The sequence below is a fragment of the Labrenzia sp. ATLA3 genome (assembly GCF_057180185.1).
In genome coordinates, this window is the sequence record NZ_JBXUKV010000012.1 from 57,672 (window position 1) to 115,342 (window position 57,671).

A 57,671-nucleotide genomic window follows, 5' to 3' on the forward strand; every position below is an offset into this window, starting at 1 on the left:
AGTCTGCGAAAGCACCCGACATTTCCACGCGCAGCCGTCCCCCCGGCGTGCTTTGCGCCTGGGTCAGGCTGGCATCAAGCTCATCGACCTCCGACACGATCTGAGCGGCGCGCTCGTAGTAGAGTGCCCCATCCGTCGTCACGATCACCCGCCGCGTGGTCCGGTTGAGCAATTTCGTCTGCAGATGCCTTTCGAGATTCTGGATCAGGTTTGTCACCGTTGCCTTCGGCATCTGAAGAGAGTCGGAGGCGCGGGTGAAGTTGCCTGTTTCAACCACCCTGACAAAGGCACGCATGGCAGAGAGCTGATCCATTTCCAGGCATCCTGATCAAGAAATAGGCTTATTGTTCGAAATTTCGAATAGTGAAACCAATAATACACCTCTTATTCCAGACTTGGAACAACAATACCTATCAGACAAGCAAGAGGGCTGGTGTACTCTGCCTTCCTTCAATCAACGGACACGAAACGGCGCTGAACATGACGGTGCAGATAAAGGACATGACGCTCGACAAGGTGGCAATCGGCCCCGTGGCGGCGCGTGTCTATCAGGGCGCTGAATACAGCAAGGCGCCGCCGGTTCTGATCTACTTCCACGGCGGGGCCTTTCAAGGCACCTTGCCGCAGGACTGTGAGGTCGCGCATATCATCGCCGAAACCGGCGCCATTGTCGTGATGCCGGATTACAACGTGCCGCTTGGCAGCGTTTTCCCGAAACCACTGGAAACCGGGTTTTCGATCTTTTCCTATCTGGCGAAGAAACGCGCTGGTTTGGGAAACCGCAAATCCCTGCTTCTTGTCGGTGGCGTCGAGGCTGGCGGCAACATCGCCGCGGCTGTCGCCCTGAAGGCCCGGGATCATTTCGCCGATGAACTGGACGGACAGATCCTGCTGTCGCCCCTGCTCGATCCGTTCATGGGCTCCACCTCGTTTCAGGCGGCCGCCGGGGTCGGCATGAAGGATATCTGGGCAGACGGCTGGAGCCACTATCTCAGCACCGGCATGTGCCACCCTTACGCGGCCCCTTGCATGTGCTCACGCCTGACCGGAGTTGCGCCGGCGCTCGTTCTGTGCTCGCAGGACGATCCGCTGAAAGACGAAACACTCGGTTTTGCCACCTGCCTCCAGAATGCTGGTGTTGACGTTCACCAGCATGTTCTCCCCGCCGGGGCTGGCTGGCCATCGCTCTACGGCGGAAAGACGGACGAGACCCCAACCTGGCAGGAAACCGTTTCCGCGCAATTTTCGGGTTTCGCGCAGTCCGTCAGCCTTCATTGAATTTGCACTTAAACCCTTCTGAAGATTGATTTTTCGAGAGGGTTTCCAAGGAGAGACCAATGACATCAAGAAGCAAGCTCTGGGCCCTGACGGGCGCCAGCCTGGCAGTTGCTGTCTCTGTTTCAGCCGCTGTCCTCATCATGAACCTTCCGGCGACCAGCCCGGCGACAGCCGCCGGCAATACAGCCACCATCCCGGCCGTGCCGGTGACCGTTGCCGAGGTCAAGTCACGCGAAATCACCGTGTGGGAGGATTTCTCAGGCAGGCTTGAGGCCATCGACCGGGTACAGATCCGCTCCCGCGTGGCCGGTGCCATCCAGTCCGTCGATTTTCGCGAAGGTGCGCTGGTGGAAGCCGGTGATCCGCTCTTCACCATCGACCCCGCCCCCTATGAAGCCGCTGTCGCGCAAAGGGAAGGTCAGGTTGAACTGGCGCAAACGCAGCTGAACCTCGCCAAGCTGGAACTGGATCGCGGCAACAAGCTCATCGAAAACCGGACGATCTCTCAAAGCGTGCTCGACCAGCGACGCAACACCTACGCCGAAGCTCAAGCGACCCTCAGAACCGTGAAGGCAGCCCTCAGGTCCGCCAAGCTGGAGCTTGGTTACACCAAGATCCTGGCGCCCGTGTCCGGCCGTGTCGGCAAGATCGAGATCACCGTCGGTAATCTGGTTGCGGCGGGCTCCGCCTCTCCGGCCCTGACCACCCTGGTTTCCGTCGATCCGATCTATGCAAGCTTCAACGCAAGTGAAGACCTGGTCTCGCGGGTTCTGGCAGAGCTGCCAAAGACAGATGCCGCGGTACCGCCGCTGGATATGATCCCGGTGGAAATCGAAACCTCGTCAACCGCCGGACACCCGGTGAAGGGCAAACTTCAGCTGGTCGACAACCAGGTTGATGCCGTCAGTGGTACCATTGGTGTCAGGGCCGTTTTCGATAATCAGGGCGGCACGCTCATACCGGGCCAGTTCGTGCGCATTCGCATGGGGGAACCCAGACCCGAACAGAAAGTCCTGATCAGCGAACGCGCCATCGGCACCGACCAGGACAAGAAATACGTCTACGTTGTCGGCGATGACAACAAGGCGGCCTATAGGTCGGTTGAGCTTGGCAGAACCGCCGAAGGCGCGCGCATCGTCAACAGCGGGCTCAAGCCGGGCGAACGGATCGTCGTCAACGGCCTGCAACGCATCCGCTCAGGTGCGCTTGTCGATCCGCAGCTCGAAAACGATGTCGCCGCTGCAAACTGAGTGATCAGGTGGAGCGCATGCCGCTCCGCCTCCCCCTCTTCAACAATTCAAGTGATGATCGCCGGAGGCCCCGCCACCGGCCGGGAACGTGTTGTCCCGATTTCCTGCTGGAAAGGGCCTGGCCATGAATATCTCGAGATTCTTCGTCGACCGACCGGTTTTTGCCGGCGTGCTGTCCGTCCTCATCCTCATCGCCGGTCTGCTCGGCATGAGGGCTCTTCCCATTTCCGAATATCCGGAGGTGGTACCGCCCTCCATTGTCGTGCGCGCCGCCTACCCCGGAGCCAACCCGAAAATCATTGCCGAGACGGTGGCAACACCGCTGGAAGAACAGATCAACGGCGTTGAGGGCATGCTCTACATGACCAGCCAGGCGACCTCCGACGGCGCCATGACACTCACGGTCACCTTCGAGCTTGGCACCGACCCCGACCAGGCCCAGCAGCTTGTCCAGAACCGTGTTTCCCAGGCCGAGCCGCGCCTGCCGGCAGAAGTCCGGAGCCTGGGTGTGACCACGGTGAAAAGCTCGCCCGATCTGATGATGGTGGTAAACCTGACCTCGCCGGACAATCGCTACGACATCACCTATCTGCGCAACTATGCAGTTCTCAACATCAAGGACCGTCTGGCCCGCATTCAGGGTGTCGGCCAGGTGCAGGTGTTCGGCTCGGGCGATTATTCCATGCGTGTGTGGGTCGATCCACAGAAGGCGGCCGGACACAATCTGGCAGCCAGCGACATCACCAGAGCCATCCGCGAACAGAACGTGCAGGCAGCAGCCGGCACCATCGGTGCGTCGCCCAATCTGGAAGGCGTCGACGTTCAGCTCAGCGTGAATGCGCAGGGGCGCCTTCAGACACCGGAAGAATTCGGCAACATCATTGTCCGCACCGGTGACAACGGCGAGGTCACCCGGTTGCGTGACGTCGCCCGGATCGAGCTGGGCGCGGCCGATTATTCCTTGCGCTCGCTGCTCGACGGCAAGCCCGCCGTCGCGATTCCGGTGTTTCAGGCACCAGGCTCCAATGCAATTGCGATCTCCGATGCGGTGGTCGAAACCATGAACGACCTACAGGTCGCCATGCCCGACGGCGTCAAATACGAAATCGTCTACGACACCACGAAATTCGTGCGATCCTCCATCGAGAAGGTCGTCGACACGCTGCTTGAAGCCGTGGTGCTGGTGGTCCTTGTCGTGATCCTGTTCCTGCAGACCTGGCGCGCGTCGATCATTCCCCTGATCGCGGTTCCCGTGTCGATCATCGGCACCTTCGGTGTCATGTATGTCTTCGGCTTCTCCATCAATGCGCTCAGCCTGTTCGGACTGGTTCTGGCCATCGGCATCGTCGTCGACGATGCGATTGTGGTCGTGGAAAACGTTGAGCGAAATATCGAGAGCGGACTGAACCCACGCGAAGCCACCTACAAGGCCATGAAGGAAGTCTCCGGGCCGATCATCGCCATAGCGCTTGTGCTGGTGGCCGTGTTCGTTCCTCTGGCCTTCATCACCGGTCTGTCGGGTCAGTTCTATCGCCAGTTCGCGCTCACGATTGCGATCTCCACCGTGATCTCGGCCATCAACTCGCTGACCCTGTCCCCGGCGCTGGCCGCCTTTCTCCTGAAGGATCACCATGCGCCCAAGGACTGGCTGACACGTGCGATGGATTTTCTGCTCGGCTGGTTCTTCAGAGGCTTCAACCGGGCGTTCGGCGCCGGGTCCAACGCCTACGGCAAGAGCATCGGCGGCCTGTTGTCCCGCAAGACCATTGTCATGGGGATCTACATGGTGTTGGCAGGAGCAACCTACAGCCTCTTCACCACGGTTCCCGGTGGCTTTGTTCCGGCGCAGGACAAACAGTATCTGATCGGCTTTGCCCAGCTTCCCGACGCTGCCACACTGGACCGCACGGAAGACGTCATCCGACGGATGAGCGAGATTGCGCTGGAACAGGAAGGCGTCCAACACGCCATCGCCTTCCCGGGCCTGTCGATCAACGGGTTCACCAACTCCTCCAACGCCGGCATCGTCTTCGCCACCCTGTCGGATTTCGAGGAACGACAGTCTCCGGACCTGTCAGGCAATGCGATTGCGATGCAGCTGAACCAGAAATTCGGCACGATCCAGGATGCGTTCATCGCCATATTCGCGCCGCCGCCCGTCCAGGGTCTGGGCACCACCGGCGGGTTCAAGCTGCAGATCGAGGACCGCGCCGGGCTCGGCTACCAGGCACTCGACGCCGCCAACAAGGCGTTCCTGGCACAGGCCTATCAGACACCGGAGCTGGCCGGATTGTTCTCCAGTTTCCAGATCAATGTGCCCCAGCTTTATGCGGATCTCGATCGCACCAAGGCCGAGCAGCTCGGTGTTTCGGTAACGGATGTGTTCGAGACGCTGCAGATCTATCTGGGGTCGCTTTTTGTCAACGACTTCAACGCCTTCGGCCGCACCTACAGCGTCCGGGTGCAGGCAGACGCCCAGTACCGGGCCCATGCCGACGATATCGGCAAGCTGAAGGTCCGCTCCGCCACTGGCCAGATGATCCCGCTCGCCGCGCTTCTGAAGGTGGAGGCGACCACCGGGCCGGAACGCGCAACCCGCTACAACGGCTTTCTTGCCGCTGACATCAACGGCGGCCCGGCGCCTGGCTATTCCTCGGGCCAGGCCCAGGCTGCGGTTGAACGGATCGCGGAAGAAACCCTGCCCAAGGGCATCGCCTTCGAATGGACCGACCTCACCTACCAGCAGATCCTTGCCGGCAGTTCCGGGTTCCTCGTCTTCCCTCTGGCCCTGCTTCTGGTCTACCTGGTGCTTGCCGCCCAGTATGAAAGCCTGATGCTGCCTGTGGCGATCATCATGATCGTTCCCATGGGTGTGCTTGCCGCCCTGACGGGCGTCTGGCTGACAGCGGGCGACAACAACATCTTCACCCAGATCGGGTTGATAGTGCTTGTCGGCCTCTCGGCGAAAAACGCGATCCTGATCGTGGAATTCGCACGGGAACTGGAGTTCGAGGGCCGGTCGCCCGTGGAAGCGGCCATTGAAGCCAGCCGTTTGCGGCTTAGGCCGATCCTGATGACCTCCATGGCCTTCATCATGGGGGTCGTCCCGCTGGTGCTTTCAACCGGTGCCGGCGCCGAAATGCGCTCTGCCATGGGGGTCGCTGTCTTCTCCGGCATGATCGGCGTAACCTTCTTCGGCATCTTCATGACACCGGTCTTCTACGTTCTGGTTCGCAAGCTTTCCGGCAATCGGCCGCTTGTGCAGCACCAGGACACAGTCGAGCGACCGCAAGCGCAGGAAGCAGCCTCCTGAACGAGCCGACATGACAGATAAGCGCCCTGGAGACAGCCGTTTCCGGGGCGTTTGCACTTGATCGGATCTTCGCAGGCTCAACGAAAGCGATCATCCGGCGACGGTTGCCGGACGGTGCTCCTGCCTCTTGCCTCTTTTGAAAAATTCCGAAAGTCGTTCTCGATATCTCCGGTGTGGAAGGTCGCCGCGTTGAGACCGATCGGCACATCCAGGGGCTGCAATACCGGCACCAACACCCAAATTGCGGGTTCCCGCAAATGGATTGCGTGAATCGCCCTGTCACATCCGGTTCCTCGCCGCGTAACGTGACGTGCCAAGCGTTGGCGAGCCAACACTGTGGCGATGTATGTGGGAGGAAAACATGCAATCGAATAGTTATCGTGAAGACACAAAAACGCCGCGCGGCGGTGTGCAATTTCAAAACCTTGCAGCCCGCGTCAGGCAGACAGTTGCAAGCGACGGGCCTTTGGGACGTTTGCTGTCACTGAAGACCGGAATTCTATCAAGCCTGTTCGCCCTGTCGGTTCTTGCCGCACCGGGTGTCGCTACGGCGGCGGACTACAACTGGACCTTCCAGACCTCGGAAACGGCCGGTGAGCCGGGCTTTATCAACAAACAGAAATGGGCTGAAAGCGTCGAGAAAATGTCTGGCGGGCGCATCGCCATCGAGATTTTGCCGATCGGCGCCGTTGTCCCTCACACCGATACGCTTGATGCCGTTGGCTCCGGCATTTTGCAGGGCCACCTGACCGACCCGAGCTATTTCGCCGGGAAAGACCCCGCCTTTGCCATGATGGGCAACCTGGTCGGCGCCTGGAGCGATCCTTTCGAACTGATCGGGTTCATGCAATCCGGTGGTGGCCATGAGCTCTACGCCGAACTGGTCGAGCCCTACGGCGTCCATTTCATCGGAGCCGCGGCAACCGAGCCGGAAGCATTCGTTTCCAGCGTTCCGATCCGCTCCGTTGAAGACCTGAAGGGCGTCAAGATGCGTGCGCCGGAAGGTATGGTCTACGAGATCTTCTCCAAGGCTGGTGCGTCTCCGGTTGCCCTGCCCGGTTCCGAAGTCTTCACGGCTCTCGACAAGGGCGTGGTCCAGGCGGCCGACTACACGGTTTTCGCAACCAACCAGTCGCAGGGCATGAATGACGTTGCCCACTATCCGCTCTATCCGGGCTTCCACTCCCTGCCGTTGATCGACATTTCGATGACCAAGTCGATCTGGGATGAACTTCCGGACGACCTCAAGGCCATCCTGAACGCCTCCGTCGACCAGTTCATCTTCGATCACGTTTATTCCGTGCGCAAACTCGATGCAGCCGCTGTCGAGGAAGCCAAGGCCAATCCGGACATCGAAATCGTCAACTGGTCTGGCGACGAGCGGGCAAAGTTCCGCAGGATCGCGCAGCAGGAGTGGGAAAACTGGGCCGGCAAGAACGACCTCACCCAACGCTATTACGATGCGGTTGTCGCCTATCTGAAGGGCCGCAACCAGCTCTGATCTGACCAGCATCTCCTTTGATGCAGCCGCTCCCGGCCCTACAGGCCCGGGAGCGGCCAGACCTCGCGTCTGCCTGACCATGGTTCAGCCGGACCTTTCTTCTGGCAGGCCATTCCCGATTTCCCTCAAAAGAATGCCAACCGCACGACGGGAGAAGAAGCCATGCCGGACAATCCGGACGTGAGTGACCTGGAAGACACTGGCCAAGCCGAGCTGCGAACCGGCCTCGACCGGCTTATTGCCGGGTCCGCCAAGCTCTTTTCCTGGGCCATCTTTCTGGCGTTTGCCATCAGCGTCTATGAGGTTATCGCCCGCTACGTGTTCGACAGCCCAACCTATTGGGCGCACGAAAGCACGACCTTCCTCATCGCAGCCATCTTCCTGATCGGCGGCCCCGTCGCGCTCGCCCGCGACAAGCACATCCGCGTCCGCATGATTTATGACTCGGTTTCGCCCGGGGTTCAGCGATGGCTGGATATCGTGAATTCGTTGATCGCAATGATCTTCTTTGCAGGTCTCGGATACGCAGGCGTGACGATGGCCTGGAAGGCCACCCACCGGCCCAATGGAGATATCCATCTGGAGGGCACGGGAACGGCCTGGAACCCGCCGACACCCGCCCTCTTGAAAATCATTATCCTGATCTGTGTTTGCCTGATGTTCGTTCAGACCCTGATGCATCTGATCAAGGCTATTCGCGGCGATGACGCTGCCTACAGCGAACGCGGAGGCAAATGAGATGGGACTGAACGAACTGGGCATTGAATACGGAACGCTGCTGCTCGTGGGCAGCATCTTCGTCTTGTTGCTGACCGGTCAGCCCCTGGCCTGGGTGACAGGGCTTGTTGCGCTGGTATTCACATTCGGCTGGTTCGGCGGGAATGCCCTTCCGCTGGTCACCGCCCGCATCTTCGGGTTCATCACCGAATACTCTCTCGTTGCCATCCCGATGTTCATCCTGATGGCGGCCCTGCTCGACAGATCGGGCATTGCGAAGGACCTCTTCAACGGAATGCGCGTCCTCGCCGGACGGTTACCGGGTGGCGTCGCCGTTCAGACCCTGATTGTCGCGACCTTGATGGCCGCGATGTCCGGTGTCATCGGCGGTGAGATCGTTCTGCTGGGTATTCTTGCCTTGCCCCAGATGTTGCGGCTTGGCTATGACCGCGACCTGTCAATCGGCGTCGTCTGTGCTGGCGGGTCGCTCGGGACAATGATGCCGCCTTCCATCGTCCTGATCATCTATGGGCTGGTTGCAAGTGTCTCCATTGCCGATCTCTTCGTTGCCGCCGTCACACCCGCGCTGATGCTGCTGGGCTGCTACATCGCCTATGTCCTAGTCAGATGCGTCCGCAATCCGGACCTTGGCCCGCCGATTTCCGAAGAAGAACGGGCAGAAGAAACCGTTGGCAGTGCGATCAGGTCCCTCATCGCGCCGGTCTTCATCGTGGTGGCGGTTCTGGGCTCGATCTACGGAGGCATTGCCTCCATCACGGAAGCAGCGGCACTCGGGGTCTCCTCGGTGCTCGTCATATCCCTGCTCCGCCGCGAACTGAACACCCGCATGCTGCAGGAAAGCCTGGTTCACACGCTGGAAACATGCGGCATGATCATCTGGATCGGGATCGCCGCGGCCGTTCTGGTCGGCGTTTATAACCTGATGGGCGGCAACCGCTTCGTCTCCGCGGTCATGCTTGGTCTCGACGCTTCACCGGTGGTCGTCATCCTGTTCATGATGCTGATCCTGCTCGTGCTCGGCATGTTCCTGGACTGGATCGGGATAGCCCTGCTGACGTTGCCGATCTTCGTGCCGATCGTCGTTCAGCTTGGGTACGATCCGATCTGGTTCGGTATCCTGTTCGCAGTCAACATGCAGGTCTCCTACCTGACGCCTCCCTTCGGCCCGGCAGCCTTCTATCTGAAGAGCGTGGCCCCACCGGACATAACGCTCGGCAACATCTACGGAGCCCTGCTTCCGTTTATCCTGCTACAACTCATTGTCCTGGCGACCCTGCTGTTTTTCCCCGGCATCACAACCTGGATGCTCTAGGTTAAATGTGTGCCGCATTCCTTCGATTGAATGCGGCACAAGGCCAGTGCGAAAAGACCAGATCTCCCCTGCTTCTGCGCACCTCCAAAGTGTGCTGGCCGAAGGATTCTTCTGGCAAGTCCGTGCCGCATATGGTTGTGTTTTGCCTTGAACGCCGCCCCATCGACGCCTACGGCTCATTTATTGCGGGAGTAGCAGATGTTTCCAGGCTCAGCCGACCGTTCCAGTTTCAGGACACTGTCACGTCTCACGGGACTGCTTTGGGCGGGACTTCTGTTGAGTGGCATCGTGTCGGTTCAGGCGGACGAAACAAAACTGCCGCCCTTCTCCAAAGCAAGCGTGCCTCCTGCCCCTGACTACGAGAGTGCGGCGGGGTGGCTCGACAGGCCGGAGGATCCGGACAGATTTGGCGTCGATATCATCTGGATCTATCCGACGGTGCTCTTTGACAGCTCGGCCTGGCTGATGGACATCACACGCAAGGACCTTGTCGCTGCCGCAGCGGAAACCGTCACCACGGAGGCCCGCATTTTTTCGGGTCAGGCTAACCTTTACGCGCCGTTCTACCGGCAGATGAACCTTGCCGGTTTCAATCTGCCGGAAAAGGAGCGTGACGCCCTCGTTGCCTACGGCGAGAATGATGTCAGTAGGGCTCTGCGCTACTACATGCAACATCACAACAAGGGCCGGCCGTTCATTCTGGCGGCCCACAGCCAGGGATCCTACGTCCTCACCCAGCTGCTGGTCGACCACTGGGGCAAGCTTGGCATCGAGGACCAGCTTATTGCCGGATATGTTGTCGGCTGGTCGATTACCGAAGAAGACCTCAGAGACAATCCGGCTATCGAGATCTGCGAAGAAGCCCATCAGACCGGGTGCTTCATCAGCTACAATTCGGTCGCTCCGGGCAAGCAGAAGGACTCGCCCGTCATTCTGCCGGGCGCCATCGTCGTCAATCCTTTGACCTGGACCCGGGAAGACACTCTGGCGTCGGCGGAGCTCAATCGCGGGTCGACTTTTTTCAACCAAGACGACACCTACCAAACCTATCCGGGTTTCGCTTCAGCCCAGATTGCAGACGGAGGACTGGCCGTCGTGGCAAAGGACCCGAAGCGGCTCGATGTGCCGTTCTTCCCGTCCGGTGTCTATCATGGCTATGACTATCCCTTGTTTTTCGAAAACATCATGACAAATGCCGCGCAGCGCATTCAGGCCTATCTCGCCAAAAAGAAGTAAGACCGGTCGAGAGACTTCAACTCAGTGCAGACAGCTGAAATCCGCGGCGAGCCCGTAGCATTCCGTTGAGTTTTTGTTAACATTCACCGGAACACCGGGGAATCAGCGGAAACAGGTGCACATGAGCGGATCAGTCGTCACCATCGCCTCCTTGAAGGGGGGAAGCGGCAAGACCACGCTGGCCACCTGCCTCGCCGTCCATTGGCAGTTGAAAGGCCTGACACCGCTTCTTGTCGATGCCGATCCGCAAAGGTCGGTCATGCGTCTTGCCGAACGCGAACTGGCACTTGGCGGCGTTGATCTTCTCGAACAGTCTGACAAGTCCGTCTGGACGGCGATCAAGCAGCATGGACCGCGCCACGGCGTCACCATCGTCGACACGCCAGGCTTCGACAGCGATATCACGGTCGCGGCTCTCGCCGTCGCCGATCTGGTTCTGATACCGGTCAAGGCCTCGCCGCTTGATGTCGACCGGATGATGGACACCGTCAAGACGCTGATGAGTGGTGTGAAGGGCTGGGCGCCGACATTCCGCTGCGTCCTGACCCAGACGATCAGGGGAAGCGTGATCTCGAGGCATATTCGGAGCGAGCTGGAAGAGTCCGGTTTCCCGTTGCTCGTCAACGACATGCCAAACCGGGTTGCCTACGCGGAGGCCGGCCTTTATGGCGGCACACCCAGTCTGATCGCACCGGATGGGGCGGCGGCAAGCGACATTATCGAAATCGCAAATGAAGCCGAGGCCCTTCTGGCAACGAAAAAGGCCCTCAGCGCGTGAGCAAGAGACTGCCGAGAACCTCAAGACGGACGCTGGACGACCTGCGCAAGGCCGCAAAGTCCGCCCTTGAAGCGGAAGACCTGCCGCATCGAACCGCGCAGTCTGATGAACCGGCAAAGTCTACTGAGGAGGAACCGGCTCCGCTGAACCCGGACCGCCAAGAAAAACCGTCGCGCACGCGCGCTGCCGAACACAGTGCACAGGCTCCGCTGCCCGTGACAGTGGCCGCACCCTTCGAAACCCGCAGCCGCCCGACCAGAGCCGCCTTCCGGCAAGCTTCCGGGAAAATCATTGTGGAACGTCATGCAAATCTCGCCACTGTCGCGGGATTGATCCCAATGCCCTGGGTCGACCTTGTCGCGATTTCGGCGATTGTCGACCGCATGTTACGCCGCTTGTCCCGCCTGTACGGCCAGCAGCTTGATGGAACTCGCAGCAAGCAACTTGCGACCTCGATGCTGACCGGCATGGCGGCCCCGGGCATTGCAAGTTTCGCGACAACAGGACTGATGAGCATGATGCCCGGTCCGAACCTGGTCGCGACGGCGATTACGTCCATATCCGCGGCCGTGCTCGTGCGGATTGTCGGGGAAGTCTATCTCGCGCATCTCGCAGGATTGGCGGGTGACACGACTGCAACGAGCCCAAATACGGCGATACCAACCGTTTAACTGCGTGGACGCTTTTCATTTTCCGCCAGAAAGAGTACCGTTCTGGCGGTGCGGATGCCGTACAGGAATGTAGGCCACCTTCACTTCGGTCGGACATTCGATAAATGTCCGTGCGGATCTCAGGAGATTTCTATGGCGAGCAGAACTACCGCAAGCAAGGCTGAAGAGCCGGTTGAAGACGTCGCAGAGGCGGAAGCCGTCGAAAATGACGCTGAATTCGATATCAACCGCGAACTGACGGCTGACAACCTGATCAAGGACTATGTGATCGGATCCGTCGCCGCGAGCATCGTTCCGGTTGCGTTTTTCGATATTGCTGCCGTCGTGGGAATTCAGCTGCGCATGATCCAGAAATTGTCGCAACTCTACGGCAAGCCATTCTCCGAAAAGCTTGGCCGCAAGGTCATTTATGCGCTTGCGGGCGGCGTGCTCGGCTACGGCGCCGGTTATGTCGTGGCGGCCAGCGCCACCAAAATGATCCCCGGTATCGGCTGGATGGTCGGAATGGTGTCCCTGCCCGTGGTTGCAGGCGGTTCGACCTATGCGGTCGGCCGGTCCATCGCCAAGCATTACGAGGAAGGCGGCACCTTGATGGATTTCAACGCCAGCAAGATGCGCGAGTTCTACAAGGAACAGTTTGAAAAGGGCAAGTCGGTTGCCCGCAAGTTCAAGCAAAACGCAGAGACAGAGGAAGCAGCTGCGAGCGAAGCAGCGTCCTGACCGATCTCGACCTTCCGGAAAATCTCGGTGCCGCAGTGTTCCAACGCTGCGGCATTTGTGTTTCGGGAAGATGTGGAACACCGATTGACGGAAAAGGGCTGGCTTCAGCGCCGTGCCCGTTTCAGATACCTGTGCCCTCGCGCCGTTTCAGGCCTTGCGTCTCTTGCGGTCCCGCGACGGTCTGCGCCAGCGATCCGCAGCGAGCAGGACAATAATACCCACCAGCGGCGAGAACACGAAGGCGATCAGGAAATTTCCGACAAAGCCGAAACGTGTGTCCCTGCCCAGAACACCGATGACCCAACTGGCCAGTACCCAGATCAGGAACAACCAGGGATTCACGAAGATAGTCATTGGCCAATAGTCTCCATCGCTGAAGGAAGCGCTTCGGTCTGGTTCGCGTCAGATCTTTTGCCATCCTGCGGATCCAAATGCAGCACCGATTTTGGCCCCAACGGTATCTTGATGCTGTCGACAGTTCTGAACTCGGTTCCATCGTGACGCACGACAAAGACATGCGTGTCGGTAATGAGGCCGTTCCGGTCAAACACCAGCGGGCCCGTTACGCCCGAAAACGGGTTCTTGTAACGGGACACTTTCAATATATCCGAGACGCGGTTGGGGTCCAGCGATTCCGCCCTGTTGACCGCATCGCGGATCAGCAAGGTGGCGTCGTAGCCGATCGCTGCGTTCAGGTCCGGCAACCGGTCGAATTTGCTTTCAAAATCTGCTGCGAAAGCCTTGCCCTTTTCGGAAATTGCGTCCCTGTCGTAGAGCGACACGCCAATCACGTCTTTCATTCCCGCCTTGCCGACGTTGGCTTCGATGACTTCGGAAAACATGTATTCCATTCCGAGGACGGGAACATCCAGTCCGAGATAGCGTGCCCGTTTGATGAACTCGGACGTCTCCTGGACTGAAGACGACACGATGAAAAAGGCATCAAAGTCTGTTCGCTTGAAGAGCTTATTGTCCAGGACGAACATCAGCAGCTCGTCAATGGAACGCTGCGTGCCTGAAAGAAAGCCTCGGTAGACCAGCTCCGCACCTTCGTTCGCAACTGCTTCGGAAAAGAAATTCGCGGACTCCTTTCCGTAGTCGGTCTTGTCCGAGAGGACGATATACCGCTTCAATCCTTGCTTGAGCGCGTAGCTGGCAACGATATGCGCATTTGTGGAATTGTCCGGCTGCAGCGCGAACACAGTGTCGAAACCATGGTCTGTCAGGGACCTTGCAGTGGCCTGTGTCGCAAGGAACAGCACATTTTCCCGCGCATAGACGGAACTCGCCGTAACGGCTGTGTCCGACCATTCGTGGCCAATGACTGCCAGAAGATTGTCCGTTTCCGCAATCTTTCCGGAGACTTTCAGGGTTCTTGAAACGATCGTCTCCAGTGGGACCACACTCGTCGCTTCCGCTTCCCTGACAAATTCCAGCTTCAAGGGCTTGCCGAGAACTTTCTGACGGGTCGCGTTCACCTGCGCGACCGCCATGCGGACCCCGTTGACGAAGTTGCTGTCCTCACTGTCATCGGAGTAGACCGCCACCAGACTCAGGGAATTGTCTTTCTGCCGGAAGAGATCTGTCAGATACCCGGTCAGACGCGACACGGTCGGGGCGGTGGAACTTATCCTGGAGAGGGCAACGACCAGAACTCCAAGTCCGAGGACAAGAAGAAGGCCTGCGAAAAGCAGCTTTCGCGCCTGGTTCCGGGCTCTTCCCTTTGCCGGTGAATCTGTCTCGCCCCGCGCCATCACGTCTATCTGTCGCCGCCGAGAATGATCGGCAGTCCATCCTTGCCCGATCCGATAACGACCGTCTTGGAATTCGGCGATGTCGCCAGATCCTTGGTGGCCTGCACTCCCTGCCATCTGAGCAGGTTTTCCGTCAGGCTTTTCTTGATCGTGTCCTGGTACTGCTGAATACCCCCGGCCTCGATCGCCTTGCGCTTCGCCTCTTCCTGCTCGATTTCAATCCGGTATCTGTAGGCTTTCTGCTCCTCCGACAGCGTGAGCTTGCGCTCGATCGCCAGACGAACCGCCGCTGGAAGCTCCACGTTCCGCACCAGCACGTTGTCGACGATCACATACCGATCCTCGACGCTGGTCAGACTGCTTATGACGACCGACTCCAAGAAGCCGAGCTTGCTCGTATAGACCTGCTCGGGTGTGTATTGCCCGACAGCGCGGCGCAGGACCGCCTCCGTTTCGGGAAAGACGACCTTGTCCAGATACTCCGGCCCGACCGTGACATGCAGCAGGGGAAGAAGACGCAGATCCGGCTGATAGCGCACTGCAATCTGCAGATCGATTGGCAGACCGTCTTTCGTCAGCATCGTGTAGTTGCGTTCTTTGGTCTGGAGGCGGACGTTGTAGATATACATCCTGTTCCACGGCCAGAGGATGTGCAGCCCCTCGCCATAGATCTGGTTCATCTCCGTTCCGGACACCCAGCGATAGAGCACACCGGCTTCACCCGAGTGGACCGTAATGACGATCCGGTTCCACAGAACGGCGAGGGCAACGCCGAACGCCAGTAGCATGATGAACAGGTAAAGCTGCAACTGGCGCCGCCGCTCACCACTCAACGCCTCTTCGTAGTCGTCGAATTCGTCATCATATGCCATTCGGCCGACTCACCCTATCGGTTGCAAATCGAAACAAGACTATAAAGTTAGCACTACCAGCGTTCCAGCGCAGAACTGTTTTGAACCTGCACGCAACACTTTCAAACGCGCTTTGTGCAAAGAAAATCCACGCTTTGCTCATCTTGTAATATCTCCTCGGGTGGAAACCGGACGGTCGTCGAAAGCGGACAGCCACTGGGACAAAGCCGGTTGCCGGAGGACCGAATAGTGACTGGCCTCGACGCTCAGCAGATTGACCGATGCCGACGTCAGGTCCTGCCAGCTTTCCACGAAGTGCCGGTCCAGGCCTTCGACGGCTCTCACCAGAGTGATGCTGACGTCACTAGGCTGCGGCCGATAGGCGCTCAACAGTTTCTCATGTGCGCTGAACACAGTCAGCAGCCGTTCAATGTCTTGCGGCCCGGCGCCCGGAAGCACGGCTTCGAACTGAGGAAAGCCACGGATGAGCTCAATGACATCCTGATCAGCCGCGAGATCCACCTCGACACCGAAAAGATCCCTGACGAACGCCTCCTTGCAATCCCGGTCGTTGTCTGTCCCCGTGCTTCCCGAGATGATCCCCATGTCCTTCAGGTCCTGCGTGGTGAAACTGTCGACAAGACCAAGGAAGGCGATTTCCTCACCGGCCTGTCTCAGCTGCCGGGCGATTTCATAGGCGACGACACCTCCGAACGACCAGCCGCATAGCCTGTAGGGACCGCTGGCTTGCTGCTGCAGGATCTGCTGGCAATACCGTGCCGCCAGTTCTTCCAGGCTTTCCGCCCGGCACGTTTCTCCCGGTTCCAGTCCCTCGGCACGCAGGCCGTAGACGGGGATATCCCGGGGCAACGCGTCGAGCAGTTGCTGGTAACAGGACAGAGCGCCTCCGACCGGGTGGATCAGGAACAAGGGGGCTTCGGTCACGGGTTTTGCGCCAGGGTCCGGCTGACGGAGCGACACCATCAGCGGCACCGTTTCAGGGGCGCCACTGTCTCTACCGGAGGTATCTGCCGTGAGACCGCGCTGCCGGAGCAACTGGGCCTGTGCAGCAACAGTGCCAGCAAGAGCGAGATCGGAAACCGACAGCGTACAATTGAAGGCCTGCTGGATCCGGCTCAACAGGCGGACAGCGAGAAGGCTGTGACCTCCGGCTTCGGAAAAATCCTCATCAATGTCGAGGGGCCTCTCCTGCGCACTTCGCCCAAGCACTTCGGACCAGATTTCAAGAAGCCTCGTTTCAAGCCGGTCCCGGGGCGCCCGAATTTGGCCGCTCGTCCCGCCATCGGCACTTGCCGGTCTTCTGAGGGAATGACGGTCGATCTTGCCGCTGACGGTTTTAGGAAGCCGCTCAAGACATACCCAGACGGAGGGCACCATATGCGCGGGCAGCGTTTCGGAGACCCGTCGCTTGACCTCCAGTTCGTCGAAGCTCTTTTCCTTGGCGCCGAGATAGGCGGTCAGAACCGGGTCCCCTGCCAGGCTTCTTTCCAAAACAACGGCAACCTCACTGATGCCGCAGGAGGCGATGGCCGCCTCGACCTCCCCGAGTTCGATCCGGTACCCACGGATCTTGACCTGATCGTCCAGCCGCCCGTGAAACTCGACCAAACCACCGCTGTTTGCCCTGAAGCGGGCGAGGTCACCTGTCGCATATAGCCGAACCAGCCGGTCGGCTATCCGATGATCGCGAAACTTCGTCTCTGTCAGCTCGGGACGTTCGTGATAGCCGATCGCGAGACGCTCACCGCCCAGATGCAGTTCTCCGACGACACCGTCGGGCACCAGGTTGCCATCCCGGTCGAGAATATAAACTTCCATGCCAGGCAGGGGCCGGCCGATGGGGACGCTGTGATCGCGGCTGTTCGGCTTCACGCTATGGGTCAGGGCCGTGATTGTCGCCTCAGTTGGCCCGTAAGCATTGATCAGACGGCAGCCTGCCAGAGCACTGCGGCTCCAGAGATCCACGACCTCCGGGGCGAGTGCCTCGCCGCCGACGATCAGAAGGCGCAGCGGCAGGCCTGACAGGTCGGCCTTGCCCTGTTCCCAGGACCTCAGAAGCTCGTGCAGCAGGACCGGGGGCAGGTCAGCCACGGTGACCGCCCTTGCGCGCAACATCTTCAGGAAGTCCGCCGGGGCCTGCAGGCCGTCGGGCCTGAGTTCCAGTCTCCCGCCTTTGGTCAGCACGGGCAGGATCTGCTCGATTGCCGTATCAACCGATGTCGGAGCGAACTGCAACACGGCATCGCTAGCGGTCAGTGCGTATTCCTTGGCAATCACCTCGCAGTGGCCGGAGAGGGCTCCGTGGGAGATGGCCACCCCCTTGGGTGCACCGGTCGAACCCGACGTGTAGATGATATAGGCCGGATCCTCGGCCCGGACAGCTGCGGACGGCGGTCTGGCCAGGCGCCCCTGAAGACCGGTGCGTTCCTTTGCAAGATCGATGATGACCGCAGGGGGATCACCCAGCTTCCCGAGCCGGTCCGCATGAAGCCCTTTTGTGAGAACCGCTGCCGCGCCCGCATCCTTCAGGATGGACCCCAGCCTTTCATCCGGATGATCGGGATCGAGCGGAACCCAGACAGCACCGATGCTCATGACCGCCAGGAGGGCAGCAATGCCGTCCGGCTCCCGGCCAAGCAGGATAGCCACGCGGTCACCCCGTTTCACCCCGTGCCTTTCAAGGAAAAATCCGATCCGTCTGAAGCGTGCTGCCAGTTGCTTGTAGCTGAGGCGGCCACTGTCGCCGGTCACGGCGACTGCAGAGGGCGTCTTGCGGGCCTGGGCAAGGATCTGTTCGTGAACCGGAACGCCAGAAGTCGCCTGCGACCGGCTCCGGCTCCAGTGATGCAGGGCACGGTCCACCTCCGCCCGGGTGAGCATCGGCATTTCGGAAATCAACCGATCGGACCGGGCCACGAGGCCTTCGAGGAGCAGCCTGTAGTGCTGCAAAAGCCGGTCCATCGCGCCGGGTTCAAAGACGCCGCTGCCCGCATTTGCAATGACAACGACGCCGCTTGAACCGTTCTGAACCTCAATTCCCAACGGTGTATCACCGGCCTGCCGGATGTCCGGGACAAGACGCGCCTGTCCTGTGTGGAAGCATTCAAGGCCGGACAGATCCTGTCCGAAGTTCTGGTAGGCGAAAGTCACCTGATACGGCATCTCACCGGTCGACGTTCCACCCAGTTCCCGGGCAATCGAACTGAACGGAAACTCGCTGCGCGCCAACCCTTCGCCGAGTTCGGCGTGCACTTGCCTCGATAAGTCCTCGCCGGTGAATTCCGGACGCAGAGCCAGCCGCAGGGCAACAATGTTCGCACAATAGCCGACCGTTTCGGCAAAACGCACCGACGGACGCCGCAGCGTCGGAACACCTATGACGAGATCCCGCTCGCCGGTGTAACGGTAGAGCAGCGCCGCAAAGGCCGTCAGGCAGAGCGATGCCAGGCTTACTCCGGAGGCCTTGGCCCGGTCTGCAAGGGCCTTGCCAAGGGGCGCGGGCAGTTTCAGCTCCCCGCTTTGCCCGGGGCCGCCAGCCTGCTGGCCGGCAGCCGGGTCGCGTGGCAACTGAAGTGTCGGCAGCGTCCCGGAGAGCTTCTCCAGCCAGTATTCTTTCTGGGCCTGCCCCTGTCCGGAGGCCGAAAATGAGTTTTCCCAGGCAACAAACTCCGAATAGTCCGCACCGCTGCCGATGACCGGCTTTGAGCCGCCCCCTGAGAAATGCTCATAGGCGCTCCAGAAAGCCCGCGTGATGACCTCCGAAGAAACACCGTCTGTCACAATATGATGGGCGACAAGCAGGACGACGCAGGCCTCGTTCTGAAGGCTCCCTCCCGTGAGGTGCTCGACCCGAAAAACACCCTCGCCCAGATCAAACGGGATTGAGGCACGCTGACGCAAAATGGCCCCGGTTTCGATTTCCCAGGGAAGGGTCACAAAGTCGATCTCAAGGGGCTCCGGCCGTTCAACCAGAACAGGGTCCTCGTCTTCAAGCACGACATGCGTGGCCAGAACCGGATAGCTGCGGACCAGCCAGTCGACGGTTTTTTTCAGTGCCTCAATGTCCAGCGATCTACATTCGAACGCAATCGGTACGTTGTAATCCCCGCGCCCGGCATAAAGTGACTGCAGCGCCCACAGCCCCTTCTGGGCTTCGCCGAGGGGCGCTCTATAGGGACCTGTCAAGCGGGCAGCCTGCACCGTCTCGCTTTCAGGTTCGGGCCTCGAAGCAAACGTCTCCAGGTAACCGGACAACAGCGCAGGGGTCGAGTGGGCCTCGATTACCTGCTGGTTCAACGACACGCCACAGGCCTCTTCAACAGCGTAGATCAATCGCATCCGGGCCATTGAATCGACCCCAAGGCCCTCGAAATCCTTGTTTCGGTCGATGTCGCCCGCCTCGCAGCCAAGCTCCCTACCAAGGGTCTTGCATATCAGTTGCAGTGCTGCATCCTCGTCCGGACGATCCTGATCCTTGTAGTCAGCTAGGACCTTCACCGGAGCAGCAACGACCGTCCCCTCTTCGCGGGCGCGTGCTTCTTTCAGCCAATGCCGTTCCCGTTTGAAAGGATAGCCGGGAAGAACCAGAAACGGACCTTCCCTGCTCACTTCCTGCACCGCAGCGGCCATCGGCGGCTCGTCCCCGCGGTCAGCCCCGTCCTCCAGTTTGGCGATGAGTTCGTCTGCATTCGCGGCGACAAACACCGCCTGGCAGTCCAGGCGTTCGCGGCCATGGCCAAGCGTTCTGGACAGCGCTTCCAGCGATACGTCTTTCGTCTCGCGCAGATACCGGCCAAGGAGCCGGCGCAGCTCGCTTAGCTGTTCCTCGGTTCTGGCAGAGACCTGGAAGAGCCAGGGTCCGAGGCTTTCGCTTGCGGCTCCGGACGCCTCAACGACAGGAGCGCTTTCAAGAATGAGGTGTACATTTGAGCCACCGGCGCCGAAGGAGCTGATGGCTGCCCGCAGCGGTCCCTCATATCCGGTCTCCCCGGTGGGTTTCCAGTCCGGTTTCCAGGGAGACAGATCTCTTTGCGGCCGGAATGGCGTGCCTTCGAAGGTATCGAGAGGTGCGGCTTTGCCGAACGAGGGAAACAGCTCGCGGTGTTCGAGTTGCAAGAGCACCTTGGTTAGCTGCGCAAGACCCGAGGCAGCCTCCGCGTGCCCCATGAGGGCCTTGACCGATCCGATCGCCGGGCCCGGAGTGTCGCGGTCTGCGTAAACTCTGGAGAGGGCCCGGAGTTCGATGTTGTCCCCGATGCTCGCGCCTGTGGCCGCTGTTTCGACATAGCCGATGGTGGCTGGATCGATGCTGGCGTTCCTGAAGGCATCTTCGAGCAGGCGGGCCTGTGCGTCCGCGTTCGGAACCGCGTAACCGGCCGAATGTCCCGCGTGGTTGGCAAGGCTTTCCTTGATCACACCGAGGATCCGATCCCCGTCTGCCAACGCATCTCCCAGTGGTTTCAGCAGTACGGCGCCGACCCCTTCGGCCGGCAGATAGCCGTCACCACCGGCGAAGGGTCGGGCGTCAGGTGTGCTTGCGACCAGTCCCGCCCGGCTGAGCGCTTCGTATTTGGCCGGATGAATTGAAAGGTTGACGCCGCCGGCGATCGCAAGCCCGCATTCCCCGGACCGCAGGCTCCGACAGGCCTGGTGTACTGCCTGGAGGCCGGATGAGCACATGCTGTCGACCGCAACGCTTGGCCCTTGAAGGTCGAAGAGGAAAGATGTCCTGTTTGCTATGCCTGCATAGGAGGACAGCGCCAGCTGTGCCCGGTCCTCTTCATCCGAGGCCAGCGCGGGATACTGGTTGTACATGGCGCCGACAAAGACGCCGACACGCTTCTGATAGTGTTCGGCGAGCCAGCTGCGCGTATGTCCCGCCCGCTCCAGCAGGTGCCAGGTCGTTTCCAGGAAGAGCCGTTCCTGAGGATCCGCCAGATCGGCTGCCCGCGGGGTATAGCCGAAGAATTCCGCATCGAAGCTGTCGATGTTGGAAAGGAAGCCGCCCCATTTGCAGTGGCTGGAACCCGGCGCTCCCTTTTGAGGCGAATAGTGCTTCAGGAGCTCCTGCCGGTCGGTCGGAATTTCGGTTATGCAATCGCTGCCCGCCCGCAGGATATCAGCGAAGGCTTCTATCGTTTCCGCACCCGGATACCGGCCGGCAACGGCGATGACCGCAACATCCTTCGCGTCAACAAACGGCGCAGCTCTCGTTGGCGCTGCAGGGTCTGGCCTCTTCAAAGGAGGTTCGGTCGGCCTGGTCTGTTCTGGCGCCTGCGGCCTTGGTGCGCCACTGCGTTCAAGCAGTTCATCGGCCAGACGATTGATGGTCTGGAATTCGAACAGGATGGTCTGGGAGAGAGGTCCGAAGTGGCTTTCCAGTGCTTCGACAATCTCAAGTGCCGACACGGAATCGACGCCGAACCGGTCGATGGTGTCATCCGGCGCCAACCGGTCTTGCGGGATCCCGAGACAGGCGGAGAAGGACGCCTTGATTGCCGCGACAACCTTTGCCCTGTCGTCCGGGACAGGTTCAGTTTTTTCGCTCCGGACAATGGCGGGCGCCCTCCTGGCAGCGGCAATGCTCTCTCGTTTCCCGTCAACCGGGGCAGCCGGCGTCATCAGGGAGCGAAGTCGCTCGTGATCTCCGTCGAGAACCAGAACCTGGTCGACGTTGCGTTGCGCCAGGATGGCCGTCAGGGCGGCGAGCGCCGGACCCGTCTCCAGAGGCCGCACACCGGACGCGCGTTCCATGGCCACCGCGGTGCGCTCGTCCATGTGCATGCCGCCTTCGCGCCAGTACGGCCAGTCGATGGAGACTGTCCTGCCGTGCCGGGTACCTCCGGCAACCTGGCTGTTGCGCCAGGCTGCAAAACTGTCGAGGAAGGCATTCGCCGTCGCGTAGTCCGATTGCCCGGGATTGCCAAGCGCCCCGGCGGCCGATGCAAACAAGACCATGAAGTCGAGCGGTCTGTCGCCGATCACCTCGTCCAGCAGGCGTATGCCACTCGTCTTGGGCGCAAGAACTTCCCGGAATGTTTCTTCGGTCTTTCCTGTCAACAATCCGTCACGAGTCAGACCAGCCCCGTGGATGACACCATCCAGCTCACCCTCGTCCTGTTCGATTTCATGCAGCAACCCGGAAACGGCGAGTTCGTCGGTGACATCAATGCTCCGGTAGCGAACAGACGCGCCGAGCGCTTCGAGTTCGCTCAGGCCTGCACGGATTGCCGGTGTCATTGGAGACCGGCCGGTCAACCAGAGCGAGGGGCTGTTCACGGAAGCGGCGATTGCCTTGGCCACATGCTGCCCGATACCGCCCATGCCTCCTGTCAGCAGATAGAGACCGCTATCTTTCCAGGGCAATTGTGAGACCTGCTGCGCGACTTCGAGTTCCTGCCAAGACCGGACGAAGCGCCGTCCGCGACGATAGCGGATTTCGCTCTGGTTCCCGGCGCGCTTTGCGTCTTCCGACAGGCGATCAGCGAGATCGTGAACCGATCCGTCCGTTGCGACCAATTGCCAGCTCAGGCCAGGATGTTCGAGCTTCGCGCAGCGCAGCAGGCCGGCAAGGCCTTCCAGGATGGTGTCTGTTCCCCCGAGAGGCACAACGACCTGAAGAAGCGCCTGCTGACGTTTGCGCGCAAGGTCCTGACAGAGCCTGAAAAGGTGCAGCGCGTGGAACTGGTAGCGGTCGTCCACTGCCGTCTGTGGCGCGGCCAGCACCGTGACTTCCGCACCGGCTTTGCCGAGGTCCCCGGCCAGTTGCGGCATCGAGGAAGCCAGATCACAAACCACCTGAAGGACCTGCCCTTCCAGCCGTCCCTCGTCCGCCGAAGCCGCTCGTTCCTGCCAGATACCGGAATAGAGCAGCGGCAGCGGGGCGGCAGGAGCAGCGGGTTTTGCAGGCGCGGTTGCGTCTCCGGCAAGTTCGGGCAGCCAATAGCGATCCTCTGCAAAGGGATAGGACGGCAGGCTGATCGGGCGCGCTTTGGCCCCGGCCCACAGAACTCGCCAGTCGACCGACGCCCCCCTTGCCCAGGATGCGGCAATCTCCCGAAGCGGAGTGGCAGGATCAATCGGCTTCACGAGTCCCGAAACTCGCGCCCGGATAATGTCGTCGCCCTCAACCACACCGGTGCGCTTGCCGGCGAGGAAATCCTCCAGTTTGCTTTGCAAATCGGCCTTTCCGTGCGCAACAATCGCGAGCCGCTCCTCGAAAGCTTCCCGGCCCTGTTGCAGGGTCCAGGTGACCGACGGCAGATCTTCGTCAGTTAGACTATTGAGCCGTTCGAGGAAATTCGTCAGCACAGCGGTCAGCCGCTCCGGATCGCGAGCTGAGAACGGATAAATCTCAGGGAACTCCCCGGTAAAGGCATCTTCCTTTTCCAGGTGTTCGGCGACAATGAAATGCGCATTCGAACCACCCGCGCCGAAGGAGGAAAGCCCGGCAATACGTGGCTGGACATCCCCCGCCCTGAACGGCGACGGCCAGGGTGCGAGAGACCGTTGAACGCGGAAGGGCGAGGCTTCGAAGTCGATATTGGGGTTCAACCTGCCGGAATGGATGGAGGGCGCAAGCTGCGCGTGCTTCAGCTGCAGCAGAAGTTTGGTCAGGCCGGCGATCCCCGCAGCGCTCTCCGCATGACCGATATTGGATTTGACCGACCCGATGGCACAAGTGCCCTGTGTCCCGTAGGCCCTTGTGAGTGCCGTGACCTCGATCGGGTCTCCGAGGCTGGTTCCCGTTCCGTGGGCTTCGACGTAACTCACGTCTTCCGGCACGACCCCTGCTCTTGCGAGCGCTTTTTCGATCACTGCAGTCTGAGCCGCCGGGTTCGGAACGGTGTAGCCATTGGTCTTGCCACCGTGATTGAGCGCCGAACCGAGGATCACGCCATAAATCCGGTCACCATCGGCTTCTGCCCTGCTCAAGGGTTTCAAGAGGATGGCACCGACGCCTTCAGCCGGAACATAGCCGTCGCCACCCTCGCCGAAACTCTCGCACCGCCCCTTGCTGGACAGGAACCGGCCCTGGGAGAGCGCCAGAAACTTGTTTGGATGCGGGGTCAGGTTCACGCCGCCCGCCAGCGCCACCGCACAACTACCGGACCGCAGGCTGTCGCAGGCGAGGTGGATCGCCGTCAGGGAAGACGAGCACATCGTATCGACGGCGATACTCGGCCCGTGGAAATTCAGGAAGTAGGACACCCGGTTGGCAATCGATGCCGCGCTGCCTGTCAGCGCAGCTGGCGTGCCCCGCGCGCTCAGGTCAGGACCGTAGAGCTGGTATTCCTCCCACATGACCCCCGCGAACACGCCGATATCGCCCTGTTCCGCGAGGGTTGCCCGCGTGTAACCGGCATCCTCGAGGGTTTCCCATGCACTTTGCAGGAAAAGCCGCTCCTGGGGATCCATGTAGAGCGCTTCTCGCGGCGCGATGTTGAAGAACATTGGGTCGAAACGGTCGTAGCCGTCGACAAAGCCGCCCCATTTGCCGGTGGTCTTGCCGGGCTGACGAACGGGATCGTAAAACCGCCTGTGATCCCACCGTTCCGCAGGGACTTCTGTAATGCAGTCACGCCCTGCGGCAAGATTTTTCCAGAAGTCTTCAAGGGTTCGCGCGCCCGGATAACGGCCGGCAAGGCCAATTATCGCAATTGGATCGTCAGCAGGTGCCTCGCCCCGTTTCGCGGTTGCCGGTGCTGTTGCCGGCAAGGCCGCGACCGCAGGATGGGTCCCTCCACCGCACACCTCGGCGAGGCGATCGCCATGATTTGCGCGAAAATATCCGATCAGGGCTTCAAGCGTCTGGCAGTCGAAGAAGAGCGTCTTCGACAGCGGACCGAAATCCCGCTCCAGACTGTCCGTCAGCTGCATGATAAGCACGGAATCGATGCCGTAATCCTCAAGCGGCGCTGTCAGCGAGATGGCTGTCGGATCAATCTCGGTTTCCCGGGCAACAAGTCCGACGAAGTAGTCTTCAACGTGGTCTGCGGTGGCAGTGTTTGCTGAACGCATCTTCGCTGGAGGAGCCTGCTCTCCCTTGGGTTCCTCCAACAGGCGCAAAGTGAAGCCGGTAATCCGGACGCAGACAGCGCCTGTGTCGTCTGCCAGATCGATATCGAGCTTGCGAAGCCCCCGGCTTGCCGGGCAGACACGCAGATGGGCCCACATGGCCTCGCTTGTCGGCCTGATCACGTCCATCCGGTCGATGGCAAAGGGCAGGGCCAGGCCTGCGCTGCCGTCTTCAGAAAACGCGACAAGTGCGGCGTGGAACGCGGCATCGATCAGACTGGGATGCAGAATGTGATCGCTGCCCCCGGCCGCCTTCGGCAACTGCAGCCGCGCCAGTACCTCGCCTTTGCGGGAACTCAGCTCGGTGATCGCGCGGAAGGACGGCCCGTAGTCGATCCCGAGCGCGCAGTAACAGGCATAAAGCCAATCCGGGTCATGGCCAGTCCGACAGGCATTCTGGAGCGCATCGATGTCCAGCCTGCCGAGCTGCCCTGCCTCCGATACACCGCCAATCTGTCCACGCATGAAGTCCGGCTCGCTGGTGCTGGCAGAGCTCACACGGAACTGCGAATTCTTCTGGTTCCCCTTCGAGAAACGGACATCGAGCGCCAACTGACCGGTGTTGAGTTCTATGGGCCTGCGCCAGGTCACATTCGCGAAGCGTGCCGGAAGGGCGTCCACGGCCTTGTCATCCAGGGCTGCTGTCAGCACGACGTCCAGGCTCATCGCACCGGGCAGAATATGGCTGCCGTGAACGACATGGTCCTTCAGATAATACGCATCTGCATTGAGTTGCCTGCCGTTGGGCCTGGTCGACGCGGGTTCCGTTTTCGCCGCGGTTTCTGCTTCGGCACCGCCGACGCGGTAAATGTCGCGCGCGAACGGATAGGTCGGCAGCCTGAGCCGGCGACGCCGGCCCGGGTTGAGCTTCTGCCAATCCACCTTGCCGCCCCGGACCCAATGGCGCGCGATCCCGGCCGCATCGGCATCCTGCGGCAGAGCTCCCTGCGGCCGGTCCGGTCCCTTGGCATCGCCAAAAAAGGTGTCAGGTGGTTCGCTGCCTGCCAGAACAGCCGTCAGCTGGGACCGCAAGTCATCGAGGCTCGAAACAACGCATGCAAGGCGCTCGCCGAGACCGGATCTGCCTATCTGCAGCGTGTAGGCCAGATCCCCCAGGTCGGCTTCCCCCAGGCGGCCGCTTTCAAGCTCGCAAAGGAGGTCACGGACCACGTCGTTCAGGCGGGTGCGGTCCCGTGCCGACAGCACGACGACGGCCGGCGCATCCAGACGGTACGGCGCGGCCGCCACCTCTGCTCCGCCCAGGTATTCCTCCACCACGACATGCGCATTGACGCCGCCGAACCCGAAACTGCTGATGCCGGCTCGCAGCGGCAAGGCTGCTCCGCTTTCGTCCTTCACGGGCTTCCAGGGCCGTGCCTCACGCACAATCTCGAAAGGACTTCCGCTCAAGTCGATGTAAGGATTGACCTCCTCGCAATGGAGGCTCGGGGCAAGCTGGCGATGCTCGATCTGTTTCAGAACCTTGATCAGCCCGGCGACCCCGGCCGCGAGCTCCAGATGTCCGATATTGGTCTTGACCGAAGCGAGCCCACACCCTGCTTCCTCAATCCGGGCGGCACCCTTCGGCAGCGATGCGAATGCCGATTTCAGGGCATTGATCTCGACCGGGTCTCCCAGGGCCGTGCCCGTACCATGTGCTTCGATATATCCGACGCTGTGCGGGTCGATGCCCGCGCGGGAATAGGCGGTGATCAGAAGATCGGCCTGGGCCTGCGTGTTTGGTGCCGTGAGAGAGTTGGCATGGCCACCGTGATTGATCGCCGTGCTGCGCACCACGGCCAGGATCGGATCGCCGTCCCGCTCCGCGTCTGACAGTTTGCGGAGGAACACCATGCCGACGCCTTCACCACGCACATAGCCGTTGGCCAGGGAAGAGAAGGTCTTGCAGCGGCCATCGGCCGACAGCATGCCCGCCTTGGCAAAGTTGATATGGGCTTCCGGAGTAAGGATCGTGTTGACCCCGCCGACAAGCGCCATGTCGCAATCCCCTGCCCGGATCGCCTGAACGGCCCGATGCAGCGCGACCAGGGAGCTGGAACATGCCGTCTCGACCGGTTCGCTCGGTCCGTGCAGATCGAGCAGGAAGCTGATCCTGTTGGGACCAACGGACGGCACCGATCCTGTCGCGACATAGCCTTCACCGCCGGAGTCCGCACCAATCATGTCCCGGTAGCCGCTGGAGGATGTGCCGACGAACACGCCGACCTTCTGTCCGGCAAGGCTTTCAGGCGCATGGCCCGCGTCTTCGATCGCCTTCCAGGCATGGGTCATCATGAGGCGCTGCTGGGGATCCATCAGGCGGGCTTCACGAGGTGAAATGCCGAAAAAGAGCGGATCGAATTCAAAAACCCGGTCGATGAAACCACCCCAGTGGATGTTGGTTCGCGACGGATCCTGCCTCGGGTCACCATCAAGCTGCTGCCAGGACCATCGGTCGGCAGGAATCCGGCTGATGCTGTCCCGGCCGGAGATCAGGTTGGACCAGAATTCCTCAGCATCCGCTGCGCCAGGAAAACAGCAGCTTTGCCCCACGATAACAACCGGATCATCCTCCGCCCCGGACGGACGGGCGACCAAATTCGCAGCCGGGTCGGAAAAAATGCCTTGTACAGAACCATTCGTCTCGGCCGCGGCCTCTAGAGGCTGCGTGCTGCCGGAAGAGCCCAGTTGGGCGTCTGTCAGCTCGTCGCAAATGTGCCCTGCGAGCCGAGACAGCGTTGCGAACTCGAAGAAATCGGCAGGCGTCAGGTTCAGGCTCAGGTCCGAATTTATCTGCGCGGCAAAGGCCGTCATGCTGACGGAATCGAAACCGAAATCACCGAGTTCCGTATCCGGATCCAGCATCTCCGGCTCGATCTCCAGCACTCTCGCCGCAATGCCGGTCACAAGCACCAGCGTTCGTTTCCGCCGCTCCGTTTCGTCAAGAGCAGGCTGCGCCTCGGGTCCTGCCTTGCCCGAGGACTTGGCGTCGGGCAACGGTCTGGTGACAAGGTCCTCAAGACGGATGACGAGAACGCCGTCATCATCGCAGAGATCGATTGCCGTCCCTTTCGCCTCCTGCCTGATGACCGCCCACATACGGTCAGCCGTTCTGCCGTAGATCCTGACGCGGCGCACGGAATAGGGCAGCGCCAGCTCAAGTCCGTCCCCGACATCGTTGAGCGAAAGGACGGCCTGCAGGGCTCCGTCAAGAATCGAAGGATGCAACGCAAATCCGCGGTCCGCTTCCTGCGGGAGATCGAGCTGCGCAACCACGCCCTCCGCGCCGCGCCAAAGATGCGTGATCGCCTTTTGCGAGGGGCCATATCCAAGACCAAGCGCCTCAAATCTCTGGTAGAGCGCGTGTCTGTCAATTTCTGTATCCGCAGCCTGTCTTGCCTCTCCCAGGTCAATTCTGGGAGCGTCCTCACCGGGAAGCAGGCGGAGCACGCCTTCAGCATGCCGGCGCGCGCCTGTGGCGACAATCGAATACCGGAAGCCCTCCGACGGCCCTTCGTTCAGAAAGACGTCGAGCTGCTCGGGACCGGTTTCAACAGCCACCGCACCTGTCCAGGTGTGGCCGGCGAGTTCGAACGGGCTCGCTTGCCGTCCGGCACTGTCGAGCGCACGCCGCACCAATTCGAAAGACAGGACACCCGGCATAACCCTGAAGCCGTTGACCAGATGGTCGCGCAGATAGCTTTCCGAACCGTCGAGTCGTAGCGTGCAGCTGCCCGCTGCCGGGCTCGCCGTCTGTGAAACCGTCTGCGCCTTGCCGACCCAGTACGGCTTCCTTGCGAAGGGATATCCGGGAAGGGAGATGCGGCGCGCAGGCCTTCCCTCGCGGACCGCGGCCCAGTCGACACTCAAACCACTGGCCCAGAGCACCAGCAGGTCTTCCGCTCGCCCTCTCGCGGCCAGGCTAGCCGCCGCTTCGCGCAGGGGGCCGTCGCTTTCGAGAACCGAGAACGTCTTGCGGCCGGACTTTACAGTCCCGGTATGGAGCGCCTTGCCGGTTTCCCCCGCCAGATATTCCTCGAGCCGTTTCTGCAGGTCCTCCATGGACCTGCACACGAACCCCAGACGATGGTCCATCTGCTCTCGCGCCGTCTGCAGCGTAAAAGCAATATCCGCCCGGCTTGCTGTGTTTGCGGGACCGGCAACAAAGGCACGGAGGTCCCCCGCCATTTCCTTGAGCTGGTCTGCGGTCTTTGCCGACAGTACGATAAGCTCCGGCGTCTCTCTCAGCTCAACGTCCGGAGCCGGATGTGGCGCCAGGTATTCCTCCAAAACGACATGGGCGTTGGTGCCGCCGAACCCGAAACTGCTGACGCCCGCCCGCCTTGGCAGCAAGTTGCCGTCGCTGTCGACGACATGGGGCCAGTCTTCGGCCTGCTGCGCTATGTGGAAGGGGCTGCCCTGCAGTTTCAAATAGGGGTTCAGGTCATCGCTGTAGAGCGAGCGCACGATCTTCCCGTGTCGCAACTGCAGCAGGACCTTGATAAGGCCGGCGATCCCCGCGGCAAGCTCCAGATGGCCGATATTCGATTTTACCGAGCCAATGGCACAGCTCTGTTCCGGAGCAGGTCCGAAGACGGCTTCGGCATCGCTTGCAAGACCGGCAAAGGCGGCGGTCAACGCTTCGATCTCGATCGGGTCGCCGAGAGGCGTACCCGTACCGTGCGCCTCGATATATCCGACCGTTCGGGGGTCTATTCCGGCGCGATGATAGGCGGTGCGAATGAGATCTGCCTGGGCTTTCGGATTGGGCGCTGTCAGCGACGCGGCGTGACCGCCGTGGTTCTCCGCACTCGAGCGAAGCACTCCCAGAACCCTGTCGCCGTCGCGTTCCGCGTGCGACAACAGCTTCAGGAAGACTAGCCCGACGCCCTCGCCACGAGCGTAGCCGTCCGCCCGTTTGGAAAATGGCTTGCAGAGCCCTTCCGGCGACAGCATGCCGGCCTTGGAAAAGCCGACGAAGGCTTCCGGCAGCAGCAGCGTGTTGATGCCCCCCGCGATGGCCGACGCGCAATGTCCGGCGCGGATTGCTTCGGCTGCACGGTGGACCGCGATCAACGCGCTGGAGCAAGCTGTTTCAACCGCAACGCTCGGGCCGTGAAAATCGTAAAAGTAGCTGATCCGGTTCGGTCCGAGCGACGGAGCCAGGCCGGTCATCGAATACCCTTCGACCTTGGTGCCATTGTCCGCGATGAGGCGGCTGTAACCGGTATCCGCAGTCCCGATGAAGACCCCGGTATCGGAGCCTGCCAGCGCGGAAGGAACGTAGCCCGCATCTTCCATCACGCGCCAGGCCTGGGTGAGCAGCAGGCGTTGCTGGGGATCCATCATCCGGGCTTCCGGTGCGGATATTCCAAAGAAGGTCGCGTCGAAGGCGGCCAGATCCTCAATGAAGCCGCCCCATTTGACGTTGCCCTTGCCGGGTTCGGACAGGGGATCTCCCCAATAGTCTCGCCAGTCCCAACGCTCGGGCGGCACTTCGCTGATGGTGTTTCTGCCCTCGTTCAGGACGTTCCAGAAAGCATCGATATCGGGTGCGCCCGGAAACTGTCCGCTCATTCCGATAATGGCCACCTGGCCAGCATCGGTATTCGCGGCCTGCCGAGCCTCCGGCATGTCAAAAGCCCGCACCCTTGCAGGTGCCACGGCGCTGACAGCTTCGCCTGCATCCGCGGGTGCGACCGCGCCTGCCCAGTCTCCGGCATCCTCTTCGACCCCTGCCCTGTCTGCGCTATCAGCCGCAGGGGCACCGAAGACCGCGCTCATCGCGGCAGCTTCTTCGCCCGCAAGGTAATCCGCCAAGCCGTCAAGCGTCGGATATTCAAAGAAGACGGTTGGCGTCAGCTCCAGCCCAAAGCGGTCATTCAGCCGGTTCGCGAACTGAGTGAAGCCGATGGAGTCGAAGCCGTATTCGGTCAGTTCCTCATCCGGCTCAAGGTCCTCTTCAGAGACCTTCAGCTGCGCACCGGCTTCCTCCATCAGGCTTGCAAGGATCATCCGGCGCAGGCTGCCGGTCGCGACGGGCGGCCGGCTTTCCGCAGGTGTTTCGGTGTTTGCCTGCATCGCAACATCAGCGGATCGCTGCTCGAAGGCGTCACCGACAAAACGCCGGATGCGATTGCCCTCCCCTGATGCGATCAATAGGCGCGGTTCCACGCCGCCCAGGACGGAGTAAAGCGCATCAAGGCCCTGGCGCGTTTCAAGCGGCACGAGGCCGGTTGTCCGCCGCATCAGGGTTTCCTGCTCTGGTGCGAGCGACATGCCGCCCTCGCGCCAGAGCGGCCAGGCGACCGACACCGTCTTGCCGTGACATGTGCCCGCTTTGCGCCGGGTCTCACGCGCTTCGGCAAAACCGTCGAGGAAACTGTTGGCCGCTGCGTAGTCGGCCTGACCAACATTGCCGACAATGCCGGAGATCGAGGAGAAGAACACCAGGAAGTCGAGCGGCGCGTTGCCGATCGCCCTGTCCAGGGCCACCGCACCTGTTACCTTCGGAGCCAGCACATCGGCGAGCTGCTCCGGGGTCTTGCGCAGGACCACCTCGTCCCGGATGACGCCTGCTGCATGGATGACACCATCCAGCCTGCCGTATTCTCCCCGGATGTGCTGCACGAGGTTTTCGACCGACCGGACATCGGAAAAGTCCGCAATCCTGTGATTCAGTGCCGGTGTCTCGGCGATCCAGTCAGCTATCTCGGGCTTTGGCTGGCTCCGGCTCGCAAGAACGACCGTCGCACCGGGGACCGTCTTGATGATTTCCCGGGCAAGCGTAATCCCAAGCCCGCCAGTCCCGCCGGTGACGAGATAGACACCATCGGATTTCCACGGCAAGGACGCCGGTTCCGCCGTGGCCGAGACCTCTTCCCAAACTTCCAGCGACAGGTCTTTTCCCGTCGTCTTCAGGCAAGATCCTGCGGACGCGCCGGCGGCCTTCTTCAATTGCTCCGCCAGATCCGCAGAGGATGATCGATCCGTGAGAACCAGAACCTGGCCACGAAAAGCCGAATGTTCACGGCTTATGCTGCGAAGCATGGCCGCCAGACCGGCGAGGGCGCTGCTGTTTTCTTCTGGCCCGAGAACCAGCTGTATCTGGCAAGGTCCCGAAGCCAGTTCCGCTTGAGCGATGCTCAGGATCTGGTTGGCCAGCTGCAGGAAACGTTGATCAAGGGAAGCGACAGGATCGTCCTGAAGCGGATGAATGTCCTGGTCCGGCAGCAGTGCCGCCAGCTCCTCAATGTTCCCGACTTCCTTTGGAAGAAGCACGATGCGCCGCCCGCTTTGCACAGGTGCTACCACCGCATTGAGCGGACGCCAGCGCGGTCTGAAGCGCAGCGGCGCGCTGTCCGCGGTCGGGTCAAGCGCTCTCGTCGTGAACCCTTGCAGGGATAAGCGGATCCTTCCCTGTTCGTCGATCAGGTCGATATCAATCTTGCGCAAGCCTGAGCCTGCGCCCGCCTGTTGCTGGACATGCGCCCACATGTGTTTTTCGCAGGCGCCAAAGATCTTCACGCCCTCGACTGAGAACGGCAGGGCAGCCGCTTCGGGAGCTTTGCCGGAGGCATCCAGTGCCAGACCGATTGCCGCTTGCAGCGCTCCGTCCAAGAGGCTGGGGTGCAGACCGAAATCGGCGAAACCTGCCTCGACGCTTCCTGGAAGTTCAAGTCTGGCAAGAACTTCCCCGCCCCTTGAGGCGTCCTGGGTAACGGCAAGATCCGTGATCGCGCGATGGCCTTGTCCGTAGACCAGCCCCATGGCGTCGAAGCCGGCATAGACCTCGCGAGCTCCCAGACGGGTTGCCGGTTTGCCTCGAAGACTGTCCAGATCGACAGAGAGTTCGGTTGCCTCCATATCGGCGGCAACCCGCATTTGGGCATGCAGAAGGCGTTCGCCGTTTTCCGTTGTGCTGAAAATCTCCGCGCGCAGGTGCCCGTCCCCGAGACCTGAAAATTCGCAGGTGATCGGAACCGGTTTTTCGACCACGAGCGGTGCCATCCAGACCACCTGCCGGAGAGCCGGGTTTGCGATACCTTCCTGAACAGCTGCAGCTCGCGCCAGTTCCAGATAGGCGACCCCCGGCAGAACCGGCGAGCCTTCGACCTTGTGGTCCTTCAGAAAGAACTCGTTACCGGTCAACGACAGCTGATAGACCCCGGCGCCGGTCGCAACCGGCGTGAGCGACACCCTGGGAGCCTCGGCTCCGGTGTCCACGTCCGGCAACCAGTAGCGCTTGCGCTGGAAGGCATAGCCCGGAAGTGGAATGCGGCGCGGGCAAGCTCCGGCGTGGAGCTCCGGCCATTTCACCTCCCCGCCGGACACCCAATGCCGGGCAATCGCGGTCGGGTCTTTTCCCGAGGGATCGAGCGGCTGGGCCTTTTCCCTACGGCCGGCCGCAACGGTTCCCCGTTCCGCGATACTGCCGTTCCCCGCAAGGAACGCTTCCAGTTTTGCGGCAAGGTCCTCCCGGTCGGCAGCCACGAAGGCAACGCGGTGACGCATCGCATCGCGCCCGTCCTGAAGCGTAAAGGCAAGGTCCGCCAGATCGTTTTGCCGGACCGCGGGTAACAGCCGGGTCAGCGCCTGCAACAGCGCCGGCTCGGTTTTCGCCGAAACGGGAACCACGAAAGGGCCGTTCCTGGACTGTGAAGACCGACGCTCCGGCTCAGAATATTCCTCGATCACCAGATGCACGTTGGCGCCGCCGGCTCCAAAAGAGCTGATGCCGGCGCGCCTGGGGACCTCCTTGCCGTCGATTAGCGGCCTCTTCCAGCCCGCCTCGTCCTGAAGCAGATAGAAGGGGCTACCGGCAAGATCCAGCAGAGGATTGGGTTCTGCGCAGTGCAGTGTCCGGAAGAGCGTCCCGCTCTTCATGGCAAGGAGCACCTTGATCAGTCCGGCGACACCCGCTGCCGTTTCCGCGTGGCCGATGTTGGACTTGACCGAACCAAGACCAATTTTCGCCGCGTCTGGTCGATTAAGATTCCAGTCCCGGTAGAGCTCGCTGAATGCAAGCTTCAATCCCTCCACCTCGATGGGGTCGCCGAGCGGCGTGCCCGTGCCATGACACTCGATCAGGCCGATGGACCTGGGATCGACACCGGCTTGCCGGTGGGCTTCGACGATAAGACGGCCCTGTGCCTTCGGGTTCGGGGCGGTCAGAGAGGTCGCACCGCCGCCGTGATGTTCCACCGATCCCCGAATGACGCCAAGGATCGGATCGCCGTCCCGTTCGGCAAGATCGAGGCGCTTCAAAAGCACGGCTCCGACACCATCCGCCCGGGCATAGCCGTTGGCGTCCTTTGAAAAGGTCTTGCAGCGCCCGTCCGGCGTGATCATGCCGACCTTGGAGAACATGATGTGCTGCGTTGGCGAAAGCATCAGGTTCGAGCCGCCGGCAATCGCCATTTCGCAGCCTTCGTGACGGATGCTCATCACGGCGCGATGAATGGCCACCAGCGAACTGGAACAGGCTGTATCGATCACTTCGCTCGGCCCGTGGATATCCAGAAGGAACGACAGGCGGTTCGGACAGAACGCATGTCCCAGGCCGGTGAGCTGCTGGGCATCCATGATGCCCGCGCGGTTCACCATGTCGGTGTAATCGAGCAGATTGATGCCCAGAAACAGGCTGATTTTCCGGCCGGCCAGAGACCCCGGCGCATAGCCGCCCTTTTCGATCAGGCTCCAGACGCACTCCATGAACAGGCGGTGCTGCGGATCCATGAGTTCCGCTTCGCGCGGGGAGATGTTGAAGAAGCTTGCATCGAAATGATCGACGTCCGGAACGAAACCGCCGTATTTGACGTCGGTGAAGGGACCCTTTTTCGGATCACCGTGGACCGCCCGCCAGTCCCAACGGTCGGCCGGAACTTCCTTGATGCAATCCTTTCCGGCCTTCAGGTGAGCCTCGAAGGTCTCCAGATCCGGGCTTTGCGGGAACATGCCCTCCATCGACACGATGGCAATCGGCGCATCGTCTGCAGCATCCTTCGTGCTTTCCGGTTCTGCAGGGCGTCGCAGTCTTGCGGCAGGTGCCCCCGCAGCCGCGCGTTGGCGGCGGATCCACGGTTCTTCCCCGCCCAGATCGTCGTCGCCGGCTGATGCTGCTGGCACAGGGGTGGTTTCTGCCGCGGACGTTGCGGGCTTCTGCGAAGCTGGCGGGGACGTCTGGGCTGCGTCGTGTTTTGCGTAATGTGCCGCAATCGGCGTGCCGAAACGCTCCAGCAGAATACTGCTCAAGTCGTCAATGTGCTTCGCCTCAAAGAAGGTGGTCGGCGCGACGGAGATCCCGAAATGGCGGGAGATCTGCACCATGATCTCGGTGATCGCGATGGAGTCGACACCCAGGTTGGCGAGATTTTCCTGCGGCTCCAGTTGCTCCTCGGGCATGCGCAAGGCGGCGGCTGCAATCCGAAAGACATCGAGCGCCAGTCGGTCGGAGATGCTGCTCTCACCGGTCGTCTCTGGCGAAGAGCTGTCCGCTTTCGTCTCATGAGCCCGGGACGCGACGCGCATGCTGGCCCGCTCGACAAGCTCCTTGTCGAGGAGTTTCGCCATTCGGGCGCGCAGGTCGTCGCCGGATCCGGTACTCATCGCAGGGCGACCTCTCTTTGAACCGGGGCCTCTTCGGCCAGCATGTCCCGATAATGGCGCATGTGGCCGAGCAACTTCCAGAGATCCGCTTCCCACTGATGCCGGTAGCTGTCGATGAAATACGTCTGGCCGAGATCCGGGGCATCGGATTTCTTCGCGGCGAGGAACCGCTCCAGTCCGGCGGTCCTGCCGAAGAACGCCCTGGCATAGTTCAGCACGAAAAGGCCCTGGGTTTTCAGCCCGTCCCCCAGTCCACCCGCGGCGTTGATGAAGCCCATGAACAGGATGTTGTCCAGATTGCGCGGCGTAGAATGCAGGAAGAGGTCGGGAATGCTGCCCTTCCACTCCAGCAGAGACCGGTCGAGGAACGGGAACTCGCGGCTGTATCCCGTAGCATAAAGCACAAGATCGATTTCTGCCGGAGGCCCTTCCCTGAAATGCACTGTCTTGACGTCGAATTTCTCGATGGCGCCTCTCGGCGCAACATCACCATGGCCGATATGATAAAGCAGCAACGAGTTCATGACCGGATGGGCGGCATCAAGTGGATAGTCCGGTTTCGGAAGCCCGTAGTCGGTGCCGTCGTACCCTGCGAGCCGGAAGACTTCCTCGATATAAGCGAGCGTTTCTTCCTTGGTGGCGAACTTGTTGCCGAGTTCCATCATCCATTGCGGCGTGGGTTTTCCGGAGATGAATTTCGGCTGGTAGTAATAGCCCCGCCGCGTGCTGTGCAGAACGGTCTCAGCCGTCCTGATGGCGTCAACGGCGATATCGCAGCCCGAGTTGCCACCGCCGACGACCAGCACCCTCTTTCCGCGTAGCAGGTCGGCCGACTTGTAGTCGCGCGCATGCAGCACCTCGCCGGAGAATTGGCCGGGTATGGCCGGCTCTGGAAAACGCGGTACCCTTTGCAGGCCGTTGCAGACGATCACCAGCGGATAAAGGATGTCGTGCCCAGCGCTGGTCTTCAGGCGCCAGCCGTCGCCCTCCTGTGTCAGCGTCTCGACCGCCGCATTGAAAGACGCACGCTGATAGATACCGAAGGCCTTCGCGTAGGAACGGATATAGGCCAGCATCTGGCGATGGTTCGGATAGGGAGGATAGTCCTCCGGCATCGGAAAGTCGGCGACCTGGGTGTTGAATTTCGGCGAAATCAGATGGAGGGACTCGTAGGTCCTGCCGCAAGCAGCGTCACCGTTCCAGACACCGCCGAAATCGGCCTCCGCCTCATAGAGATCGATGTCGATACCGCCATCGATCAGTTCGCGCGCGACGCCGATGCCGGTCGGGCCGCCGCCGATGATCGCAACCTTGCTGGGTGAACGGTTCATGAGCGAAGCTCCTCCCTGATCCGAATATCCCGGCTGCGTTCCAGTGCCGTCACCCGGACGCCTTCCAGGCGCAGAGCCTCAGCGCCGTCGGCACCGTAAAGCTCGACCGTATAGGATACAGGCCCCGAACCGGCCGGCCGCGGAACAATTCTGACAAGCCCACGGTCTCCAGCCGTTGCGAATCCGGTCATGGATTCCATGCTGCGCGGAAAACTCAGGGCATTGGCGTCTCCGGCATCGGCGACACAGCCGCCGTTATGGAAAGCCAGCAACCGCCAGACCGCATCGAGATGATACGGATCGAACAGAATGTCCCGACGCTCCGGCGCAGCGCGTTGGGAAAGCTCCACCCTTGCGGTCAGCACGTCTGACTCAAGGGAGACCTCCGAAACGCGTGCCATTTCCGGCGTTGGCGGACTTGAATGAACCGAGCAGCGTTCGGCGAAGGCGCGGTAGGGTTCCGAGACATCTCGGCCCGGAAGCGCCTCGTCAAACGCGATGGACTTGCGCGCCTCGCCCGTATTTGGGCCGAATGCTCCGGAGCCCAAATGACACGGACTTTCTTCGTCGCCATCCGCCTCCACCCGGTAGAGCAGACCCTCCGCATCCGACATGACCACGAATGTCAGGTCACGCGGTTTGCCGTTGATGGCGACCGGCCTGCCCCAGATCAACTGCGTAAGGCCGGAAACGGGTTTTCCAGACAACCGCTCCAGGGCACCGCGTGCCATCTCCGGCAGGTAAAGGCCGGTCATCAAGCGCGCCTCACCTGTCAGATGCGTTGTCAGATAGGGCTCGTCCCCGTTGATACGCAGCGTGATCCGTCCGATTTCGCCTTCGGAGGGCTGAACGCCAAGCAGTGGTCCTGTTGCTACCTCCTGCACGAGTTCCGCGCCAGGTTGCGGGTCGCTGGAGACCGGCACCCAATAGGGTGAGCGCGCAAAGGGATAGCCAGGCACATGCAGACGTTTGCAGGATGGTGTGGGCCAATCGATTTCAAGCCCCTTCGCCCAAAGCTCCGCGACCTTGTCCATCTGCTGCGTGTCTCCGGAGGCCAACCATTTGCGAACCAGCGTGCCCGCGTCATCATCCGCGGAGAACAGGCTTGTTGCCGCATCGTCGCCGGAAGACAGATGCACCCCCTCGAGATCGGCACCGACTGTCGCTGCGGCGAGTTTGCGCAGCAGATCGTCCCTGCCGGAATAGACGAACGCGAGACGCTCCCGGAAATCAGGCCGGCCGGTCTGGAGGCTCGCGGCGAAGGCCTCCAGATCAAGATCCGGTTCGCCAGCAATGAAGCACTCGATGTGGGACGCGTATTCGATCAGGCGATCCCGGTCCCGGGCGGAGAGCACAAAGATCAGCGGCGTGGTGCCGCCTTCCGCGCTGGCGACTGAACGATATTCTTCCAGCACCAGATGAGCGTTGGTGCCGCTGAAACCAAAGGAACTGACGGCGGCGCGCCTTGGCAGGCCATCCCGCGGAGTTTCCCAGGCCGACAGAGACCGGCTGACGGCAAAGGGGGTCCTGTCGAACGGGATGTGGCTGTTCAGGGTCTTCAGATTGATCGAGGGCGGGATCTGCCGGTTTTCCAGCGACAGCATGGCCTTCAACACACCGGCAATACCGGCAGAGGCAAGGACATGGCCGATATTGCTCTTTACCGAGCCGATGGCGCAGCGGCCGTCAGCAGGCACGGCGCTGAAGGCATCGGTCAGACCTTCCACTTCGATCGGGTCTCCCAGGGGCGTTCCGGTGCCGTGGCATTCGACGAGACCTATGGTTCCCGGATCGATGTCGAAGCGCTCGTAGACGTCCTTCATCAGTGCCGTCTGAGCCTTCGGGTTGGGCGCCGTGATGCCGTTCGTGCGTCCGTCCTGATTGATACCCCAACCACGGATGACAGCGTGGATCGGGTCGCCATCCCGTTCCGCATCCGTCAGACGCTTCAGGACAACGGCTCCGACGCCTTCCCCCGGCACGAACCCGTTCGCCCGCTCGTCAAATGAGTAGCAGCGACCATCTGCCGACAGCATGCTGACCTTGGCCGTGTCGATGAACATGTTCGGCCCGACCAGCACACAGGCCCCTCCGGCAAGCGCCATGTCACAGGTACCGGATAACAGCGCCTCGCAGGCCTGAGCGGTCGCGACAAGCGAGCTGGAGCAGGCCGTGTCGATGGAAAGACACGGGCCGCGCAGGTCCAACAGATAGGATATGCGGGCCGCCAGGATTGATCCGGAACTGCCAAGCAGGCTGTAGGTATTGCGCTGGTCGATCAGGTCTTCGTATCCGCTCGGACCGGAGGCAACATAGACGCCGAAGCGCTTGCCGGAGAGGCTCGACGGATTGATCGCCGCATCCTCGATCGCATGCCAGGCCGTTTCCAGGAAAAGGCGCTGCTGTGGATCCATAAGCTCCGCTTCCAGCGGCGTTATGTTGAAGAAACGCGCATCGAAGGCTGCAACATCGTCAAGCGCGCCCATCCACTTGCAGTAGGTCTTGCCCGGGGCCTGGGGATCGGGATCGAAATAGCGGCCGATGTCCCAGCGCGACCCGGGCACTTCTTCTATGCAATCACGGCCTTGGGCGATGTTTCGCCAGAACGCGGCAAGGTCCTCCGCCTTCGGGAATTTGCCCGATGCTCCGACTATCGCAATTGCCTCCAATCGATCCTCGGCCAAGTCCGCACCGGAATGGATGGTCTCTGCCACGTGGACCGCAGATGCGGAACGGGGAACGGGACGGTCCTCCGCTTCCGGGAACGTCGGCGCGGCAACAGGTTCAGGCATCTCCGCAGCCGGCACAAGTTCACAGACATGCCTGACCAGCGCACCGACGGTCGGATGCGCATAGACCGCGGTTGCCGGCAGGCTGATTTCGTAGCGCTCGTTCAGGTTACGGATCCAGGTCACCGCCAGGATTGAATCGAGGCCGAGGTCCAGGAACCCGGCACTGTCGGTGATATCGGCCGGATCCAGCATGAGGTTTTCGGCGAGAGACGCAACGATCTCGGCTCGCAGTTCCTCCTGAACGGCGGCGTCTTTCGCATCGGCTTTCCCACTCTCCGGAGGCTTCGTCGCTTGCCGGGCTTGGACTGAGGGGATGCTGTCGCGTCGAACACCGGCAAGGGATGCCACGTGGGTGATCAGGGCCTTCACCGTCGGGTGCGCATAAATGACCGTCGCAGGCAGATCGATTTCGAAGAGCGCATTGAGTTTCCGGATCCACGTGACCGCCAGAATGGAATCGAGACCGAGGTCGAGGAAACTGTCTTCCAGACGAATGTCCGCGACATCGATCATCAGGTCCTCGGCTAGCGACCTAACGAGATCGGCTTGAAGAGCGGTGGCGTCGACAGGCGCAACCACCCCGTCTTTTTCAAGTTCGGGCACTCCGGTGTCCTCGCCAAATTTTTCCGCGATGCGTTGGCGGACCGCGTCGTTGCCGATGAAAGTCTTTTCATGCATCGCCAGTTCGCGTTCCAGCACCATGTCGAGCCGGCCCCGCAGAAGAAGCACTGCCTTTTCCTTGGCGGCGATGAGGCTCTCCCGGCTTTCGCGTGCGAGCTCATGCGCTGCCGTGAGGGCGGTCTCCAGGACCTGCCGAGCCGGGCGCACGGTGAGACGCGCAGACCTGTCACCCAGGTCGCGTCCGCGGTACTGACGAGCGCTGAAGAGGATTTCGCGCCCAAGCTCGTCGCCGAGGCGATGCGGGAAGATCAGGGTTGCTCCGGCGCCCGGTGTAAAGCCGTACCAGAGATAGTTGCTGTGATAGAGGCCTTCAGCCGCGAGGATGACGTGATCGCAATACATGCCAAGCGACCAGCCGGCCCCGATGCCATGCCCCTGCATTGCAGCGACTACCGGCAGCTCACACTCTAGCGGCAAGGAATAGATCCGCCGGTCGGTGAACCGGCTCCCGCCCTTTTGCAGGTCGGCAAGGCCGTCCCTGGTGCCGCCGCAGGCGAAATAGTTGTCATGACCTGTCAGGACCACGACCCTTGCGTCGGTAAGCTCGGATATCTTTGCAAAGGCTTCCTCAAGTCCGTCCATAAAGGCCGGCGTGAACATGTTGCGGTTCGCCCGCTCGTCCATCGTGACCAGCACGACACCGTCGTCAAACAGCTCCAGACGCATCACGTCCGATTTGAGAGGAACGTTTCGGGACGCCCGCGTCGGTTCTACTGGCAGCCCTTCCGGCAAGCCGGGTGCCTTTTGATCGGGTTTCAGGTCGGCCAGAAGCAGCGGCAGGTCTTGGCGCATGTGGCGCTTGAGCAGTGAAAGCGCCTCGCGCGGTCCTTCCGCGATCTCCCGCGCAAGGGCCATGGCCGCATCTTCGACCTCGCTTGCGGGAACGCGCAGTAGGCTGTTTTCCGGTGCAAGCCGCCGGTCGCAGAGATGCTTTGCGAGCTTGCTCGCCGGCACCGGAAAACCGATCAGCTGACCAGTGGTTTCCACGACAACGAAATCACTCAGGAGAGCAAGGCCTGCTGCCTGCCCGTTCGCCCCGCCACGGACTGCAGCAATCACCGGCAGCGCGCAATTCACGACACATTCGGGATCGAAATCGCTCACCGTCCCGGCCCCCGCTTGCCACGCTCTCTCGCCAGCCAGGACGACCACACGAACTGTCTCATCCGCGCTTGCGGCCTCCAGCTCTCGCGTCAGACCGCTCGAAAGCGCTTTGCACCAGTCCCCCGAGAGCTCCAGAACGCGAACGCCATCAGTGTCCGCACGGCGCTCCACACGCCCGGTCGGGTCCTCTTTCAAAGACGTGGGGACGAGCGGTGACAGAACAATCTTTTCCGAAACCACGGCATCGGCTGAGCGCAGAGACATCGCGGCAGGCCGGGAGAGCCTTACCCTGTCACTGGCCTGACGCTCAGATGTTTCCGGCAATGCCGGTGGCTGCGATTGGGGTTGTTGTGATTTGGCAACCTCGGCGCCTGTTTCGGCAACCGGCTGCCTCTGCGGTCTTTCCGTATCGACCCAATAGCGTTTACTGGCAAAAGGATAGACAGGCAGCGGCACGCGGCGGCGTGGCCGGGTGAAAAGCTGTTCGGGATCGAGCCGCGCGCCTGCAAGGAACTGCCGTCCGAGGGCTGTCAGGTCTGCCGTTCGCTGTTTGCCATCCAGCGCCTGCGGAGGCGCTGAACCCTCAGCTTCGCCACCGCGCTCCCCTGTCATCTCACGCACTTCGACACCCGAGTCCGCATCCCCCGCGAGCCAGGCCCTGATCGCAGCGCTTGCCGTCTGAAGACTGTCAGTTACAAGGAAGAGCCTGTGCGATAGAGCACGCCGGCCCGCAATCAGAGTAAATGAGACGTCTTCGGCAAGCAGCTCCGGGTGCTCCTCGATATGGCCTGCAAGGTTCCCCGCCAGCTCCCTGAGTTGTTCAGGTGTGCGAGCCGACAGCACGAACAGCTGACTGGAGGCTGGTTCGCGATGCACATCGGGTGTGGGGCCCTCCTCAATCACCACATGGGCGTTGGTGCCGCTGAAGCCGAAGGAACTGATGGCCGCACGGCGCTGTCCCTCCGGCCGCGACGGCCACGGGACGCAGCCTTTGTTGACCTTGAACGGCCCCTTGCCGAAATCGATGGCCGCATTGCCCTTCCCGAAATGCAGCGTCGGCGGAATGGTCTTTTCCCGAAGGCTCAAAAGGACCTTGGCCAGGCCCGCAAAACCAGCCGCCGTGGTTGCGTGGCCGATATTCGACTTTACCGAGCCAAGAAAGATGTCCCGCTCGCTCACATCGCTAAAGGCCCGAACAAGGGCGGCATGTTCGATCGGATCGCCAAGCACCGTGCCCGTGCCGTGGGCTTCGACATAGTCGATGCTCCCGAAATCGATGCCGTGATCCTCGTATACCTGCCGTATCAACCGTTCCTGCGACGCTGCGCTCGGGGCCGTGATACCGTTGGTGGTGCCATCCTGGTTGGTGCCTGAGGCGCGAATGACACCGAGAATGGTGTCGCCGTCCGCGATGGCATCGGCAAGCGGCCGTAGAAGTACAGCTCCGACCGCTTCTCCCGGAACGATTCCGTCGGCACCTTCACCAAAGGCCGCGCAGCGTCCGGAAGGGGAAAGCATTTGGGCGGCGTTGGCATAGCGGAAGAAACGCGTCGAACATTGGACGAAGACACCGCCCGCAAGTGCCATGTCGCATTCGCCATTCCGGATACTCTGACAGGCCGTGTGCAGGGCGACGAGCGAGCTTGAACAAGCCGTATCGATGGCGACAGCCGGGCCTTTCAAATCAAGCCAATAGGAAATCCGCGCCGGAATGAGCGATGTCGTGTTGCCCCAGAAGGCCTGACCCGGTGGCTGCTTCGTGAACAGCTCCTGATAGTCCCCGTGAGCGCAGCCAACAAAGACCCCGCAGCGGCTACCGACCACATCTTCACCGGCGTGTCCGGCAGCTTCCAGCGTTCGCCAGGCTTCTTCAAGGAACAGCCGCTGCTGCGGATCCATGTAGGTGGCCTCGACGCCGGAAATGCCGAAGAAGACCGGGTCGAAACAAGCGACATCGTCCAGGAAGCTGCCGTGCTTGCCGTATGTGGCGTGATCGACGTCCTCGTAGAAGCGCGCGAGGTCGAAGCGGCTGACTGGCTCGACAAGGTCACGGCCCGCGCTGAGATGGGTCCACAGGGCATGGAGAGTATCCGACCCTGCAAAGCGCCCGCTGGCCCCGATGATCGCGATCGGTTCGCGTCCCCGGTCATTCATCGCGGGTGCTTCCTGACCGCCGCTCCGGGCGGTTGTCGGCGTCACGCTTGCATCCGCAGGATCGGGGAAAGCGTCTGCGCCCGGGTGGGCAGGCTGCGGGTGAAGGGTCTTCAGATGTTCTTCAAGTTTCGCGACGCTGGCAAAATCGAAGAGGTCTGTCTGGCTGAATTCGATCCCCAGCATCTTTCGCAGCCGGTGGCTGAATTCGGCCCCCAGGATCGAATCCAGTCCGTAGTCCGCAAAGCTTTTCTCCAGATCGATCGTCGCCGGCGCGATATTGAGCGTTTCGCCCAGTGCCTGCAGAATAACTTGGCGCAGGGGCTGCCTGTCCGAGGATACGTTCGCCCCGGCCGGAGTGGCAGTAGCGGCTTGCGACAGTTCGGCGCGCGCTTTCGCGACAATGATCTGCTGACCGAGGTCCTGCTCGGCTTCTCCGGATCCGACAACCCAGTCAAAGCCGCTGTCCTCCAGTGCCCTGCGCCATTGCTCCGCCGTCAGCGACGGCGACCCGGGAATGCGCCGGTCGGCATCGGTGAACCGCCACCAGCCATCCAGCAGGCCGAAGGTCACATGGGTGAAGAATGTCGGCTTGCTGGTCTCGTTCAGCAGCAGCATCCCGCCGGGCGCCATCGTTTCGCGGACCCGGGCAAGGGTGGAGACAATGTCCGCCGTCGCGTGCAGAACGTTTGCCGCAATGACGAGATCATTGTTTCCCCGCGCAATGCCCTGCCCTTCAAGCGGCTTCTCGATATCGAAAAGCGCCGTCTTCAGAAAGGGAACGCTGCTGGCGTAGCTTCGCTCGGCATGGATCAGGAATGCCCGAGAAACATCCGTGTAGGTGTAGACGCCGATCCGGTCGAAGTAAGGACGCAGGGCCTCGAACACCGGCTCGCTGGTGCCGCCTGTACCTGCCCCGATTTCAAGAATGTTCAGCTTGCGCACCGATGCATCCCAGGCGGCGGCATGTCGTGCGGCTGCGTCTGCCACGGTCTGACTGAAGCGTTCTGCGATCCGGTTTTCCTTGTAGACCGCTTCCACCAGCGTCTGTCGCCCTTCCGGAAAAAGAACATCGGTCGCTCGGCGCTTGCCTGTCAGGATCTCCGGCAGGGCCTTCAAGGCTGTTTCCGCGAGCGCCATCTGCGCCGGCGATGCGCCGTCCCGCTCAAGTCTCGCCCAGGTCGACCAGGCCTCGGCCAGGGACTGGCGATGCGTGACCGCTTCCATCGACACCAGCGCATTCGCAGCCTCAAGCCAGGGCCGGTAGGCCGGGATCACGTCTGCTTCCGGCAGATCCCGCAAAATGGCCTGAAGAACGGACGCTACCGCGGTGTCAACGGTCCGGGCAGTGCCGAGCAGGTCCGTATCGCCACGCCTTGCTTCCACAAGCTGCCGCATCCCGCTCGAACTGTCTTCGGTGATCTGAAGCGTTGCTCCGGCCTGTACAGCCAGCTTGTCGGCCGGGAGCCAGTACCGGTTTTTCTCAAACGGATAGGTTGGCAGCGAGATGATGCGACCAGGCTTATCCAGACGCAGGTCTGCCCAGTTGATGTCCACTCCCTCGACCCAGAGCCGCAATATGGTTTCGGAGCGGCCGGTCTGCCACGCCCTCTCCGCAACCTCCTGAATGACCTCATCTTCGGCAAGCCCCGCCAGCGCGCCTCGCCTGTCATAAGCCTGACTTGCCAGAACCGGGACCGGGCTTTCCTTGCCGGCAAGCCAAGCATCCAGAGCCGTCTCCAGCTCCTGGATGGACGTCACCAGGAGCCCGAGACGGCACTCCATCGGCTCACGGCCGACCTGTAACGTATAGGCGATGTCACCAAGGCTCCGCGCGGGGCTCGTGGATGCTGCGCCGTCAGCTGCGTTCGCCTGCACAAGATCAGAGAGGCCCTTGACCGATCCGGCCATATCCAGTTCGGCCGGGCTCGGCGAATAGCCGAAGCCTTCCTGACACCACTTTTGCAGAGCAGGAATGTGCGACGCGTCCAGACCGAGCGTATCGAAGCTCTCGTCCGGATCGATTGCATCGGAACCGACGTCCAGCAGGGCCCCAAGCTTTTCGCAGATGTTCCGGATGAGTTCAGCAGGGTCAAGCGGGTGACGGGCACCACCAGAGCCGTCCTTGCGAAGGAAGGACCGCAGACGCAGCGCGCTTTCCTTCAGCTGCTCGTCACTGCGTGCCGACAGCAGAACGATTTCCCGCTCGGCTTCGCCTGATCTGCCGGTGTTCTCCTCTGCGGGGTCGCGCCATTCTTCCAGCACCACATGAGCATTGGCACCGCCCGCGCCGAAGGACGAGACCCCGGCAAATCGGGGGCCCGAAGACAACCAGCGGCCTGCCTGGCGTTGCAGGGAAAAGGGCGTGCCATCGAAATCGATGTTCGGATTGGTCCGGTCCGCATGAAGGGTCGGCACGAGGGTGCGGTGCTTCATCTGCAGAACGACCTTGGTCAGTCCCGCGATACCGGCCGCCGCTTCCAGGTGTCCGATGGCGGATTTCACCGAACCGAGCGCACAGAACCTTTCGTCGCTGGTATCGGCCCCAAAGGCCTGGACCAATCCATCGACCTCGATCGGATCTCCGAGATTTGTTCCGGTCCCATGGGCTTCGATATAACCGATGTCCCTGGCACTGAGACCGGCCTGCTCCAGTGCGCTGCGGACGACATCCCTCTGCGCATCTGGATTGGGGACTGTATAGCCGTTGGTTCGTCCGCCGTGATTGACCGCGCTGCCCCGGATAAGAGCGTGGATCCGGTCTCCGTCGGCAAGCGCGCGCGACAGCGGCTTGAGCACGAGACACCCGGAGCCTTCGCCCGGAACAAAGCCGTTCGCCCCCTCGCCAAAACTGCTGCAGCGTCCCGAAGGGCTCAGCATGTGGGCAGCGCTCAACTCGACGTAGTTTGAAGGATGCAGGTAGAGATTGACCCCGCCCGCAAGCGCCATGGAGCAACTGCCCCTGCGCAGATGCTCGCAGGCTTCGTGGAGGGCGGTAAGCGACGACGAGCACATCGTGTCGACCGGCTGGCTGGGACCTGAAAGATCCAGGACATGCGATACGCGATTGGCGATTCCGGCAAAGGACGTCGTCGGGCGCACTGTCGCCCCGCCTTGCGCGGCGAAGGGGCCATGGAGGGAGTAACCGGTCTTGGTCACGCCGGCGAAGACGCCGACGCGGGCGCCGCCATGGTCGCTGCCGGCAGTTTTCTTGAGCCGCGCGCGCGTGTAACCGGCATCTTCCAGGGCATGCCAGGCGCTCGTCAGGAACAGCCTCTCCTGGGGATCCATGGCAGCGGCATCGCGCGGGGACAGTTTGAAGAACAGCGGATCGAAATCCGCAAAGCCTTCCAGGAACGCTCCCCATCTGGAATAGCTTTTGCCCTCGGCGGCCGCCTTATCCGGGTCCGGTTCGAAAAAACCGTCCAGGGACCAGCGGTCTGCCGGTATCTCTCTGACCGCATTATGCCCGGCAAGAAGATTTTCCCAGAAGGTGTCGAGGTCGGGCGCGTCGGGATAGACGCCGCTCATGCCGATAATGGCAATCGGTTCCGCTTCGGAGGGCTGCGATCCGCCGCGGCCGGATGTTTCCTTGGCAACGGCTAAAACGGGTGCCGGTTCCAGGGTCTCGGTTTCTACGCCCGCCCAGCTTGCGCAGGCCGCCGGTTGGGCATCGACAAGATAGTCGACGACTGCGGCGAGCGTGCGATGTCTGAAGAACAGGGTCTTCGGCAGCGCCTCGAATACATTGCCAAGCTCGTTGTTGAGCTTGGTGATCATCAGCGAGTCGATGCCGTAGTCTTCCAGCGGCGTCCGGGGGTCGATCTGCGCGGCGGAAAGACCGCTGACCTTCGCAAGGAGCGTTCTCAGCAGCGATCTGGTCTTTTCGACCAGCACGGGCTCTGCCGTCACCCGGGATACGGCCGGAGATACCCTTGACGCATGGGTCCCGGCGTACGCTATGGCGGGTGCTCCATTCCGATCCACTTGCCCTTTGGCGAAGAAGGCGCGGATGCGATCCACATCCCCGGCAACAACGGCGGTTTGCTCGGCCTTGTTCGCCAGGCATCGGTCAAGAGCCTCAAGCCCGGCTGCAGTTCCCAGGGGCTGCTGACCCATTCGGCGAAACAGGGCTTCCCTGGTGGGATCGTCGACACGCATGCCGCCCTCGTCCCAGAGCGGCCAGTTGATCGACATTATCGACCCGCAGGAAGAGCGGGCGAGCGCATCCAGAAACCCGTTTGCCGCCGCATAATCCACCTGGCCCGGATTGCCGAACGGACCCGCGAGGGAGGAAAAGAGCACGAAGGACTCAAGATCGAGACCGGCGCAGGCATCCCGCAAGGCCAATGCACCGCAAACCTTCGGCTTGAGAACCGCGGACAGATCGCCATGGGTCTTGGTGGCGATAAAGCTGTCGCGCAGAACGCCGGCCGAATGGAAAACACCGTCCAGATGTCCGTGCACTTCGACGATGTGATCGACAGCGGCCTTGACCGCTTCGGGGTCGCCAAGGTCTACCTGCCGGTAAGCGGTGACCGCGCCTAGTTCACGCAACACACCAAGAAAGGCCGAGCGCTCGACGTCAAGCGGTCTGGACCCCGTCAGGACCAGCACGGCGCTCCTGACCGTGCCTGCGATGTGCTCCGCAAGGATCCGCCCGATACCGCCCATGCCGCCGGCGATCAGGTAGACGCCGTGGTCGCGCCAGAGTGGTGCGGAGGGTTTCTTGGTGAGTTCCTTCCAGACGCGGACGTTTCTCTGCCCGTCGACATAGCGGACATGGCTGTCTCCACCAGCAATGCTCTCCTGCGCCAGCCAACCAGCCACCTGCGCAGGGTCCGCCTCTTCAGGAATTTCGACGACCTGCGTCCTGATCCGGGGGTCTTCCTGGGAAGCGGTCTGAAGCAGGCCACCCAGCCCCGCATAGAGGTTGCCATCCCCTTTGGCAGGAACAGCGAGTTGAATGAGAACCCGATCGTGCCCCGGCAACGCCATTTCGCGCCGAACCAGATCGAGAAGCTGCCGGGCAGACCTCTCGTATTTTCCCGCAATCCCCTCACCTGACAACACCGGATGAACCGTCTCGGCGCTTGCGGTTTCCCCGACAATCACACCGCAGGCGACAACGATACGCCGGCCCGGAAATGGTTCCCCTTTTGCTTCGGCGGCGACCCAATCCGAGGCGAAGAGCATGCAGTCCCGCTCTGCGGGCTTTGGCTGCACGCCTGGCAACCAGAAACGGTCCTCGGCAAACCGCCGGGGCGCAAGCGGTTTCCTGACAGCGCCCGACGGCTTGTCGTAGCTTTCCAGGACAACATGGGCGTTGGCTCCACCGAAGCCAAAACTGCTGACGCCAGCCCGCCTCGGTGTTCCGTGAACGTCCGCCGGCCAGGGCGTCCGGGCTGTCAGGATGCGGAACGGGCTGCCTTCAAGCTCGACATGCGGATTGAGCGGCTCGCTCTCCAGCGTCGGCGGCAGCTCTCCCCGCCGCATCGCCATCAGCACCTTGACGACCCCCGCCATGCCGGCAGCCGCCTCCAGATGACCCGCATTGGACTTGACCGTGCCCAGGTTGATCGTCTGTCCGGTGGATGTGCCTTGTCCCAGCATCTCCGTATAGGCCCGGCGAAGTCCATTGACCTCGATCGGATCGCCGAGCTCCGTTCCCGTGCCATGCGCTTCGATATAACTCAGGGTTTCCGGATCGATCCCGGTCATCGCCTCCACGATCAGGCGGGCCTGCGCCTTGACGTTCGGAGCCGTCAGCGCCCCCGACCGGCCGCCGTGGTTTTCAGCGCCCCCTGCGATCACGCCGAGGATGTCGTCTCCGTCGCGCTCGGCTTGGTCCAGCCGCTTCATCAGCAGCGTCGCAACGCCTTCGCCTCGTGCATACCCGTCCGCAGCCTTGCCAAAGGCATGACAACGGCCTGTCGGCGACAGCATTCCGGCCTGGTGCGGCCCCTCGAAGCTTTCCAGCGAGAGGCAAAGATTCACCCCCCCGACGAGCGCCATGGAGCATTTACCCGACAGGAGCGCGTCGCGGGCGCGCAGCATCGCGATGAGCGAACTTGAACAGGCCGTGTCGATTGCCTGGCTCGGGCCATTCAGGTTGAACTGATGCGACAGGCGGTTCGCGGCCATCGCCAGCGAGTTGCCGGTGGCGACATACCCATCCGTCGCCAAGCCTTCGGCACGCCATAGCTCCGCGTAATCAAGAGACGTGATGCCGATGAAGACACCCGTGTCACGTGGCAACTCCTCCGGTGCGTAACCGGCACCCTCGAACGTCCGCCAGGCCGATTCCAGGAGCAGCCGCTGCTGCGGATCCATCCTTTCAGCCTCAACCGGCGAGACCTTGAAGAAGGCGGCGTCGAACCGGTCAATATCCTCCAGGAAGCCACCCCTCAGGGCGAAACCGGCGCTGCGAAGACGGTCGGCGTAAACCGGGGAATACCGATCCAGCGGCAGGTCGCCGGTGAGATCCCGTCCGGCCAGCAGATGATCGAAGAAGGTTTCGACATCCGGGCTCCTGGGGAACCGGCCTGCCATGCCGATAATGGCGATCCGGTCGACGGAGGTCCCTTCGTTGCCCTTTTGCTTTGTTGAGGTTCGAAATACCGCTGTCTTTCCAGACGTCACCACGTCTTGCGGGGACCGCGCCGCTATCGCGGAAACCGGCACCGCCTCTTTTTGCGGGTCGGACGATTTCACCGCGTACCGGTTCACAAGGTGCTCTGCCAGCGCCTCGATATGCTCGCATTCGAAGAAGATCGCCGGTGACAGATCAATGCCATAGGCGGCACTGATTTCGTTGGCATAGCGCGTCAGCGAGATGGAATCGAAGCCGAGGTCATGGAAGGCTTCCCGGGCCCCGAGATCTGACGCCTCGAACTTCAGGATCCCCGCGGCCTTCGCTCTTAATTCGTCCTGAAGCCGAAGCCGGGCATGCGCAGGTTGAGTGGCCTCGATCTCCCGTCCTTCTACCACGGCCCGGGCCGGCGCGGTTCCGCTGGTCGTCGCAAGGCCGGAAAGAAGCCCCAGAACAATCCCCTCCCGATCAAGCAACTGGACGCTGTAGGAGCCAGCCCCTTCCGGAAGGCACAGCAGATGACGAACGTCTCCGCCCGTGAACGAGGCGGCGTCTATTGCATCGAGCAGTTCGCCCTGGCTCTCATCGGCAAGGAGCAGACACTGGTAGACGGCCCCCAGGACGGGCGCCGGGTACGAGGTATTCTTCTTGAAGAAATCCTGCTGCGGCGGGTCTTCGCGCAGGTGGCACAGCAAGGCTGCGTCCGGCAGACGCCAGAGTTGCTGGACGCTCTCCAGATAAGGGCCGAAGGCGAGGCGTCGTTCCTTGAATTGCGCATAGACCGCCGCCTGGTCGAGCCTCTCGGACGCCGCTGCGCGCAAGGCATCAAGGTCGACGGACGCCCCATCGGCAAACTTGGCGTCGCAAACACAGGCCTGGAGCCAATCCAGGCGCTTTCCGCTGACCAGAACGCAGGCGATGCTGATGACATGGCGCGTGCCTGCCGGGTCCGGATGCACTTCGATTTCAAGTTCGCCAACCTCAGTCCAGACCGGGTTGGTCTTCAGGCGCAAGCCGCTCACACTGGGGCGGTCGACAATCCCTGCAATCCGTGCGGCGGCAGAGGCGATGTCGACGGCAACGATCGGCAGGATAGTTTCGCGCCCGCCGTCCAGATAGATGTAGTCGCGCAATTCCTTCAGATGGATCGCGGTCCTGTATCGCAGGCCCGTCACGTCCGAACAGTTGAGGCCGATGAAGGGATGGATCTTCGAGCGGGCCCCGATCGGATTGACGACGGAAGGAGCATCCGGCTCTTCCTGGTACCAGCAGCGGATCTTCTCGAACGGATAGGCCGGCAGGGCAACGCGGCGCAGGTCGCGTCCTTCGTTGACGCTATCCCAGTCGATATCCGCGCCATGGCACCAGGCCTCCCCGACACGCTCGAGATGACGGGCGGCACAGTCGGCCTTCAACGCCTCCCTGTCCTGCGGCGGATCGACATCCAGAATGGAGGGGACATAAACCATGCCGGTCGACACACTGCCATCCGCGAGGAAGGCATCAAGCGCCGACAAGACCTCTTCCCTGTCCCGAGCGACCAGCGTCAGGCGCGACGTCAGCTCGTTCTTGCCGACCTGGAGCGTGTAGGCGACGTCGGCGAGGCGTGCCTGCGGCTGGCCGTGCAGGAAAGCTCTGAAGGCCGCAAGCACGGACCTCAGCCGGTCCGGCGTCATCGCGGAGAAGGTCAGAAGTTCGGGCTGCGCCGGCAGGGTCTCCGGTTCGACGGACCGGTGTTCCTCGATGATGATATGGGAATTCATGCCACCGGCGCCGATGGAGGTCACTCCGGCCCTGCGCGGTAGCTCCGCTCCCGTTTCATCCGTCAGCCGCTTCCAGGGCGAAAGTTCGCGCTGAACGTAGAAAGGCGAGGTCTTGAACGGGATGTCCGGGTTGAGCGTTTCGGCATGGAGCGAGGGCGCAAGCTGCCCATGCTTGAGCTGTGCCAGCACCTTTACGATGCCGGCCAGCCCGGACGCGCCGAGCAGATGGGCGACATTGCTTTTCACCGTCCCTATCGGGCAGCTCTCGACCGCGTCGGTGTATTTCCGGAAGACCTGGGTCAGCGCCTTGACCTCGATCGGGTCTCCCAGCGCCGTTCCGGAACCGTGGCCCTCGACATAGCCGATGGTTTGCGGAGTGATGTCCGCGTCTTCCAGGGCACGCTCGATGGCAACGGCCTGCTGGTTCGGATTGGGCACGGTAAACCCGTTGCGCACCCCGGCGTTGCTGATCCCCGAGCCCTTGATGACCCCGTAAATATGGTCTCCGTCGCGCTCCGCGTCGGCAAGCGATTTCAGCACCAGCGCTCCGACGCCTTCGCCCAGGATCGTGCCCTCCGCGCCGAGGCCGTAGCCGCGAATGACGTCTGCGGATTTGGACGTGAAATGCTCCTGGGACGTGGCGATCAGCTTCTGCGGGTGCAGCAACAGGCTGACCCCGCCGGCAAGCGCCATCTTGCATCGCCCGGCCCGCAGCATATGCACCGCTTCATGCACGCAGGTCGAGGAGGCCGAACACATGGTGTCCAAGAAATAGGATGGCCCCGTGAAACCATAGAAATACGACACCATGTTGGGCACGGTGCCCGTGTAGCTTCCGCTTGCCAGCGCCCCGCGCATCAGCATGTTCTGGAAGCCGTAAAGGTCATATTCGTTGGTCATGGAACCGACGATCACGGCGACATCGCCGCCGTAGCGCCGCGCCATCGTTTCCCTGGAATAACCCGCATCCTCGAAGGCTTCGACGCTTGCCTGAAGAACCAGACGAACCTCCGGCGACATAAGCTCCGCTTCGGCCTGGGAGATGCGGAAATAGCGCGGGTCGAACTTGTCGATATCGGGAAGGAAGGCCCCGGTCCTGACCACCGTCTTGCCCAGGACATCCCTTTCAGGGTGATGAAGTGCGCCGTTGTTCCAGCGCTCGGCAGGCACCGGCTCGAAGCCGTGAACGCCCTCCGACAGCATCTTCCAGAACGCGTCCTGCGTGCTGGCGTTGGACACATGCAGCGACAGGCCGACGATCGCGATATCGTGCCGCGCGTCCATTTCAACCGCGGGGGACCGGGCCTCCTGCATATCGCTCACTGGTGCAGACGAACGGACATCAGCGGCAGACCGGCTGGACCCGGCCGCCATTTGCCTCGTCTCGGCCTGTTCAGGTTCTGAGGGGTGCTCCTCGGCGAACAGCGCCCTCAGCGCGTCGCCATGCTCGGACACAATATGCCCCGCGACACCTTCCAGATCGACATATTCAAAAAACAGCGTCTTCGACAGGGGCCCGAGCGTCTCTTCCAGTCGGTTGGTGCTCTCGACAATCGCGATGGAATCGAGGCCGTACTCCTCAAGCTTCCGGTTTGCACGTATGCGAGCGGCATCCATTTCCAGCACATCTGCGAGGATTGCACGGACATGGTCGATGGTCTTCGACAGCAGCGCCGCATCGTCGAGGCCCGCCGTCCCGGAGGTGGTGCCAGAGACAGAGGCTGAGGCAGACGCCGACGGCGCAGGGCTTGGCTGCGCCTGGTTTGTTTTTACCGGGCTGGTCTGCCCGACCTCCAGCAAGACCTCCCCGACCCTTTCCAGGTCGCCGTGAAGCACAGTGCAACAGGGCGCGCCCTTCCTCGAAAGTATTGCCTCGAGCGCGGCAAGTCCCGCGTCGCTTGGCAGCGGCGTCAGCCCAAGACGGCGACGCAGACTTTCGATTGTCGCTGCATCGGCAGACATGCCTCCTTCGGCCCATAGCGGCCAGGCAACGGCAACTGTCCGTCCCTGCCGATTGCCCGCGGCGACTTCGGCAGTACGCTCCTCGGCAAAGGCGTCCAGGAAGGCATTTGCGCCGGAATAGACAGCCTGCCCGGCAGTTCCGAAGACGGAAGCAATCGACGAACAGAAAACCAGGAAGTCCAGCGGGGCGTCCTTTGTCGCCCGATCCAGATTGACGGTTCCGGCGACCTTGGGTGCAAAAACGCCAGCCGCGCGTTTCGGGTCCTGGGTCAGGATATAGCCGTCATCCAGGACGCCGGCGGCATGGATGATGCCTTTCAGTGGTCCGAGTTCTTTCTGGATCTTTTCTGCAAGCGTCTCAGCATCGGCGGTCTTCGCAAGGTCACAGGGCCGATAGATCGCCTGGGCGCCGGATTCCCCCAGCACCTTCATCCACGCCTTGGTGTCTCGGTCGGTTCTCTTGCGCCGACCGGTAAGCACCAGCTTCCGCGCGCCCTTGGAGACCAGCCATTCGGCGAAGAGCCGCCCGAGCCCGCCCAGACCACCAGTGACCCAGTAGACACCGTCCGGATCGAGGGCAAACTTTTGTCTCGCAGACCCGGCCGCCTCAAGGACCGGCACCCAGGTCCGCCGTATGCCCCCGGCATCGTATCGCAGCTGGACAAGACTGTCGTCGGCATCGATCTCTGCGGACACGATGGCGCGGAGGCGATCCGGTGTGGTTGCCCCCTCGACAGAGACCACCCGACCGGAAATTTTGGGGTTCTCGATCGCAGCGGTCTTCAAAAGAACGGCAAGGGGAGCGGTTACAGTCGCCGGAAGAGTGCCTTCGGTCAGCACCAGAAAATTGACGGGCAGCAGCGGACGCTGTTCCAGAGCTTCCCTGACGAGCTTGTGCAGGAAACCAAAGAGCGTTTCGGCTGCCTTGGCGTCTTCAAGATCCGACACATCGGGCAGTGTCTCGACCTGCCAATCCACTTTCTGGGCCAAGGCCTCGGTATCGGCTTGCGAACAGGCCGTAAGCACACGAACCCTGTCCTCGCCCTTTTTCTGACGAAGTCGCAGCGGGGTTGCCTGCCAGCGCAGGTCCGCGATCACCAGCGGTCCAGTCGTCTCGCTTGCCCCCTGATCTGTCGCCGCATGTTTCAGCACCCGGAGCGCAAGATCCCTGATCACGATCCGCCGCTCCCCGTTCTTGTCGAGGAGATCGATATCGAGCGTGCGAACCGGCGCGTTCGCAGCCTGGCCCGACTTCAGGCGCACATGGGCCCACATTTGGGTTTCGCACTGCCCGTGGACTTCGATGTTCCCGCAGGCGAAAGGCACGGCCGCTCCTGCCGGAGCTTCACTGCCGGTCGCAACCCACGCCTGGATAGCTGCGTCCAGGAGAACGGGATGCAGCGGCATGAATTCAAGGGAAGGCAGCAGCCGACGTGGCAACTTGATCTGCGCAAGCACCTCGCCGCCGCCCAGGCGCATCACCTTGGAAAGTGCCCTGAAAGCCGGCCCGTGATCGACACCGCTGGCGCGCAGCCAGTCGTAGCAGATCTGCGGCTCAAGCGTGCCGGTGCTCCGGCTTTTCAGTGCCTCAAGGTCTGCCTGTTCCGGTCTGGGGTGCGTCAGGGGCTGGAGTATCCCGCTGGCATTGGGCACCAGCGCCTTCCGGTCACCACTTTCCTCGAAACGATCTCCCGTTGTCCCGATCGTGAACCGGATCTCGCTGCTTTCGCCGCGCTCCAACACCGTTTCCACGGTGACCGCCTGCCGATCCCCGACCAGAATCGGCCTGGACCAGACGACATTGCCGATGGCGAAGGCGGGCGCTTGCAGGCCACCGGCAAGGTCGGCAGCCGCGCGTGCCATTTCAAGGCAAGCGACGCCGGGCAGCACCTTCCGGCCGTCGACATGATGATCGGCCAGCGCGAATTCATCGCCAGTCAGCCGTGTTTCGAAACTGCTCCGGTCGAAACCGGACGTGTTCCTGTGCAGAAGCGGATGGGGCGCGGGCTCAAGGTCCTTTGCCCCCAACGACAGATCCATCCAGTGCCGTTGCCGCTCGAACGGATAGACCGGTGCATGGATGCGGTCGCCGAGCTGTTTCGCAGCTGCGCCGGGCCAATCGACAGGCTCCCCCGCCGCCCAGCGCCGAGCCAGATCAACAAGGTCTCCTGCCTTTGTATCTTCGGACCCGGCCATCTCCGCGGGCAGGACGCAGCCCTCGGTCTCCGCCCCGATCAGATACCGACGCAGGAGATCGGTCAGCCCTGCGAGATCATCGGCCAGGAAGACGCATCGCGCCTCCATGGGTTCTCTTGCCACCTGAAACGTGCGGGCAATATCGGCCGCGGAAATGGTATCCGGATCGCATTGTTCCAGGAAACGGAGGAGTTCGACCGCATATTGCGACAGTTGTCCGGCACTTGCGGCAGACAGGGGAACGGCAACAAGGGGGACTTTGGCAGGCTTCGAGGTGACCACGCGGAGTGGAGCTTCTTCCAGCAGCACATGCGCGTTGCTGCCACCGAAGCCGAAGGAACTGACACAGGCGCGTCTCGGATGCGCCTCGCGCCGCGGCCAGCCTGTCGTTTCCTTCTGGATCCGGAATGGTGAACCAGAGAGGTCTATCAGCCGATTGGTCTCTTTGAAGCCGAAGTTCGCCGGTAGACGTTCATGTCTGAGAGCGGCCAGCACCTTGACAATACCGGCGACACCGGCAGCGCCTTCAAGGTGGCCGATGTTGGTTTTCACCGAGCCGATGCCGCAGGTCCCGGGGTCGAGGACCACGTTGTTTTCATCGGCCAGCGCCGAGAAAGCCTGTTTGAGGCCGGAGATTTCAATCGGATCGCCGAGCGGCGTTCCCGGACCATGCGCCTCGACATAATCGATCGTCTCCGGGCTGGCGCCCGCCTCGCGGTGCACCTGCCTGATCAGCGCCGCCTGGGCCGCCGGATTTGTCACGGTCAGCGAATTGGTCCGCCCGCCGTGATTGATGCCGATGCCCCGAATGACAGCATGGATGGGATCCCGGTCGGCCAGCGCTTTCGACAGGGGTTTCAGGAGCAGGATCGCTCCCCCTTCGCCCCGGACGTACCCGTCCGCTGCGTCGTCAAAAGCCTTGCTACGCCCCTCCCTGGACAACATGCCGGCCTTGGAAAAGGCAACGAAATGGTTCGGTGACCAGATGAGG

General features: G+C 61.7%; 17 protein-coding genes (2 of these 17 cut by a window edge). 10 read left to right on the forward strand and 7 right to left on the reverse strand.

Going from position 1 to position 57,671, the window contains the following annotated elements:
* Positions 1 to 313, reverse strand: partial view of a LysR family transcriptional regulator gene (locus AC2A6O_RS27360; RefSeq protein ID WP_498931894.1) — the beginning only. 635 nt of this gene lie to the left of the window's left edge; 313 of the gene's 948 nt are visible here — the first part of the coding sequence; its start codon is at positions 311 to 313; the stop codon falls past the left edge of the window.
* 167 nt (positions 314 to 480) lie between these two features.
* Here AC2A6O_RS27360 and AC2A6O_RS27365 point away from each other — a divergent pair, with 167 nt between their 5' ends.
* The 10 genes from AC2A6O_RS27365 to AC2A6O_RS27410 all read left to right on the forward strand — a co-directional run bounded on the left by AC2A6O_RS27365 (position 481) and on the right by AC2A6O_RS27410 (position 12,797).
* Positions 481 to 1,278 (forward strand): alpha/beta hydrolase fold domain-containing protein, encoded by a 798-nt coding sequence (locus AC2A6O_RS27365; RefSeq protein ID WP_148583136.1) that lies wholly within the window; start codon positions 481 to 483, stop codon positions 1,276 to 1,278.
* A 59-nt stretch (positions 1,279 to 1,337) separates the two neighbouring features.
* Positions 1,338 to 2,528, forward strand: a complete 1,191-nt coding sequence (locus tag AC2A6O_RS27370) for an efflux RND transporter periplasmic adaptor subunit (protein WP_498931896.1) — start codon at positions 1,338 to 1,340, stop codon at positions 2,526 to 2,528.
* Between the two features lie 124 nt (positions 2,529 to 2,652).
* Positions 2,653 to 5,841 carry an efflux RND transporter permease subunit gene (locus AC2A6O_RS27375; protein ID WP_498931898.1) on the forward strand — a complete coding sequence of 1,063 codons (3,189 nt, stop codon included), beginning with the start codon at positions 2,653 to 2,655 and terminating at the stop codon, positions 5,839 to 5,841.
* 361 nt (positions 5,842 to 6,202) lie between these two features.
* Entirely contained in the window at positions 6,203 to 7,342 is a 1,140-nt protein-coding gene (locus AC2A6O_RS27380) for a TRAP transporter substrate-binding protein (RefSeq protein ID WP_209000975.1), read from the forward strand.
* A gap of 162 nt (positions 7,343 to 7,504) precedes the next feature.
* Positions 7,505 to 8,080: a TRAP transporter small permease subunit gene (locus AC2A6O_RS27385; RefSeq protein WP_498931900.1), complete on the forward strand. Its 576-nt coding sequence runs from the start codon at positions 7,505 to 7,507 to the stop codon at positions 8,078 to 8,080.
* 1 nt (position 8,081) lies between these two features.
* Positions 8,082 to 9,392 carry a TRAP transporter large permease gene (locus tag AC2A6O_RS27390; RefSeq protein WP_498931902.1) on the forward strand — a complete coding sequence of 437 codons (1,311 nt, stop codon included), beginning with the start codon at positions 8,082 to 8,084 and terminating at the stop codon, positions 9,390 to 9,392.
* 198 nt (positions 9,393 to 9,590) lie between these two features.
* Positions 9,591 to 10,628: a DUF3089 domain-containing protein gene (locus AC2A6O_RS27395; RefSeq protein WP_498931904.1), complete on the forward strand. Its 1,038-nt coding sequence runs from the start codon at positions 9,591 to 9,593 to the stop codon at positions 10,626 to 10,628.
* Between the two features lie 121 nt (positions 10,629 to 10,749).
* A complete protein-coding gene (locus tag AC2A6O_RS27400) occupies positions 10,750 to 11,406 on the forward strand; it encodes a nucleotide-binding protein (protein ID WP_498931906.1) in 657 nt (218 codons plus the stop codon).
* Positions 11,403 to 12,077 carry a DUF697 domain-containing protein gene (locus tag AC2A6O_RS27405; protein WP_498931908.1) on the forward strand — a complete coding sequence of 225 codons (675 nt, stop codon included), beginning with the start codon at positions 11,403 to 11,405 and terminating at the stop codon, positions 12,075 to 12,077. The genes AC2A6O_RS27400 and AC2A6O_RS27405 overlap by 4 nt, the downstream gene beginning before the upstream one ends.
* Positions 12,078 to 12,209: 132 nt before the next feature.
* Positions 12,210 to 12,797, forward strand: coding sequence for a YcjF family protein (locus tag AC2A6O_RS27410; protein WP_498931910.1), 588 nt, complete (start codon positions 12,210 to 12,212; stop codon positions 12,795 to 12,797).
* 147 nt (positions 12,798 to 12,944) lie between these two features.
* Here AC2A6O_RS27410 and AC2A6O_RS27415 read toward each other — a convergent pair whose 3' ends face one another.
* From AC2A6O_RS27415 to AC2A6O_RS27440, 6 genes are all read right to left on the reverse strand, one after another.
* Complete coding sequence (locus tag AC2A6O_RS27415) at positions 12,945 to 13,151, reverse strand: hypothetical protein (RefSeq protein WP_148583126.1); 207 nt, start codon at positions 13,149 to 13,151, stop codon at positions 12,945 to 12,947.
* Entirely contained in the window at positions 13,148 to 14,551 is a 1,404-nt protein-coding gene (locus AC2A6O_RS27420) for an ABC transporter substrate-binding protein (protein WP_498931912.1), read from the reverse strand. The genes AC2A6O_RS27415 and AC2A6O_RS27420 overlap by 4 nt, the downstream gene beginning before the upstream one ends.
* Positions 14,552 to 14,556: 5 nt before the next feature.
* Positions 14,557 to 15,423, reverse strand: a complete 867-nt coding sequence (locus AC2A6O_RS27425; RefSeq protein ID WP_148583124.1) for a prohibitin family protein — start codon at positions 15,421 to 15,423, stop codon at positions 14,557 to 14,559.
* Positions 15,424 to 15,561: 138 nt separating this feature from the next.
* Positions 15,562 to 36,108 carry an amino acid adenylation domain-containing protein gene (locus AC2A6O_RS27430; RefSeq protein WP_498931915.1) on the reverse strand — a complete coding sequence of 6,849 codons (20,547 nt, stop codon included), beginning with the start codon at positions 36,106 to 36,108 and terminating at the stop codon, positions 15,562 to 15,564.
* Positions 36,105 to 37,439: a flavin-containing monooxygenase gene (locus AC2A6O_RS27435; protein WP_498931917.1), complete on the reverse strand. Its 1,335-nt coding sequence runs from the start codon at positions 37,437 to 37,439 to the stop codon at positions 36,105 to 36,107. Before AC2A6O_RS27435 ends, AC2A6O_RS27430 begins: the two co-directional genes overlap by 4 nt.
* Positions 37,436 to 57,671, reverse strand: the 3' portion of a protein-coding gene (locus AC2A6O_RS27440; RefSeq protein WP_498931919.1) for an SDR family NAD(P)-dependent oxidoreductase. The gene runs 614 nt beyond the window's last position; only the last 20,236 of its 20,850 coding nucleotides appear in the window; its start codon lies beyond the right edge, outside the window — the gene reads right to left on this strand; its stop codon occupies positions 37,436 to 37,438. Before AC2A6O_RS27440 ends, AC2A6O_RS27435 begins: the two co-directional genes overlap by 4 nt.

Coding starts and splice junctions, on each gene's coding strand:
- AC2A6O_RS27370 (WP_498931896.1), top strand. CDS start 1,338: ATGACATCAAGAAGCAAGCTCTGGGCCCTGACGGGCGCCAGCCTGGCA.
- AC2A6O_RS27375 (WP_498931898.1), top strand. CDS start 2,653: ATGAATATCTCGAGATTCTTCGTCGACCGACCGGTTTTTGCCGGCGTG.
- AC2A6O_RS27365 (WP_148583136.1), top strand. CDS start 481: ATGACGGTGCAGATAAAGGACATGACGCTCGACAAGGTGGCAATCGGC.
- AC2A6O_RS27380 (WP_209000975.1), top strand. CDS start 6,203: ATGCAATCGAATAGTTATCGTGAAGACACAAAAACGCCGCGCGGCGGT.
- AC2A6O_RS27435 (WP_498931917.1), bottom strand. CDS start 37,439: ATGAACCGTTCACCCAGCAAGGTTGCGATCATCGGCGGCGGCCCGACC.
- AC2A6O_RS27385 (WP_498931900.1), top strand. CDS start 7,505: ATGCCGGACAATCCGGACGTGAGTGACCTGGAAGACACTGGCCAAGCC.
- AC2A6O_RS27410 (WP_498931910.1), top strand. CDS start 12,210: ATGGCGAGCAGAACTACCGCAAGCAAGGCTGAAGAGCCGGTTGAAGAC.
- AC2A6O_RS27415 (WP_148583126.1), bottom strand. CDS start 13,151: ATGACTATCTTCGTGAATCCCTGGTTGTTCCTGATCTGGGTACTGGCC.
- AC2A6O_RS27420 (WP_498931912.1), bottom strand. CDS start 14,551: ATGGCGCGGGGCGAGACAGATTCACCGGCAAAGGGAAGAGCCCGGAAC.
- AC2A6O_RS27425 (WP_148583124.1), bottom strand. CDS start 15,423: ATGGCATATGATGACGAATTCGACGACTACGAAGAGGCGTTGAGTGGT.
- AC2A6O_RS27395 (WP_498931904.1), top strand. CDS start 9,591: ATGTTTCCAGGCTCAGCCGACCGTTCCAGTTTCAGGACACTGTCACGT.
- AC2A6O_RS27430 (WP_498931915.1), bottom strand. CDS start 36,108: ATGAGTACCGGATCCGGCGACGACCTGCGCGCCCGAATGGCGAAACTC.
- AC2A6O_RS27400 (WP_498931906.1), top strand. CDS start 10,750: ATGAGCGGATCAGTCGTCACCATCGCCTCCTTGAAGGGGGGAAGCGGC.
- AC2A6O_RS27390 (WP_498931902.1), top strand. CDS start 8,082: ATGGGACTGAACGAACTGGGCATTGAATACGGAACGCTGCTGCTCGTG.